This window comes from Pseudoalteromonas sp. SG45-1, assembly GCF_014164135.1.
GTDB classification, from domain to species: domain Bacteria; phylum Pseudomonadota; class Gammaproteobacteria; order Enterobacterales; family Alteromonadaceae; genus Pseudoalteromonas; species Pseudoalteromonas distincta.
On record NZ_JACJEP010000002.1, the window covers coordinates 57,672 to 115,342 of the forward strand.

The following is a 57,671-nucleotide window of genomic DNA, read 5'->3' on the forward strand; positions in this document are numbered from 1 at the left end:
AAGATGTAGTAATAGGAGTTGGTAAAACAGCTCTTATTGAAATTCCACTAACTACAGGTAATATCGAAAGAATTGCAGTTGTCGGTGGTTCTATTCGTGCGATAGATGTTTCTGCATCAGAATCTTCACTCAATATTAGCTCTGAAGAACTAGAACTTTTACCTATATCTCGCTCTGTAACTTCAGTTGCATTGCTTGCGCCTGGCGCAACTGAAGGGGACAGTCGTTTTGGCGACCAAGCTTCATTTGGTGGTGCTTCTGTAGCTGAAAATGCTTATTACGTGAATGGTCTAAATATGACTAATTTCCGAAATGGTCTTGGTGGCGCAACAATCCCTTTCACCGCGTACGATAGCTTCCAAGTTAAGACGGGTGGTTATTCTGCAGAGTTTGGGCGTACTACCGGTGGATTAATCTCATCAGTTACTAAATCTGGTTCTAATGATTTTCACTTTGGTGTTGAAACGATTTATTCGTCTGACTCATTAAGTGAGCAAGCTCCTAATTCACTTTATAAACAAAATGATCGTTGTGAAGACGCTGATGGGCATTGTATTGGTGATTTATATGTTAATAACCAAGACGACTATGACAACTCATTTGAAACAAGTATTTATGCTTCAGGTGCGATAATTGAAGATACATTATTTTTCTATGGTATTTACACTGCAAGAGATAATGACTACGAATATGGTAATGCATCTCAAACAGATTTAACAGTTGAAAAAGATGATGACCCATATTACCTAGCACGCTTTGACTGGAATATTAACGAAGATCATCAACTAATGCTTTGGGGCTTTAGTGACAAACGCACTTATTCAGAAAAAACAATTTCAGATCCTCAAGGAAATGGTAATTATACTGTAGATGGTGGCACAGCTTATCATAAGCGAGGCGGAGAAAGTTTTGCAGTTCGCTATACTGGTAACCTTACAGATGATCTAAGTATGTCAGCAATGTTTGGCCAAGTTAAGTTTTCAGAAACTGATTACTCAGACTTCGATGATTGTCCTACAGGTTATGATGCCGATATAGGTGAGGATACTACATGTTATGTAAACTTTACTGTTGGTGAAAATGAAGATAAACGTGAGCAATTGCGAGTTGACTTTGATTACTACCTAAACGATGAGCATACGTTAAGATTTGGCTATGATTCTGAAACTAATACAGCTGATTCAACAACACAAAACTCTGGTGGCGTTTACTACTATTATCGTACATATGAAGAAGGCGCAAGGCTGGCTAATGGTTATGTCTTACCTGAAGAAATGAAGACAACACGTGTACGCGATTATAAAAATGGCGGTTCGTTTGAAGTAGAAAACTGGGCTATTTATATTGAAGATCAATGGTCAGTTACTGAAGATTTAACATTAACATTAGGTCTTCGTAATGATAGCTTTACTAACTACAATGCAGATGGCGAAGAATTTGTTTCTATTGATAACCAAATTGCTCCTCGTATAGGTGGTTCTTGGGATATTAATGGAGATGGCGATAGTAAGTTGTTCTTCACTGCTGGTCGTTATTACCTACCAGTAGCAGCTAATACAAATATTCGTTTAGCTGGTGCAGAAACGTATATCCAAACTTGGTACGCCTATGAAGGGTTAAATGCTGACGGTACCCCTGTAGGTTTAGGTACTCAACTAGGCGATCCTGCTATTTCTAATGGCGGTGACGGTACTGCAAAACCTTCTAATACCTTATCTGATAAAGATCTTGAACCTATGTATAACGATGAGTTTATGATTGGTTATCAAGCAGCAATTAATGATGATTGGTCTTGGGGAGTCAAGGCTACTTACCGTGTTTTAGGTAATCAAATTGATGATGGTTCTTATATCTTTAGTGATGAAAATGGTGAATATTTAGGTGAAAACTGGTTCTTATTTAATCCTGGTAATGGCGCTACTTTCAATTTCGATCTTGATGGTGACGGCACCACTGAAGAATATAGCTTTAGTGCAGAAGAGTTAGGTTATCCGGATGCTAAGCGTAAATATGCATCAGTTGATTTAACATTAGAGAAAACATGGGATCAGGTTTGGTCTTTAAAAGCGCTATACACATGGTCTCACAACTATGGTAATACAGAAGGTTTTGTTAAATCTGATAATGGTCAAGATGATGCAGGTCTTACGCAAGATTGGGATTACCCTTATTTAATGGATGGTGCTAATGGTAATCTACCTGCAGATCGTCGTCATAACATTAAAATTTATGGTGCTTTTGCTGTTACAGAAGACTTCTTGATCGGTGCTAATGTTAATATCGCATCTGGACGTCCTTGGACTGCTTTAGGTCAAGGTTATACTCCAGATCCTGATCAATACCAATATGGTGATACTTACTATGTAGGTGACAAACGTTTCCCTCGTGGCAGCATGGGTACTACACCATGGACAGCACGTTTAGATCTTAACTTTACTTATAACCTTCGCTTTAACGATCAGAAAGTTCGTTTAGCTATGGATGTATTTAACGTATTTGATGCTGCTACTGAAACTCGTTACGACGAAGCTGCAGAAATAGCTGCTGGCGATGGAAATGCTACATTTGGTTTAGCTCAGTCTTACCAGTCTCCTCGTAGAATTCAATTATCAGCGTCTTACGATTTCTAATAGCTTGTTAGTATGAGTTAAAAGTTGTTTAATAAAAAAGCCTCGTTAGAGGCTTTTTTTATATCTAAATTTTGAATTTTTGTGAGATATGAATACATCAGAAAGAAAAGTGAAATGAATAGATAAAAATATACTGAATAAATTAGTGTCGTTGTAACTTCCAATTAAAACCGTTTATAAATTCTAATTTATTTTATCAGCCCGGCTCAGCTTGAACTTCTAGGAATGAGAATAGGAGGCAACAGGGTGCTTTGAACTTCTTCACCACGTATCAGTTTTAATAGGTTCTCTACTAACATTTGCCCAGCAATAGTGGTGTTTTGTTCTATTGTAGTTAGGGGGGGGTTTACATAACTTGCAATGGCTATATTATCAAAGCCGACTACCGCAACATCTTTCGGCACGTTGATATTTGCTTCTTTAAGTGCGCGTATAGCCCCAATAGCAATTAAGTCACTTGCAGCAAATAAGGCGTTAAATTTAATATTATTAGCAATTAGTGAGCGTGTTGCGTGATAGCCAGATTCTTCAGTAGAGATAGCATTAGCCATTTTACGCTCATTTATTTTAACGTTGTTAGCCAATAGCTCATCTTTAAAACCCTGAAAACGACTAAAAAATTCGGGGCTGTGATCAGAGGCGTCACCAATAAAAGCGCAATCAGTTCTGCTATGCGCAATAAAGTGCTCAGCGGCGAGCTTACCGCCACCGTAGTTATCACAACAAACAGTTAAATCGGGACGGTTATCTACCGTTGCACCCCAGCAAACAAACTTAGTATTTTGTTCAAGTAAGGTGTTAAATTTTGGTTGGTAATCAATGTAATCGCCATACCCGAGTAAAATAATGCCATCAGCTCTGTGGCTATCTTCATAGTCTGCTTGCCAATCAGCACTGGCCGATTGAAATGAAACTAATAAATCGTAACCTTCTTTAGCGCAAGCACGGGTAATACTGCCAAGCATGGCTAAAAAGAAAGGATTTATTTGGGACTCGTCAGAAGTAGGATCTTCAAACAACAATAATGCAAGCGTACTACTTTGTTGAGTGCGAAGGTTACTCGCATTTTTATCAACTTTATAATTAAGCTTTTTGGCTATATCGAAAACACGCTTGCGTGTTTCTTCATTAACAAGGTGGCTGTTACGTAAAGCGCGAGATACAGTCGATTGAGATACCCCTGCATAGTGGGCAATATCAAATGAGGTAGCTTTACCTTTCATTGTTACAACTTAATTAAATTGATAAATAATTGTGTCATTTTCGTTTATTGATGAATAATTTCAAGCTTTTTGTGAATTAACGTATATTTTTATTGATAAATTCCTGACACCGGTGTCATAATGTCAGTGTTTTATCATTTTGTTGTCAAAACGTATTCGCTGTCTATATCTTTATAGGCAGCATTTTTTACTGTGATAGCTACTTTGAGGTGATAGCTCAAAGTATAAATAACAATGGTACACCATTGTAAAATAATAAGCATGAGTCGCTTAACAAAAGAGATAATACTATGAGCCCAAACGCTTCTGCCCAATTTGATCCCATCTTAGTTGCTGATGTCGGCGGCACTAATGCCCGCTTTGCTTTAATAACTGCTTTTAATGAACAGACTAACCAATTTATAATAGAGCACATTAATATTTTTCCTAGTGCCAATTTTGGTTCTCTTGAAAGTGCGCTCGAGCAATATTTACAAACAGTCCCACATATTGCACCCAAACGCGCATGTTTAGCCGTTGCAGGGCCAATAAAAGCCGGGCAAGTGCATTTAACCAATTTAGGTTGGCATTTTAGCGTCAGTGAATTTAAAACTCATTTTGATTTACAACAACTTGAAGTCATTAATGATTTTGCTGCCTTTGCTTACGCTGCCCCTTACTTAGATCCTAAACAAAATGTCATTGTTAAATCAGGTCAAGCTGATGATAACGCAAACATTGGTGTTATAGGTCCAGGTACTGGTTTTGGTGCCGCGTGCTTAGTTAGAACGTCTCAATCTACCGCAGTGCTAAGTTCAGAAGGGGGGCATATATCACTTGCACCTGTTAATGAACTCGATACTTTATTATTAAATGAGTTACGTAAAGATCATCCCCATGTTTCTATCGAAACAGTTTTTTCAGGTCCTGGCATAACGCATTTATACAAAGCAATGTCTGCGGTTAAGGGTGTAACAGCTAAAAATTTAGATGCCGCACAAATTAGCAGCCTTGCAAATAGTGGTGAATGTGATGTGTGTGATGCAACCTTAAACCAGTTTTGTGATTGGATTGGCAGTGTTGCCGGTGATTTAGCGGTTGTTTATGGCGCGTTAGGTGGATTATTTATTGGCGGTGGAATACTACCTCGTATGCAAGCGAGACTTCTTGAGAGTCGTTTTGTTGAACGATTTTCGCAAAAGGGTATTATGTCGCAGTACGCAGGACAAATCCCTGTAACACTCGTAACACAAGACAACATACCGCTTATTGGCGCTGCTGCGTGTTTACACAATAGCAAATAGGGCTTTGGTCTTACAGGTTGTATTTGGATAATGGACAGATGAAAAAAGTAACCATAAATAGTGTAGCAAGCCATGCAGGGGTTTCTAAAAAAACCGTCTCACGCGTGTTAAACAATGAGCCTAATGTAAGTGCCGCCACCCGAGAAAAGGTGCTTGCGGTATTTAAAGAGCTTGATTACACCCCAAATCCAATTGCACGAGGTCTTGCTCAAAATCGTAGCTTTATTATTGGCTGTTTATACGATAACCCAAGTAAAAGTTATATTACCCGAGTGCAAACGGGCGCCTTAGAAGCGTGTAAAGAAAACAACTATAATTTATTGATACACCCTTGTGAGTTTCGTGGTGAAGCACTTATAAATAATATTGAGCAATTACTACAAACTTCTCGACTAGATGGCATTGTGCTAACACCTCCTTTTGGTGATTTTGCTGAGCTTGCTTCTTTTTTAAAATCTAAAAAAATTCCTTATGCAAGAGTTGCTTCAGCTTTACTACAAGATGATTCAATTTCAGTGCGTAGTAACGACGAGCAAGGCGCATTTGAGATTACCGAGCATTTAATTAACCTCGGTCATAAATCTATAGCCTTTATTAAAGGGCACCCGGATCACAGTGCCACGCAACAACGTTTTAAAGGTTACAGGCGTTCACTTGCAAGCCATGGTATAGAATTTGATGAGCGCTTAGTCGAGGAGGGTAACTTTAGTTATCACTCAGGTGTAGATAGTGCACGCAGCATATTAGATTTATCCCCTAGGCCAACCGCTGTATTTGCATCAAACGATTACATGGCGGCTGCCGTACTTAAATTAGCAACTCAGCGCCAATTAAAAGTGCCTGATGACATTTCAATAGCTGGGTTTGATAATGCGCCCATTGCACGTCATATTTGGCCTGGGTTAACAACGATTGCACAGCCCGTTGAAGAAATGACTAAACAAGCCGTAACGCAACTTATTTCACACATAGCTCAACCACAAGAGCAGCCGTATCAGGTAACGCTTGAGTCGCGCTTGATTACACGCGAGTCTACCTCAGCAATAAAATAGTGAGTTTAAAACACTTTCACAGTAGCCCGAATATGAGTGACGCTTATTCGGGCTTTTTTTTACTCTGAACTTGCTAAAACATGCTTTGTGCCTAAAAATCAATTAGGTCATTATTCGGTCATGTTAAAATATTAAACTATTTTTGTTACCTGGGGTTGACACCGGTGTCATTGCTATGCGTTAATACAGTGACACCGGTGTCAGGGTTGTTGTGAGAGGCTCCCTGGTAGCGTACCTTTGAACGGGTAAATCAAAGATGCTCAGTACAGTTATTTACGTGGAGTCTGTAGTTGCTACTGAGCCTTTATCCTCTAACTAATAGAGATGAGTTAAATTATGTTACATCCTCGTATTCAAGAAGTTACCCAGCGCGTTATCGAACGCAGTAAAAATACCCGTCAAGATTATTTAGATCGCATTTCGCACGCAAAAAAACAAACAAGAGTTCGTGCCGGTTTAGGTTGCGGAAATATAGCCCATGTTATGGCTGCATGTAGCAGTGATGACAAAGCGCGCTTAAAGGCTGATGAGCAGCCAAATCTTGCTATTATCAACTCATATAACGATATGTTATCGGCTCATGTGCCATACAAAGACTACCCAGATTTAATTAAAGACATTGCAACAAAATACGATGCTACAGCTCAAGTTGCTGGTGGCGTTCCTGCAATGTGTGATGGTGTTACGCAAGGGCGTGACGGCATGGAACTTTCACTTTTTTCTCGCGATGTAATTGCTATGTCTACAGCAATTTCTCTTTCGCACGATGTGTTTGATGGCGTTTTTTGTTTAGGCGTTTGTGACAAAATTGTTCCTGGTTTATTAATTGGTGCATTGTCGTTTGGTCATTTACCTGTGTTCTTTTTACCAGCAGGTCCAATGCAATCAGGTATTCCGAATAAAGAAAAAGCACGTATTCGCCAAAAGTTTGCACAAGGTTTAGTGAGCCGCGAAGACTTACTTGAAGCTGAAAGTGCGTCTTATCACAGCGCTGGTACGTGTACGTTCTACGGTACTGCCAATTCAAACCAAATGTTGATGGAAATAATGGGCTTACACCTTCCAGGTAGCTCGTTTATTAATCCTTACACTGAGCTTCGCGATGGCCTTACAGGTAATGCTGTAGAAACTATGCTTAAGCAGCTTACGGATGATAAAGAAAGCCCTTGTTTAGCCGATGTGATCAGCGAAAAAACGATTATAAATGGTTTAGTGGGTCTGCTTTCTACAGGTGGTTCTACTAACCATGCAATCCATATTGTTGCGATAGCAAAAGCTGCCGGCATTCAGGTTACGTGGAAAGATATGTCTGACTTATCAGAAGTTGTACCACTTCTTACACGTATTTACCCTAACGGCTCAGCTGATGTAAACCACTTTCAAGCAGCAGGCGGTATGGGTTTCTTAATGCGAGAACTAGCAAGCGCTGGTTACTTACATACAGACGTAAAAACAATGCTTGGCGATGGTTTAGCACCATACATGACAGAGCCTCGTTTAGATAAAGACGATAGCTTGATCATGAGCGACTCAACTGGCCCAACTAAAGTTAAATGGGTAGATTGCCCAGCAAACTCGCACGATGAAGAAGTACTTCGCCCAGTGAGTAACCCATTTAGTAAGCAAGGTGGTCTGCAACTTCTAACTGGCAACTTAGGTAAAGCTGTTATCAAAGTGTCAGCTGTTGCTGAAGAACATCAAACCGTTACTGCTCCTGCAAAAGTATTTAGTTCACAAAGTGCTCTGCAAGATGCATACACTCGTGGCGAATTAAACCAAGACTTTATTGCCGTGCTAAAAGAGCAAGGCCCTAAAGCGAAAGGTATGCCAGAGCTACACAAGTTAACGCCAGTAATGGCAACGCTTCAAGATGAAGGCTTTAAAGTAGCCATTGTTACTGACGGTCGTATGTCGGGTGCATCAGGTAAAGTACCTGCTGCTATTCACTTAGCACCAGAGGCAGTAGAAGGCGGCATTATTGCTAAAATCCGAGAAGGCGATTTAGTGACGCTTGATGCGCCAAACGGAATATTAAAAGTACACGTTAGCGACGAAGAACTTGCTAAGCGTGAAGCAGAGCTTAGCCTGCCAAGTGCAACATTTGGTACAGGTCGTGAATTATTTACTGGATTTAGAAATATCGTAAGCAGTGCCGATTTAGGCGCGAGTGCTTTTGGACTTGAATAAATATTAGCCATACTGGGTAATGAGGAACAAGTAATGAGTATTGAAAAAATCTTAGCATCGGCACCCGTAGTGCCAGTGGTTGTAATCGAAAAATTAGAAGATGCAGCACCACTTGCAAGAGCTTTATACAACGGTGGCTTAAAAGCCTTAGAAATAACACTACGTACACCCATTGCTGCAGAAGCTGTAAAGCTAATGAAAGCAGAAGTACCTGAAGCCTATGTAGGTACTGGTACGGTAGTAGATAAGGCAAGTTTTGATCTTTCGGTTGCTGCTGGTGCAGATTTTATGGTGAGTCCAGGTGTGAGCGATGAACTTATTGCTTTAGCTAAAACATCAGATATACCATTTTTACCAGGCGCTGCAACTGCAAGTGAAGTTATGCAACTTGCGTCGCATGGTTTTAAGTATTTAAAATTCTTCCCAGCAGAAGCTGCAGGCGGAACAGCTATGCTTAAATCAATCGGTGGCCCATTACCACATATTACTTTTTGCCCAACTGGCGGCATTAGCCTAGCAACTGCTCCTAATTATTTAGCGCTTAACAACGTTATTTGTGTTGGTGGTACGTGGATGCTAGATAAACAACTAATTGAAAATAAAGACTGGCAAGCAATTGAAGCGCTTGCTCGCCAAGCAAGTGAACTTAAATAGGAGTCTAAAATGATTAATGTAGCAATTAACGGGTACGGCCGTATCGGTAGAAATGTTTTACGTGCACTTTATGAGTCAGCTCAAAACAGCGAAATTAAAATTGTAGCAATTAACGATTTAGCACCAGCTAACGTAAATGCACATTTAACGCAATATGACTCAGTTCATGGTCAATTTTCAAAAAAAGTAACACTTGAAAACAACACTATGCTAATTGGGGATGACGTAATTACGTTAACGCAAGAGCGTGACCCTGCAAACTTACCCTGGAAAGAGCTAAACGTAGATATCGTTTTAGAATGTACTGGTTTTTTCACTAAACGTGATGACGCTGCTAAGCACATTACTGCAGGCGCGAAAAAAGTAATCGTATCTGCTCCAGGTACTGGTTTAGATGCAACAGTAGTGCATGGTGTAAACAGCGACGTAATTAATGCTGATAGCAATATCATTTCTAACGCTTCTTGTACTACTAACTGTTTAGCGCCAATTGCAAAAGCAATTAACGATACAGTAGGTATTGAGCAAGGTAGCATGACGACTATTCACGCTTACACCAACGATCAAAACTTATCTGACGTTTACCACCCAGATTTATACCGTGCGCGTAGTGCAACTCAATCTATGATCCCAACTAAAACAGGAGCTGCGGCAGCTGTTGGTTTAGTATTACCAGAACTTGCTGGTAAATTAGATGGTATGTCGGTACGTGTACCTACAATCAATGTTTCTTTAGTTGATTTTACGTTTATCACTAAGCGTGATACGACTGCAGAAGAAATCAATGCAATCATGAAAGAAGCATCAACGGGTTCAATGAAGAGTATTTTAGAATATAACGAGCTTCCGCTTGTTTCTATCGACTTTAACCATAACCCAGCGTCGTCTATCTTTGATGCAACGCAAACTAAAGCCAATGGCAAACTAGTTAAAGTAATGGCTTGGTACGACAATGAGTGGGGTTTCTCAAACCGCATGTTAGACCAAGTTAAAGCATTAGGTCAGTACTTATAATTGACCTTGTAAAAGTTTAGCTTTATCCAACCAAGCCACGCATTGCGTGGCTTTTTTGCGTTTAGTTTATCTGTATATTTGCAATTCAAAATTAGAAGGGAACTATTTGTATTTTTTATACCCTAAATTTTGTTAATATGTGGGTGTGTAAATCAATGGAATTTCGTTGTATTTAATCAACTCAACGACGCAAGGAATAATAAAAATGATCAGAGCTCTATCGCGAAAAGTATTTCGCACAAATCATCTTCAGATAGGTGAGGGCAACATAAGTGGCTACATAGCCTGCTTTTTAGCAATACTGAGTTGCTTAGGCGTATTAGCGTTTCACTTTCCTGAATATTTAACCACACCAGAGCTGAGAAAAAGCTACAGCGTCGACTTTTTACGTCAGCTTATGTTTGCATCATTATTGGTCTCGGGCAGTTTAGGATTACTTAACTTTGTACGTAATACCAATAAGCGTTTAGGGGCTACAGCGTGGTTTTTTATTTTACTCGCTATTATGTTTGGCGGACCAAACGTTGAAGTAAACGAATTTGCTTCTGATACACCTTATATAGGGCTTGATTGGTTTATTTTAGATTTACTCGGCTCAACACTTATATTTATTGTGATTGAAAAGTTATTACCTCATCGTAAAGAGCAAAAAATATTACGTAGCGAATGGCGAGGCGATTTAAACCACTTTTTTGTAAATCATTTAATTATTGGTTTTGTATTACTCGTTACTAACCACTTTGTGCATTATGGCTTTGGCTGGGCTGTATCATCTACAGTACAAAGTTATATAGAGCAAACACCCTTTATAGTGCAGTTGTTTTTAATAATACTCGTGGCTGATTTAATGCAGTATTGGGTGCATCGTGCTTATCACGAAGTCCCTTTATTATGGCGCTTTCATGGCGTACATCACAGTGCTAAAGAAATGGATTGGTTAGCGGGCTCTCGCCAGCATATTCTTGAAATACTCGTAACGCGCAGCTTAGTGCTCACGCCTATATTTGTGCTTGGTTTTTCACAGCAAATAATTAGTTTGTACGTAATAATTGTGGGTTTGCAGGCTGTGTTTAACCATGCAAATGTGCGTGTGAAATTTGGTTGGCTAAAATATTTTATGGTTACACCGCAGTTTCACCATTGGCATCATGCGTCAGATAAAGCCGCGATTGACCGAAATTACGCTGCACATTTTTCGTTTTTAGATTATGTGTTTGGTACTGCTGTTAAAGGCCAAAAAGAGTGGCCACAAGCGTATGGTGTAGTCGGGGATTACATGCCCGTAGGTATGCTTAAACAACAGGTTTACCCGTTTAAGCGCACTAAATAAGTACGGAAAATCCGAATAAACATAAAATAAAAGCGAGTAAGATGTTACATTTTGCTCGCTTATATTATTAATATTAAATTTATTTTAGCTCTGCTAATAACTCAGTAAATGTAGGTCTTTGATTTAATGTAGGTTGCATGGCACATTTTGCCATATTGGACATTTTAACAAAGAGCTCACTTTGTTTATCATCGCCAGTTACCGTGCCTAATAAGTCTTCAATTAAACACCCTAATGCACGTACTTCAATTAACTCGATTTGCTTTTGTTGATAATCACTTAACATGGCTAAGTTTGTGGCTGCACCAAAATCACCAAATAATACATCAGCATCTTTGTTTATCATGGTGTTATGCGCATACACGTCGCCATGGCTTACTTTACAAATATGCAAGTGATGTAAGGTACTTACCATTTGCTGTGCAATTTTTAAAATAGCGTGAGTTGAGTAATGGCAATCATCATTAAAGGTATCACGCGTACAGGTTTCAAGGCTTGGAGGCAGGCCTAAATTAGCAAAGTTTTTATCTATTAGCTCCATTACTAAACCTAGCTGATCACTTTGCTCAATGTAGGCAAGTACTTTAATTAAATTAGCGTGATCGCCTGCTTGTAAGCAGCAATTTACTTCATCAAGCGGGTAGCCGTCGCTGGTAATTGCGCCTTTGAATAATTTAATCGCTACAGCACTTTCAATAGCTTGTGCTAAATGAATAACGCCCGATGCACCTTGGCCAATAACATGACTAAGTGTGTAATCGTTAAGAGGCTTATTTTCTAAGCAGCTTTTTGTAAGGCACTGGGCTTTATTAAAATCGTTACCGGCAAACGCAAGCCAAGCAAGTTTAGGCAATTCAAACAGCCAGTCGTCTACGTGTGTTAAGTTATTAGCAGAGAGCCTAACAAGCTCAAGGTTTTTACACTGCGCCATGCTACTTGGCAGTTGCTTAAGTTGATTGCCTGCAAGCGCAAGCTTTTTAAGCTGGGTATAATTACCAAAATCTTCAGGCAATTCGCTTAACGTATTATCGGTGAGTATTAGCCACTCAATATTTTTTGGCAGGCTGTTTAAAGCAAATTCAGAAATTTGGTTACCTTTAAACGCGACCATAATTAAAGCAGGGCATTTAGCGAGCACTTTAGGAATATGCTTAAACTGATTAAACGATAAAAACACACGCTTCAGGTTTGTTAAACAGGCAAATTCATCAGGTAGTGTTGATAAGTTATTATTTGATAAATCGAGAACTTCAAGCGTGTCAGCTAAGCTAAAGATTTCTTCAGGAAATGTCGTTAGCTCTTCTACCAATTGCAGGCAAGTAGCACCAACAAGTTTGCCACTTTTAAGCTCTTTAAGGGAGTTCATATTAATACCATGTTCTAAAAATGAAAAAGCCAACATAACTGTTGGCTTAAGTCGTTCTAACTTACTAAATCGCTCTTTAGAATTGCGCGTTATGGTAAACGTTTTGCACGTCGTCGCAATCTTCTAACATTGCTAAAAAGCGTTCCATAACTTCAACGTCTTCGCCTTCAATCGGCGTTTCAATTTGTGGCACAAAGCTAATTAGGTCTTCGTCAAATTCAGTCACGCCCATTTCTTCAAGCGCTGTACGTGTATTGTTGTACTCTGTGTGAGGAGCAAAAACAGTAACTTTACCGTCATCTACTTCTACGTCAGTTACATCAACATCAGCCATCATAAGAGCTTCAAGTACTGCTTCGTCGTCATCACCGTCAAATACAAAAATAGCAAGGTGATCAAATAAATGTGAAACAGAGTTTTGAGCGCCAATTTTAGCATTTGCTTTGGTAAAACAAACACGTACATCAGCAAAGGTACGCTTGTTGTTGTCTGTTAAACAGTCAACAATAATCATACAGTTACCAGGGCCGTAACCTTCGTAACGTGTTGCTGCGTAGTCTTCACCGCCGCCGCCTTTTGCTTTGTCTATTGCGCGGTCAATAACGTGTGCTGGTACTTGGTCTTTTTTAGCGCGTTCAATTAAACGACGTAATGATAAGTTACCATCTGGATCTACACCGCCGTTTTTTGCACAAATATAAATTTCTTTGCCGTACTTAGAATAAACTTTAGTTTTAGCACCCGCAGTCTTAGCCATTGAATCTTTTTTGTTTTGGTAAGCTCTTCCCATCTGCGTTTCGCCTTAATATATGTAAATAATAGAATAAAATTATAATGCGTATTCTAAAGGTAAATGCATTCAAGGGCTAGTAAGTATTAAAACAGATTAAATCGGTAACGTTTAAAAGCCATGTAAACTGTATTTTATTAATGGGATCATCGAGGGTTCTAGACGTTGGAATTATATCTATTATGTGTAAATTTAATTCAATAAAAAAGCAACCTGTATAACAGGTTGCCTTACTAAGTAATAAAAAGTAAGTGTTACTTACCAAATACGTACACGCTCATCTTCAGGAAGGTATAACGCATCGCCTGGTTTTACATCAAACGCTTTGTACCATGCATCATGGTTACGCGGCGCTTGTGCTCTAAAGCGACCTGGGGCATGTGTGCCACCACGCAGTTGGTTAAGCATGCTTTGCTCAGTACGTTTTTCTTTCCATACTTGTGCCCACGCAAGGAAGAATCGCTGATCGCCAGTAACGCCGTCAATAACAGGCGCTTCTTTACCATTTAAACTGAGCTTGTACGCGTGATAAGCCATTGATAGCCCACCTACATCACCAATGTTTTCGCCAAGGCTATTTCGACCATTAACAAAATTACCTTCGATTGGCTCGTATTTACTGTACTGCGCAGCCAGTTGATCGGCTTTTTTGTCAAATGCAGCGCGGTCAGCATCAGTCCACCAGTTACGTTGCACACCGTTTTCGTCTGATTTTGAACCTTGATCGTCAAATCCATGACCCATTTCGTGACCAATTACAGCGCCAATACCGCCATAGTTTACAGCCGGATCGGCATTTGGATCGAAAAACGGCGGTTGTAATATCGCAGCCGGAAATACAATTTCATTAAACGAGCTATTGTAGTAAGCGTTTACGCGTTGTGGCGTCATGCCCCAGCGGTTACGGTCTGTTTTTTGTAGCTCTTTTTCAACACTTTCTGCATGAAAAAATTCACGCATGTTTTTCACATTACCAATCAAATCGTTTTTAGTAATGCTTAAACCTTCATAAGACTGCCATACATTGGGGTAACCAATTTTTGGTACAAATGCAGCCAGTTTAGCGCGCGCATTTACTTTAGTTTCATCGCCCATCCATTCTAGGTTATCAATACGTTCACCAAGGGCTGTACGAAGGTTTTCAACCAGCTCAGACATTTGTTGTTTTGACGACTCAGGGAAGTAACGCGCTACGTATATCTTACCAATAGCAAAACCAAGCGAACTTGTGCCTGACATTTCACTTATTGCACGTTTCCAACGAGGGCGAGGCTCTTGCTGTCCGTTTAGTTCTTTACCAAAAAAAGCAAAGTTAGTATTAAATACGTCCTCTGATAGTAAACCTGCGTTACCGCTAATAGCGTGATACGTTAGGTAGTCTTTCCATACTGCAATATCTTCTTGATTGATTAGCTCAATCATCGCTTTTATTGGCTCAGGCTGAGATACATTTAACTGAGGTACTTTATAACCTGTTTGCGCAAAATATAAATCCCAGTTAAAGCCAGGATAAGCAGTGCTTAAATCGGCACGTTCAACTTGGTTTAGGGTTAAGTCGCGATTACGGCGCTTTTCACGAGGCCAGTGTCCTTGTGCAATTTTGGTTTCAAGGTCAAGAATAGCTTGAGCGCGCTCAGTTGCATTTTCAGTGCCTGCAAACTCAAGCATGTCAGCAATGTGAGCAACATAAGCTGTACGGGTTTTTACAAAGCGCTCAGCGTCTTCAAGGTAGTAAGAACGATCTGGTAAACCTAAACCACCAGCACCTAGTGACATTTCATATTTATTAGGGTCTAGGCGATTAAACCACATACCGCCGCCAAAAGGGGCTTTATTACCGGTTAACCAAGACTTACCAAACATCTCAGCTAAATCGTCAGTTGACGCTATATCACTAATTTCACTTAACAATGGCTTAATAGGCGCTACACCGAGTTTATTAAGTGTTTCGGTATCCATATACGCATTGTAAAAATCAGCAACGAGTTTTTCTTCTGCGTTTAAATCTTTACGTGCGGCTATTTCTTCAATAATAGCTTTAACATCGCCTTCGCTGCGCTCAGCTAATCCAGAAAATGCACCATAGCGGGTTTTATCTGCAGGCATTTCGTAGTTGTCATACCACGTGCCGCTGGCATACATAAAAAAGTCATCGCCTGGTTTCACGGCTTCGTTACGAGCTGTTAGATCAACACCAAAACTACCTAACTCTGCTTTTTCTGTCACTGTTGCTGTAGTTACTTTAGGTTGTTGCTCGTCTATTTTTGTTGTTTGCGGCTCTGAACAACCTGTAATAAATGTGGCAGCTAATGCTGCGGCAATTAAACTCTTTTTCATTACTTACTCCTGAGTATCACTGATTGAATTAAAGCAGCAGTGAATCATTTTTATTGTTACGAATATTTAACTTATCGATTGTTATTGATATTAATCAGACAAACAAATCTTTTGAGGTGAATCACCACAGTGCTCGATAAAGCTAATATAGGAGAAAAGAGAAAGGCTAATAGGTTCTATAAACGCTTTATTTAGCTCGAATACTTAAAAGTATCCGAGCTAAGAGGGGTTACACTCTATTTACTTTTTATGCTGAAGCTCCCACATACGGGCATATTCTCCGGCGAGTGTAAGTAACTCATCGTGCTTACCTTGCTCAATAATTTGTCCGGCTTTGAGCACAATAATGGTGTCTGCATCGGTAATAGTAGATAACCGATGAGCAATAACAATACTCGTATGGTTACTGGCAACTTCACGCATTGCTGCGAGAATTGCTTGCTCAGAATGAGAGTCGAGTGCAGATGTTGCTTCATCAAAAATTAAAATAGGGGATTTTTTCAAAATAGCGCGGGCAATGGCAATACGCTGTTTTTCGCCGCCTGATACTTTTAAACCGCGCTCGCCAACCAGTGTTTTATCGCCTTTATCAAGTGTGCCTATAAAGTCTTTTAAATGCGCCATAGCAATGGCTTCGTCAATTTCAGCATCGCTTGCTGATGGTCTGCCGTAAGCGATATTTTCACGAATCGTGGTGTTAAACAGCACGGTGTCTTGCGGCACTATTGCAATGGCTTTTCGTAAACTATTAAGTGTTACTGAGTTTATTGCTTGATTATCAATACTAATTTCACCGGCGCTTACATCATAAAAACGATAAAGCAGTCGAGCCAATGAGCTTTTACCAGCCCCACTGGCACCAACAATAGCTACTTTGCTGCCTGCTTTAACACTAAAGCTAAGATTATTAAGAATAGGGCGATGCGCATCGTAACTAAAACTTACATTATTAAATGTTATTTCACCTTGGCTAATATTGAGTTCTTTAGCATTAAGTGCATCGGTTATTTGTGGTTTTTTGTTAAGTAACCCAAGCATGTTTTCAAGGTCGGTTAGCGCGCGTCTTATTTCGCGGTACACAAAGCCTAAAAAGTTAAGCGGTAAAAACAATTGAATCATATACGCGTTGATCATCACTAGTTCACCAATAGAAAGCGTACCTGCAACTACCTCGGTTGAGCCCAACCACATTAACGCGGTAATAGCACAGGCAATAATAAGTGCTTGGCCTGAGTTGAGGGCGAGCAACGACATTCTATTTTTTAAACGGGCTTTTTCCCAGTTTGCTAAAAAGGTGTCGTACGTTTTGGCTTCAAACTGCTCATTATTAAAATATTTTACAGTTTCATAATTAAGCAGGCTGTCTATTGCGCGGGTATTACTTTTATTGTCGGCAGCATTTGCTTCTCTAATAAAGCGGTTTCGCCACTGAGTAACCACCATAGTAAAGGTAATATAAATGGCGACTGCCAATAATGTAATCAGCGCAAACCAAACAGAAAACAACGTGCCAAAAATAATCGCAACGGTAAGTATTTCAAATAAAGTAGGCACAATGTTAAACATTAAAAAACGCATTAAAAAGCTTAACCCACTTGTACCGCGTTCTATATCGCGGCTAATACCGCCAGTTTGCCTATCTAAATGAAAAGCCAGCTCAAGTGAGTGCAAATGCTTAAATACCTTTAAACCAATATCACGCATTGCGTGCTCGGTTACGCGAGAAAATACAGCATCTCTTATTTCACCTAAAAACACGCTAGCAAAACGCAGTGCACCGTACATCAATAACAATAAAGCGGGGATAACTAACAGTGGGTTAATCGACTTATCTACCGAGTCTATTATTTCTTTAAGCGCCCAAGGCATTAACAAAGTGGCACCTTTTGCGCCTATAAGCGCCATAAGTGCGATAAAAACAGGGCCTTTAAATTTTGTAAGGTAGGGCCATAGTGTTTTTACACTTTGGCGTAAATTCATGGCGTCGGGGCGTTTTTCTGTGCTTTGTCTGGGGCGCATTAGTGATCTCTGTTAAAACTAAATACTTAATTAATAAGCATTGTATTTTAAATGCTTGCCCTTATATACTACGCATCCCTTATTTTAGTTTTAAAACGTGAATGTTTAAATTTAGAGTGTTTTTAACTGCCTTTTTGCTACTTGCTGCACTTTTTAGTGTGCAGAGCAATGCTATGGGCGCCTCACAAAATTTAAATATCAATATTAGTACGCAGGTTTCGCTTATTGATATTGGCGATTTAACTAAAATACAGCCTATTAGTAAGTCTGTAGATACTGCGCAGCATAAAAAAACTCATCAAACCGATTTTGACGCGCACCAACCACGGTTAACTGCCAATAATTCATCACTGTTTTTGCACACTGTTCAAAGTGAACCAGAATACGATGTGGTTTTTGAATTTTTTGCTCAAAATCTTGTTAGGCATATATTCTTACGGCCAAGAGCGATTAATCCTATACAGCCTTGGTATACGCTTGTAACTAATAGTAAAAAGTCGCGCTTGAGTGGCTGGAAAGACGTTAACTTACTCTACAGAGCTGTAACTACCTACCACGCTTAATTTTCCTTATTTAATTTTATTAGGTTTTAACTTTTAAAGTTTTAGCCTGCAGATTAATTGTGCTTTTAAAAAGTACGTTGCTAGCTTTGCTGGCAATAAGGATTCAACATGTTAAGTTTTAAAAAAGACAAAAAACCGTCTACGGCTAAGTTCAAATTAAGCTATATAGCCATGCTAATAGTATTGGTTTTATTAGCTATCAGCGCATTACCAAATTTATACCCAAATAAATCGTGGTTGCACATCAGTGCTGCTCCGCACAGTGAAACGCAATCTTTACCGAGCACTAAAACGCTAGTTACTTTTTTAAATAACCAAGGGTTAGAGGTTGAGCAGGGTTTAGATAAGCAATCAACTATTAATGTACTTTTAAACGAGCCAACTAAAAGCGCTCAGGCACAAGCGGCTATAAAAGCGCAATATCCAAACACGCAAGTTAAAATTGTTGAGCATGCAACCAGCCCTACATGGTTACAAAATTTTGGTTTATCACCAATAAAGCTGGGCCTTGATTTAAATGGCGGTGTGCTATTTGTATTAGACGTAGATTTAGATAAAGCCGTTGATGAGCAGTTAGTCAGTGCGTATCAACAAGCTAAATCAATCATTATTAAGCAAAAAGCACATGGCGTAAAAGCGCAGCAAACTCAGCACGGGTTTGAAATAAACGCATTGCCTAATGCAACAGACAAGTTAACCCCCGTTATTGAAGAGCTACAAAGCCGGTTTGCTAATTTAGCCGTTGTAACAAGCAATAACGGCAGCGTTAAAACTGCCAAATTTAGTTATTCGGAGCAAGGCCGCAGCAGCTTTGATAAAGAAGTAATGGGGCAAACACTCACAACCCTTCGTTCACGTATTGAAGAGTTAGGCATTACCGAAGCGGTAACACAGCGCCAAGGAAAGCACCGCATTCGTATAGAGCTACCAGGCGTGCAAGATCCAACCGAAGCAAAACGTATTATTGGTGCAACAGCATCGCTTGGTTTTTATCAATTAAAAGAAATTGGCGGGCAAACATTTAATATGCAATCGGGCGGAACCATAAAGCTCGATCCTGTGCCAATTTTTACAGGCGATCATATTAATAATGCAAACATAGGCCGCGACGATTGGGGTAAACCATTGGTACAACTAAGCCTAGACGGCCAAGGCGGGGATGCAATGTCGGCGTTTTCAAAAGCCAATATTGGTAAGCCAATGGCGACGGTTTACTCTGAGTACTCTCAAAATGCTAAAGGCGAAGTAGTTAAAAAAAGCGAAGTTATTAACGTTGCCAATATTGCTCAGCATTTAAGTTCGCGTTTTAGTATTACCAATATGAAAAGCCAACAAGCGGCAGCCGATCTGGCATTATTACTACGTGCAGGCTCGCTTACAGCACCCGTTACAATTGTGCACGAACAAACAATAGGGCCAAGCCTCGGCAGCGAAAATATTAGTAATGGCTTAGCCGCGCTTATGTTAGGTATGGGTATTACCCTTGCATTTATGGCGCTTTGGTATCGTCGTTTAGGCCTTATTGCAAACGTGGCACTTATATTAAATTTAACGTCGCTTGTGGGCTTAATGTCATTATTACCAGGGGTTGTGTTAACGCTTCCGGGTATCGCTGGCCTGGTGCTAACCATAGGTATGGCGGTAGACACTAACGTAATAATATTTGAACGCATTAAAGAAGAACGCCGCCAAGGCCGTGCACCATATCAAGCTATTCAAGAGGGTTATAAACAAGCCGCAAATACAATATTTGATGCCAATATAACCACCATGATCACCGCACTTATCTTATACGGCATAGGCTATGGGCCCGTTAAAGGTTTTGCCATTACACTCGCACTGGGGCTTTTAACGTCTGTATTTACAGGTGTGTACGTATCAAAAATATTAAGCCAAACGTTGTATTTAAAAATGGGTAAAAAAGTAGGAGAAAAAGCACATGCTTAATTATTTTTTGAAAGGTGAAAAGGGCACACGTTTACGCTTTATGGGTATGCTTTTAAGTGCCATTTTAGTGCTGCTATCCGTATTTACGCTTACGCAAAAAGGTCTAAATTTTGGCCTAGATTTTACCGGCGGTTATTTAACTGAGTTTACAACCAGCCAAAGTGTTGAACTAAAAGAGCTTCAATCGTTTATTGCTAAAAATCACAACGGTGAGTTTGAGCTAACCGCGCAAGGTAATATTCATTTTCAATTAAGAGAAGCGCCAAGTGCATCAACAACAGCTAATAGCCTTGATTGGCAAAGCGCTGTTACACAAAACGATGATATAAACGCACAGGTATTATCGTCAGCTTATATTGGCTCACAAGTGGGCGATGAGTTATTTGATCAAGGCTGTTTAGCAATGTTTTCTGCAATGATTGCGGTAATGATTTACCTTGCAGTGCGTTTTGAATGGCGATTAGCCGTTGGCTCTGTGGTAGCGCTAGTGCACGATTTAATACTCGTACTTGGGTTATTTTCACTATTACAAATTGAATTTAACCTAACCGTACTGGCAAGTTTACTGGCTATTATTGGTTACTCACTTAACGACTCAATAATAGTAGGGGATAGAGTGCGTGAGCTTTTACGTGTTCAATCAAATAATATACTTAGCCCAGCGACTATTATTAATAATGCGATTAAAAGCACACTAACGCGCACCTTAATAACGTCGGGTACCACACTTGCGACGGTTGCGAGCGTTTGGTTACTTGCAGGCGCACCACTGCAAGGCTTTGCTATAGCATTATTTACCGGCATTGTAGTGGGTACGTTCTCGTCTATTTGTATAGCGGCAACTTTGCCAGAGCTATTGGGCTTAAGCGCTAAAAACTACGAAGTTAAAGTAGATGCCCACACGCAGACATTATTAGATATGCCATAAGGTTTTAATAAAGCACAAGCAAAGAGCTGCACCAACCAACAGCTCTTTGCTTGTTTAATGCTAATTTAAGCCCCGCTAGTATTCCCACCAAACTTGCGGGGGTTTAAAACAATGGTTTTAAGCCTAGCAAAAATGTTAAACTAACTGCCTTATTTTTACTGCCTGTATTGTACTAATCCCCATGAATAAAACCCACGTTATCGAACATCTTCGCTTTGCGCTAGAAGCGCAGCTTACAACAGCAAAAGTAGCGGCAAAAACTGCGCACGACACCGCCACACATGAAGAAAACATAGCCGAAAATAAATACGATACTCTAGGGCTCGAAGCCGCTTATTTAGCACAAGGCCAAGCCCAGCGCGTAAACGATTGCTATAAAAGCATAGAATTGTTCGAACCTGCCTTTAATGAAAAACCAACCGACAAAATAGCTATCGGTTCGCTGGTATGTTTAGAAGATGATAACGCATCCCAAAAATGGTTTTATTTAGGCCCTGCAGCTGGTGGTTTAACGGTAAATGTTAAAGAGCACGCAATAGCTGTAGTAACACCCAGCGCACCAATGGGTAAGCAGTTACTAAATAAACAGATTGATGATGAAATTACGTTAACAATTGCAGGTAAAGCCCACGAATATGTTGTGGTAGAGATCTTATAAAGCTTTGGTTTTTACGAGAAGCGTTTGCTGGCAGAGCCATACCAAAGTAATAAACGCTTTTTTATAAATTAATTGTCGGATGGCATGGCTTCGCCACTTATCCGACCTACGTCAATGCTTTAATACCTGACGTGGTGAATATGTAATCTTTAAATGTAGGTCGGATAAGCGAAGCGCCATCCGACAAAGGTAATTTTGTCTCATAACACTATTAAAAGTCGTTTTGGTGCAAAACAACAGAGCCTATTTTATAACATGGCTAATCATTTGTTTACATTGAAGTTATTTAGTGGAATTACTGGGCTAAGTAATACACGTCGTTTTGGGATGTTATAAAACCCCAAAGTGGTGTTCGGTAAGTTGCTAGTTCACTACATCAATTTAGGAGTTCATTTAAAGCACATGAATAATAATTTAGTCAAAGTTTGCTATACAGGTGAAACTGGTTCTAGCGATATAAGAACATTTCATAGAGATGATATTTTATATGTTTCTTTAAGAGACGTACTTATTACGTTAAATAAAGAAAATCGTGAAATTAATGAAAATCATGTCGCTAAATCTATGGTGAACGTGCTTAAAGGGCAATTGAATGCGCTTGATTCAGATGAATATATTATGGAACCAGTCATAGGTGGCAAGTATTCTGATGATGAAGAAATTTTTGTTACACAACCTAGGTTATATCGAGTTTTATCTAGTGATAAAACTATTGCAGGTAAAACTTTCCAAAGATGGTTGTTTCATGAGGTTGTACCTTCATTAACCAAATATGGTGAATACCCACCACCGTTAGTTTCTCAAGACTCTGATGTTAAAAGGCTAGCTACTACTCTTTTAATGGAAATTGAACAAAGAGAAGAGTTGGAACGTAAAACTCAGGAACAATTTAATACACATGAAAAAATGCTAAATCATCTTGGCAATAAATTACAAAATATAGAATCGAACAATCAACAAATTGATTTTATGTGTGTTATGGATTTTTGTAATTTACACGGAATTGACAAAACATAGGAGCAGCTTGTTCTTGGGTGGTGTATAAAAATCTGTGCAAAAAAGGAGAACCATCAAGAAGAGTCATAGTTAAATCGCAGGAAGTTCTTCAATTCCCTATGTATGTATTAGTTGCTGCAGCTAAAGAATTACAAATAGATAAATAATTAGGGGACACCCAGCCTAATTACCAACACGATAAACTATTACCTTTGTTCATAAATCTATTGTCGGATGGCATGGCTTTGCCATTTATCCGACCTACGCCAATGTTGTATATATCCTAAATTTACGCTTTATTTATCTAATAGGTATCTAATAATATAGTGGACATACAATGCAATATCGTCGGAATTATGTAAAAGGAGGGTCATATTTTTTTACTGTTAATTTGCTCGACCGTAATAAATCGTTGTTAGTTGAGCATATTGATTTATTAAGAGAGTCTATCCGCGTTGTTAAATTCCAAAGGCCATTTTATATAGATGCATGGGTTGTGCTACCCGATCACCTTCATGCGGTTTTAACCTTGCCAGACAACGATACGGATTATTCTGGGCGCTGGCGAGAAATTAAAAAGCGATTTTCAAAATCACTCCCAAAAACAGAGTTTTTAACTCAAACAAGAAAACGTAAAAATGAGCGAGGAATTTGGCAACGCCGTTTTTGGGAACATACCATCAGGGATGATAATGATTATTGGCACCATGTTAACTATGTTCATTTTAATCCGTTAAAGCATGGTCTAGTTAGTCGAATAGTTGATTGGCCTTATTCAAGTTTTCACAGAGCCGTAAAGCGAGGGATTTATACGAATAACTGGTGTGGCGAAAAGATATAAATTATTTGTAGGTCGGATAAGCGAAGCGCCATCCGACAAAGCCATAGCAACATAATACACTTTAGCTTTGTACAAAAGTTTGTTGTTGAATGAAATAACTTTGGCCTTTATTACGCGTCGGATGGCATGGCTTCGCCATTTATCCGACCTACGAATTAGCTTTTTTCACAAATTTCGCTGTTACCATCATTTCGCCAATGCCTTCTACTTTACAATCAAGTTCGTGATCTTTTTTATCAAGCACTCTTCTAACGACCGCTTTGGTGCCAATTTTAATTACTTGCGAGCTGCCTTTAATTTTTAAATCTTTGGCTACGGTCACTTTATCGCCATCATTAAGTAAAGTGCCGTTGGCATCTTTTACTAAAATTGCGTCTTCATCATTTGTAGTATTTGGGTTCCACTCATGGGCGCACTCGGGGCAAATAAGCAGTTGTTGGTCTTGGTAAACATATTCACATTGGCATTTTGGGCAAGCAGGCAGCGACATTTTTAACTCTCATAAGGTGTTGTTTTGCGTATTTTAATCTGCATTAGTTGGAAAATATAGTTAATCAATATTTTTCATCTTCACGCTAAAAATATCTCGTTTGTGCGTTTTTAAAAAAGGGCATATAAAGCACATGTCGCTTAAGCAATTTAAGCGCTAACTCGTACAGTAGGTACCTGTTAAAGCACCCATCATATTAAGTGATTCGCGCAATGCCCACTTAGTACGATGGGTGTTTCTATTTATAATGCTTAGTATTTTACTAAGCATGCTTTTTATATTTTGACTTAACTAGGAAAAGTCGTGTTTAAAACCTTAATTGTGGTTGATAACAACGAGCAAACGCTTGCTCAATCGTTCGAAAATGTAATTACGTTTAATACCTACTTACGTGATTACCCAAAACATAACGAACCAAAAACACGCATTATTAATCTGTGCGACTCAAGCCAATACTTGAGCAAAGGTTACTATTGCTCATTACTTGCAGAGGCGCGCAAGCACCAAGTTTTACCCAGTGTAAAAACCATTAATGCTCTTCGTAGTGGCCAAGCTCCTATGTTAAATGTGGGCCAAATAGATGGCACACTTTACTTTGGTAATGCCCAAAACGATTTACAATCAAAAGCGGCAAAGTCGGTATTTAAACAATACCCAGCGCCTATTTTATTTGTTGATGAACAAGGATTATTGCAACAAGGCTCGATGTCGTCTTTAGGCGAGCAGCAGTACAGCGAATTTGTAGCCAAGCTAGATAACTTTACTAAAACGCAGTGGCGTATTAGTTCTGTGCAACGTCGTTTTAGATGGGACATGGCAATACTTGTTGATCATAACGAAAAAGTACCACCGAGTGACAAAGACGCCATTGCACGTTTTATTAAAGCAGCTGCTAAACACGGTATTTATGCACAAGCATTAAGCTTTGACGAAATTGATAACATTGCCCAGTTTGATGCGTTATTTATTCGCCAAACTACAGCGATTGACCACCCAACGTATCGCCTTGCAAGCAAAGCGCAAAGCCAGGGTTTAGTGGTTATTGACGATGCTGAGTCTATTTTACGTTGTTGTAATAAAGTGTATTTACACGATGCATTTAATTATCAAAAAGTGCCAAGTTTAAAAACGGTTGTAGTGGCTGATCAAGCAAATGAAACGCTTGAGCAATTAGAAGAAGCGTTTACGTATCCGCTTGTTTTAAAAATGCCTGAAGGGTCGTTCTCAAAAGGTGTGTTTAAAGTTTCAAACCGTGATGAGCTTGCCGCTAAGCTTACAGAGCTGTTTGAATATAGCGCATTAGTGCTTGCACAAGAGTACATGTATACCGAATATGATTGGCGAGTGGGTGTGTTAAATGGCCGTGCAATTTATGCATGCCGCTATTTAATGGCGCGTAACCATTGGCAAATTTATAACCACGACGCTAAACGGTTTTTCTCTGGCGGCTTTGAAACTCTACCAACCTTTGAGTTACCAAAAGCGGTGTTAGATGCAGCATTAAAAGCATGTAAAACAGTGGGTAGGGGTTTATATGGCGTAGATGTTAAAGAGCATCAAGGCAAAGCATATGTACTTGAAGTAAACGACAACCCAAGTATTGATCACAAGGTAGAAGACGGCTATTTAGGCGACGAGCTATACATGATCATTATGGATGAGTTTAAACAACGCTTAGAAGCACGAGGCCGTGGGTAATAACATGAGCAACCTTGTTATTCGAAAGGCGCTTAGTAGTGATTTAAATGCACTGATTGACGTTGAAAACGCTTGCTTTAATAACGATAAATTAAGTCCGCGTAGTTTAAAACGCTGGCTTAGTGCAAAACACGGTATTTTACTCGTTGCCCAAAATGGCGAGCAAGTATGTGGATATGGATTAGTGTGGTGCCATAAAGGGACTCGTTTAGCGCGTTTATATTCGCTTGCTGTAAAACCCACAATGCAAGGTAAGGGCGTTGCAAAGACATTGCTTACTAGCCTTGAAAAAGAAACGTATGAGCGAGGGCGTATTTACCTTCGTTTAGAAGTGGCTGTAAATAACGAAGGTGCGATAGGGCTTTATAAAAGCTTAGGTTACAGAGTGTTTGGCCAATATAGCGATTATTACGATGACCACAGTGACGCACTACGAATGCAAAAAAATATTCGACAAACGAGTGAGTTAAAAGTGGCGCGTTTAACGCCGTGGTATCAGCAAACTACTGAGTTTACGTGCGGACCTGCTGCACTATTAATGGCAATGGGCGCACTTGAGCCAACAACTGAGCTTACCCAATCGCATGAGCTGGCACTTTGGCGTGAAGGTACCACAATTTTTATGACATCGGGTCATGGTGGTTGCCATCCGTTTGGTTTGGCACTTGGGGCTAATAAGCGTGGTTTTAAAAGCGAGGTAATGGTTAATACCACAGAGCCTTTGTTTTTAGATGGCGTACGTAACGAAAACAAAAAAGTGGTACTTGCCACCGTGCATCAACAATTTGTAGATGGTATTGCACAAGCAAATATACCGCTTACGTATAAAGATGTAGAGCTTGAGCATATTGAGCAGTGGTTAAGTAAAGGCTTTAGTGTGCTGTTATTAATTAGTACATACAGTTTTGATGGTAAAAAATCGCCACACTGGGTGTGTGTTACGCACCTTGATGAGCACTGCGTGTATGTTCACGATCCGTTTTGTGAGCCGGGCAGTGATAAACAGCTCGCAATAGATTGCCAGTATGTACCTATTGCACGAAGTGATTTTAGTAAAATGTCAGCGTTTGGTAGCCAACGTTTAAGAACGGCGGTGGCTATAGCTAATAAAATATAAGGTTAACAGTGACTTTTTTAGATTTAATTGATGTAGCCCCGTATTCGTGGGCAGCTATTGGTACTGCGGCTTTTTGCGGTGCCATTATTGGTATAGAGCGCCAGTTGCGCGGCAAGCCTGTAGGTATTCGTACATCAGCCCTAATAACGTTGGGTACGTATTTGTTTTTATCCACTGCGTTTAATTTACAAGGGGATGTAATAGATCATTCTCGTGTAGTTGGGCAAATAATTACAGGTATTGGCTTTTTAGGGGCAGGCGTTATGCTCGCAAAAGATGGTGCGGTAGTTGGCGTAACCTCTGCTGCAACCATTTGGGTGCTTGCATCAATAGGCGTGATGATAGCGACAGAAAACCTTGGGGCTGCAATAAAACTCTCGGTGCTGGTGGTCGGTATTTTATACGGTGTAGACGTACTTGAGGCTAAATTTAAAAGCTTAAGCAAAGGCGTACACACTAAAGTAAAAAACTATCAAAAGCGCTATTATCGAAAAGAATTTAACGAATCAGAACGCCACTAAAAGTGGCGTTTATTAATTATAGCGTAATTGTTTGATATTGGATGGCATCTTCAATAGGAGCTGGGCGCCCAATAAAATAGCCTTGTACGTTATCAACGCCTAGTTTTCTTAGTGTGTTTAATTCATCTTGATTTTCTATACCCTCAGCTACAATTGAGCAATTAATAGCTTTGGCAAATCCGCATAGTGCTTTAGCTAATAAAAACTTTCTACTGTCTTTATTTATATTTTGAGTGAGGCTTATATCTAACTTAATGATATCTGCCTCTAATTCTAAAATATGTTGAAAAGACGAATAGCCAGCTCCAACATCATCTATAGCTAATCTTACGCCTTTGCTTCTTAATGGTTGAAGTGCAGTTCGCATCGCTTGGTAGTCTAAAATAGGTGAATGTTCAGTCACTTCTAAAATTATTCTATTACAATCGATGCTTTGTAATACTTTGTCTATTGAGCCTGATAAAATATGCTGAGGTGAAGTATTTATAGTGATATAAGCTTTTTCATCAAATTGATCTAAGCAATGTAATGTATTTTGTATAGCAAGTATTTCTAATGCTTCTCCTAAACCCAGTTTTTCAGCATCTTTAAACCAAATATCAGGTGTTTTATAGGGTTCAATAAAAAAGCGTGACAGAGATTCATAACCCGAAAGTTGGTTGGTTGATAAATTAAATATGGGCTGAAAATAAATCGTAATATCGTTTGTTTTTATAATATTTTCAATAAGCGACTTTGACTCATTATTTAAAATGTCAGACTGAACTTTTTTTTCGATTAACTCAGTAGCTATTTCAGAAATGAGCCTAAGAAATGACAAATCTTTGTCGTTCAGGGCATTGTCTAATACGGTTTTATAACAGCAAAAAGTTCCATAAACTTTTCCGGTGGATAAAATAATGGGTACACCAATATAAGAGCCAATATTTAGCTTTTCTGTGACTGGCATGTTGCGGGTTATTGGGTGCTCAAGAGTATTAGGGATTATTTGTTCTAGCTCGTTATCAGATATTTTTTTACAGTAAGTTTCGCAAATTGGATCTGAATTACCTACTGATACGCATGTATTTGTAGTTTGGTTATCTACCACTTTAAAAACGCGCTCAGTATTGGTGAATTTTGAAATAAACGCGACTTCCATACTTAAATGTTTTCGTACAAGTGAAAGTAACTTTAATAACTTTGATTCAATAGAAGCATCGCTTTGTGGATCGAAAAGGTGCTTACTAAGTTTATCTCTCATGCAGTTACCTTGGTATGGCGTAAATTATATTATTGATAAGAGTATAATTTATGTATAAAAAAATGCCAATTTAGAGTGTCGTCGCTGGTTAGCCAAACAACTTTCTCCTAACTACTTTTCTGTAGCCACTGGGTGTTTGGCTTAATACTTTTTTAAACACGCGGGTTAAATGCCCTTGGTCGTTATATCCAACTTCTAAAGCCACTTCTTGAATTGATAAATTTGATGATGCTAATAACTCTTTCGCACCTTCTACGCGTAATTGTTGCCAATACTCAATAGGGCTTTGGTTCGTTGCGGCTCTAAAGCGGCGGGTAAAAGTACGATAGCTTAAGCTAAATTGGGCAGCGACTTCTTGCAAGTTTAGCTCGGTGGCTAAATTCGTTTTTAGCCAAAATTGAATTTGCGCAATTAGCTCATCGGGGTGGCGGTCTACTGCACCTTCTAAATAGCGTTGATCTTCGTAGGGTTTGCGTATTTCGTGCGAAAAATTACGCTCTACATGCTGCGCGGCGGCTTTTGTGTAGTACTGGCTGATAATATGTACGATAACATCTGCAAGGGCATTAAGGCTTGCTACGGTATACATGCGCTCTGATTGGGTTATAAAAAAGTCGGGCTTTAAGCGCACCTGCGGGTAGTCATGGCTAAATTGTTTGGCGTAATGCCAATGGGTGGTAGCAGGGTGGCCATCAAGTAAGCCAGCCTCAGCTAATAAACAGTTGCCAGTACCGACACCAATTATATGGCTGCCTGCGCTAAAGCTTTCACTTAGCCAATCAACTATTTCTTGATTTGTTCGCACCACTGGGCGTGGGTTCCGCCAAATACCCGGCACTATAATCAAATCGCTGTAGGGCGCGTTAGTTGTTATGCAATCAGGATTTATAGCAAGGCCTGCACGGGAGGGTATAGATTCAGCACTTTTAGCCACTAAATTTATAGCAAGTGGCCTAAAGCTTTGCTTATCAAGATGCCCTTTAGCAAAGGCCTCGCCGGCTCTTAGCATTTCTATAGGCAGCGTTAAACTAGTCACTAATAAATGCGGATATACCGCTATAGCAATGTTTAGAGGTGGATTAGTGTGTTTATCAGTCATATAAATGCTCCGACCAGTACATTTTGGCCTTTTGTGCTGAATATTTGGCTATTAAAGCACAATGTGTGGTGCATAATCCATTTAAACTGCCTCTTCTCCTTATAACACGTTTCTAAAAGGTAAATTATGACAGCATTACCCGTTATAGTAGGCATGGGTGGCATTAACGCCGCTGGCCGTACTTCTTTTCATCAAGGTTATCGCCGTATCGTGTTAGATAGTTTAAATGCTCAAGATCGCAGTGAAACATTTTTAGGCCTCGCCACACTGATGAATCTAGTAAGCGTTATAAACGGCCAATTACAAGATACACAAGGTAATAATGTTGAGCAAAGCGACATAGAAGCACGCTTTGGTGAGCAAATTATTGCTGGTACACTTATTCGTAAAATTGAAAAAGAACACTTTGATGCCGACGCAACACCGTGGCAGCAAAAAATGACACTAACCGCATCAAGCGATAACGCAATTGTGTTTGAAACGCGTGCTCGCGACTTACCTGCACCTATTCCAGCTAGCTGGCAAGTTGAAGAGCTTGAAGGCAAAAAAGTTAAAGTAACTATTGCAGCCGACTTAGACGTAAAGCATGACTCAACACGCGATAACCCAATTAAATCTGCTGGGCAATTTCCGACTGGGTTTGATCCATCAGTTATGTATAACAGCCGCTATCAGCCTCGTGGTTTGCAAGCCACTATTTTTGCAGCTACAGATGCGATTAAATCAACTGGGCTTGATTGGCAGCATATTATGAATAGCGTAGAGCCAGATAAAATTGGTACCTATTCAGCATCGGTAATTGGCCAAATGGACGACAAAGGCCTAGGTGGTTTAGTAAAGGCGCGCCAACAAGGCGACCGTGTTAGCACTAAGCAGTTAGCACTGGGCTTAAATACAATGTCTACCGATTTTATTAATGCCTATGTTACGGGCAATGTAGGTACTACGTTTTCGACCTCGGGCGCATGTGCAACGTTTTTATATAATTTACGTGCAGCGGTTAATGACATACAAGCAGGGCGCACACGCGTTGCGGTTGTCGCAAGTGTTGAGTGCGCTATTACACCAGAAGTTGTAGAAGGCTTTGGTAACATGAGTGCACTTGCAAACGTTGAAGGTTTGCGCCGTTTAGATAACTTATCAAATGATGAAGAACCAGATTACCGTACTAGCAGTCGCCCATTTGGCGATAACTGTGGCTTTACATTAGGTGAAGGCGCGCAAGTTGCTATTTTAATGGATGATGCTTTAGCCCTTGAGTTGGGCGCTGATATTATGGGCAGCGTACCGGATGTGTTTGTAAATGCAGATGGCGTTAAAAAGTCGATTACATCACCTGGACCTGGTAACTATATTACAATGGCAAAATCAGCTGCACTTGCTAGCAGCTTATTAGGTAAAGAAGCACTGCAAGAACGTAGCTTTATTTTAGCTCATGGTTCTAGTACACCGCAAAACCGTGTAACAGAGTCTTTGATTTATCATAAAGTAGCGCAAACGTTTGCTATTGATAACTGGAAAGTAACAGCGCCAAAAGCGTATGTTGGCCATACTATTGCACCTGCAAGTGGTGACCAGTTAGCGATTGCGTTAGGCATATTTAGTCATAATATTATGCCGGGTATTACCACTATTGATAAAGTGGCTGATGATGTTTATAGCGACCATCTTGATATTCGTAATAGCCATTACGAGTGCGCTGATATGGATATTGCTTTTATAAATTCAAAAGGCTTTGGCGGTAATAATGCAACAGCGACTGTACTTTCACCAAAAGTAACAATGCAAATGCTTGCTAAGCGCCATGGCGATGATGTTATGACTAGTTACACACAGAAAAATAGTGTGGTTAGCGCTTCGCAGAAAACGTATCAAACGCAAGCTGATTTAGGCCAGTACGAGCTTATTTATCGCTTTGGCGACGGACTTATTGACGACAACGACATTGTAATAGACGAGCAAAGTATTCAGTTACCAGGCTTTGAAAAAGCAATTACGTTTAGCACAACAAACTCCTATCAAGATATGTTTTAAGCACACATACTTGTTAGCAAGGCGCTTTTTAAGCGCCTTTTTTAATGTCTATTATTTTGTGCTAACTTGTATAAACGCTATATATATTTAGCAATTAAGCTATGTTTGTGGCTTCGCTTCCAAACAATGTATCGCTTAGCGAGTAGGGTTGTTAGCCCTATTACAACGGCTATAAATAAAAGTGTTGCTGTGTAACTCATGCCATAACCTTCAGGCAAACCAACGAGCGTATCTGCGTAGGTCATATCGCTAAAATTAAAGCCAAGAATAGGTATAAGTAACCAAGCAATAGCATGTAATAAATACAAATGCACAAGGTATGAAAACATACTTGTTTTACCCAGGACTTGTAAAAAGTTATGCGAAAAATCGGTTTTTAAACCACTTAATGCCTTTAAAGAAATAAGCCCAAGGCCAACTGTAAGTAACATGAACTGAAGCGAAAGCGGATACTTTGTTGGGTTTAGAAACGACATAACAGTGAGTAATGAGCTTGTATGTATAGCAAACTGTGACATGTCACCGTATAAGTTAAACCCACGTAAAATGCCATAAAGCGCAAGGCAAGTAACCCCTAATAACAATGCGTGATTCATCACTTTTTTACTGTATTGTTGCGCTTTGTAATAAACACCAGCGCAATATGCCAATGCCATTAAGCCAACAATAGGGGCAACTGGGTAGGTTGTTCTAATTTGAAAATCAAAAGGGAGATCAAGTACATTTTTTTGATGTGCAATAGACCAAGCAGTATGTGCAAATGTATTAGGCTCAAAGCTTGTTCCATCAAATAAATTATGCCCAAACACGAGTAATAAGCCTGCTACAAAAATGGCATAAATGCCCAGGAAACGCAGCAGTCCTAAAATAACAAAGCCCCAGCCGATAGCCCAAATAACTTGTGCGTATAGCATTGGGTATAGTGGGTTAAAGCTCCAAGACCACGAAACAATAGTAAATTCAAACAAAATTAGCACTAAACCACGAATAATCAAGCTTTGTGAAAATGCTTTAGTGGATACATATTTATGCTCTGTTATAGCCGCAGATAGACCTGCTAAGAATACGAAGAGTGGTGCGCAAAAGTGAGAAACAAAACGCGTAAAAAAGGTAACGGGATCAGTCCCTGGAATGGTCATCGGATCGGTAACTGAGTAATTAAGGCAATAATACATACCATGGTCAATAACCATAAATATAATTATAATGCCCCGTAATATATCAATATGATGTAAGCGGTTATCGGTTGAAGGTAGCGACATAAGAGAGCTATATAGAGTGATTTAAAACTGTATTTATTATATGTTATATTGTATCAAATTGAAATCGTATATTTATATTTTGCCAGTGATTATACACACGTAATACGACCAATATTTGCTCGCATTACTTGTAATGATACAGCTAATTATCACTTAAACTTTTTTACATACCTTAGCGTTATAAAATTAATAATGGCGAGCAAAATGGCTATTTCGTAACGGCTATAGGCTACAGCTATACCAATTAAGCCCATATTCCAAATACTGGCTGCGGTTGCTGTACCGGAGGTTGATTTGTTATTTTTCAAAATTGCGCCACCGCCAATAAAACCAATGCCAGTAATGATGCCTTGCAACATTTTAGATTGAGCTTCTGCGCCATCTAAAACCGACATCGCTATTAATGCATACCCACACGATGCAACAGCAACAAGTGGAAAGGTACGAAGGCCTGCACCATCATGGCTACGCTCTCTGTCGTAAGCCATAGGTAGCGCAAGTAGGTATGCAATACCTAAATGTATTAAGTTATCGATGATTTCATTCCACTGTAAATCAATTTCCATTATTGAGCCTATGCGGGTTAATTTTGTTAATAATAAGCAAACAGTGGGCCATTGCATAAATAACTAATAATCAATGGTTTATTGTAGGAAGCTGAGTTTAATAAAAATTATTGAGGAAACTTTTACATGTTTTTATTACTATTTTACGCGATAGTTAATTTGATCTGAGTTTTAAAGCCCCGTATTCTTTTATCATACCTAAAAGACACCTATGTGAACCTTTTGCCTTTAAATAAAACATTAATCACACCCACTAAACTTGAAAAAACAGCGTTACTATTTTGCGCTGGGTTATCTGTTTTTGCTTTTTTATTTCCTGAACTTCTCACAGAACACTTACAACCTACCATTAATAAAATTTTAGGTTATTTAGGGTCGCCATTTTTTATATTGCAGCTGGTGGGTGTTACAAGAAAGTTTATAAATGATTTTAGGTAGTAATACTTACATTTTTTTACAGAGTTACAATAAAAAACGTATACAATTTAGGTAATATTTTGTTAAGGATGAATGATGAAAACAATTATTGTACTTTTGTTTTTTTATTGCCTTTCTGGCTGTACAGTTGCGGGCGCTATTATTGATGGGCAAGCACAATCTCAGGCGCGTAATGATAAAAATAGTATTAGCCCGGCGCAGTCAACACCTTATAAAAACCCACTAGAGCCAGTACCTACAGATAAAAACGGATTTAACTTTACTGATATGGGATTAAAGATAGATTCGGCTCTTGTTAGCCTAGTTAAAGGGGAAAGCACTACTACGCAAGTATGTAGGCAGGTCACTAAAAGTCTAAAAGAGTGTGTAGAGGTAGAAAAGTCATCTCTACACACTAATGAGGCTAAGCAGTTAAAAACTGATGATGAAATAATAAGTGTTGGTCAATAAAGCTGCTTATAAAAAAGTAGCTATGATCGTAGCCTGCTTGCATTTCAAGTGTAAGCGGGTAGCTTTTTTTATCAGCAATAGCGACTAAGTTTTCTGGCTTAAGTTGCTCTTGTAAAAAACCATCGGCATCACCTTGACTCACTAACATGGGTAAGTAATGAGCTTGCTCTGCGTTTTTCATCAGCTCGCAGCTGTCGTATTGCTTCCAAAGCGCTTTATCATTTCCTAAATAACCAGTAAATGCTTTTACACCCCAAGGGCATTCAATCGGATTTACAATAGGGCTAAAAGCCGAGGCACTTACAAAAGCAGTCGGGTTTTTAAGTGCGACCATTAATGCACCGTGCCCGCCCATAGAGTGACCACTAATTGCTTTTGTACCTGTTACCGGAAAATGTTGCTCTATCAATGCTGGTAATTCACTAACAACATAATCGTACATATTAAAATGGGTGTTGTAAGGAGCTTGCGTGGCATTTACGTAAAAGCCTGCGCCTTGTGCAAAGTCGTAGCTGTCTTCATTGGGTACGTTTTCGCCACGCGGGCTAGTGTCAGGCGCTACAATAGCAATACCCAGCTCTGCTGCTTTTTTAAATGCACCGGCTTTTTGCATAAAATTTTCGTCGGTACAGGTTAATCCCGATAACCAATAAAGTACCGGTACTTTATTTGCTTCACTTGCGCCAGGTGGTAAAAATACGGCAAAGCGCATAGTGCAATGTGTACTTTGCGAGCTGTGAGTATATTGCTTATGCCAACCGCCAGACACTTTTACACTTGAGATATTTTCTAACATACTTAATCCTTAAAAGCCGTAAACTTAAAAGTATTACGGCTTATTAATAAGCTATTTTACGAATGCAGTTTATTAGTAATGAATGACTGTACGAATACTTTTGCCTTCGTGCATTAAATCAAACGCTTCGTTAATATCTTCAAGGCTCATTGTGTGAGTAATAAAGTCGCTAAGAGCAAATTCACCTGCCATGTAACGCTCAACAATTTCAGGGAGTTGTGAACGGCCTTTAACGCCACCAAATGCACTACCACGCCATACACGCCCAGTTACCAGCTGAAACGGACGGGTTGATATTTCTTGGCCTGCACCTGCCACACCAATAATGACCGACTCACCCCAACCTTTGTGGCAACACTCAAGCGCTGAGCGCATTACGTCAACATTACCGATACATTCAAACGAGTAGTCAACGCCGCCATCTGTCATTTCAACAATAACTTCTTGAATTGGCTTGTCGAAATCTTTTGGGTTAATTAAATCAGTAGCACCTAGTTTTGTAGCTAAATCGAATTTAGTGGTGTTTATATCAACACCGATAATACGACCTGCACCAGCCATTTTTGCGCCAATAATCGCAGACAAACCAATACCGCCTAAGCCAAATATAGCAACAGTGTCGCCAGGCTTTACTTTAGCTGTGTTGGTAACTGCGCCCATGCCCGTTGTTACACCACAGCCTAGTAAGCAAATCTCTTCTAGTGATGCTTCTTTATTTACTTTAGCAAGTGAGATTTCTGGCAATACAGTGTACTCAGAGAACGTTGATGTACCCATGTAGTGATAAATTGGTTGGCCATCTTTAAAAAAGCGTGTAGTGCCGTCTGGCATTAGGCCTTTACCTTGTGTTTCGCGCACGGCTGAACACAGGTTAGTTTTACCTGAAGTACACATTTTACATACGCCACATTCTGCAGTGTATAAAGGAATAACATGATCCCCCACTTCAACACTCGTTACGCCTTCGCCAACTGCATAGACAACACCAGCGCCTTCGTGACCTAAAATAGCAGGAAATATGCCTTCAGGATCTTGTCCTGATAATGTAAATGCATCAGTATGACACACACCTGTAGCGGTAATTTTTACCATAACTTCGCCTTTTTTAGGCATCATCACATCAACTTCTTCAACACTAAGTGGTTGATTAGGACCCCAAGCAATGGCAGCTTTTGATTTAATAAATTCAGACATGTGTTTTATTTCCTTTAACTGGCTATTAAAAAATAATTGTAGACCCAATTTGCTTGGGTGATGGGCTTATTGTATTTGTTTCTCAAATAATGATAATCTCAATTTTATTAAAACACTTTTACAGTATAGTAATAATGGCACGTTGGGATGGAATTGATGAGTTTATAGCGGTTGGTGAAGAGGGCAGCTTTACTGCGGCTGCAAAAATGCTTGGGCTTTCGGTTGCGCATATTAGCCGCCATGTTACGGCGCTTGAGCAACGTTTAAATACCCAGCTTTTAACTCGTACTACTCGTAAAGTGGTTTTAACTAAAGAAGGTGAAGTGTACTTACATCAAATAAAGCACTTACAACACGCTATGGACGAGGCAACTCAAGGCCTTGCTCAGCAACAAAGTACGCCTAAAGGTAAAATAAAGCTCACAGCACCAGTTATGTACGGAGAGAGCTTTATTATGCCCATAGTGCATAATTTTATGAAGGAGCATCCCGAGGTAGAAGTTGTTGCCACACTAAGTAACGAGCAAGAAAACTTATTAGAGGGCGGATTTGATTTAGCCATAAGGTTAGGGCATTTAAAAGATTCGAGCTTAAAAGCGCGTAGGTTAAGTGCGCGGCGTTTTATTATGTGCGCTGCACCGCAGTATTTAACGCGATTTGGTGAGCCGCATACTTTAGGCGAGCTAAACAGCCATGAATGTTTAATTGGGAATAGTAGCTACTGGCGCGTAAACGAAAATGGGCGCGATAAACACATTAAAATAGCAGGGCGGCTACAGTGTAATAGTGGTTGGGCGCTGGTGGATGGCGCAAAAAAGGGGCTCGGTATTGTACAACTCCCAGACTACTACATTGAAAACGAAATTAACTCAGGGCAATTGGTGCCTATTTTAACACCCTATCAACCACAGCAAGAAGGGGTATGGGGCGTATATCCACCAAGGCAGTTTGTGGCGACTAATGTACGGGTATTGCTCGATTATTTAGTTAAAGGGCTGAAAGCTTAATCGCGAATTAATGGTTAAGCATGTATTGCTGTAAATATAGCCAAGTATCAGATTTTTAAATTATTTCTTACATTTTACGCCATACCCAAAGGCACTTTTTTCGTGCTACTATTGCTCAATACTTTTACGATAAGTGTTAAAAATAATATGTTTCAACCGGTTAGCTTATTTATAGGGCTTAGATATAGTCGCTCCTCTAAAGGAAATGCGTTTATATCGTTTATTTCGTTTTTTTCTATTGCCGGTATCGCTATTGGTTTAATGGCATTATTTACGGTAAGCAGTGTAATGAACGGGTTTGAAAATAGCCTAAAAACCAATATGCTTGGACTTATTCCGCATGTTGAAGTTAGCGCAGGTAAACACACTGCCACCCAAATGGGCACCCTTAAAACCGACCTCGAACAATCTCCTTATGTTGATCATGTAAGCTTATATCGCCACGGCGAAGCTATTTTGCAAACGAATAAAGACTTGCACGGCGTTTTACTACAAGGCCTTTATAACGACAGCGGGTCTTTGTATAAAATTACCGATAAAATAGTGCAAGGCGATTGGAAAACTGTATTAAACAAAAATTACAACATTGCTATAAGCCGTTATTTGAGTCGTAAATTAGGCGTTAGCGTGGGTGATAAGCTTCGCGTTATTATGCCTAATGCTTCAACATATACACCTCTTGGGCGAGTACCCAGCCAGCGTTTATTTAAAGTGGCCGCAATATACGAAACCGGATCTGAGATAGATATGGCACTTGCGTTTACAAGTGGCGCTTCACTACAACGGGTATTAAAGCTGGATAAAAACACTGCCCCAAATTTAAGTGTTTCATTGCACGAACCTTTCGAACTAGATGAGTTTATTGAAGCAAGCCAGCGTATTTTACAAGATCATAATTATAGTGATTGGCGCAGTACCCAAGGTACTCTATTTGCAGCCGTTGCTATGGAAAAGCGCATTATGTCTATGTTGCTTGCCCTCATTGTATTGGTGGCTGTATTTAATATTGTATCGGCATTAACCATGATGGTAAGCGAAAAACAAGGTGAAGTGGCCATACTACAAACGTTAGGTTTAACGCCTTCGCAAGTGCAAAAAGTGTTTATGGTGCAAGGCTTATATAACGGCGTAATTGGTACAGCAATAGGCGCATTTTTAGGTGTAATATTTAGTTTATATATAAATGAGCTACTTGCATTAGTGGGCTTAAACTTATTGGCAGGTATAGAGCTTCCGGTAAAATTTGATATTTTGAGTTTAGTAATAATAGCGTTTGCCAGTATTGCTATGAGCTTTTTAGCTACCTTATATCCTGCGCGTAAAGCCGCAAAAGTAAAACCAGCAGAGGTATTACGTTATGAATGATTTAGTAATTAGTTGTGAAAATTTAAGTAAAGTTTATCAAGATGGCAGCAACCAAGTTGAAGTATTAAAAGGTGTTGATTTAGCGCTGCAGCAAGGTGAAATGCTCGCTATTGTAGGGAGTTCTGGCTCTGGTAAAAGTACGCTTTTACACATACTTGGCACATTAGATACCGCAAGCTCAGGTAGCGCTAAAATTAAAAACCAAGAAGTTGCAAAACTTTCGCGAACAGAGCAAGCCGCATTTAGAAACCAAAACTTGGGCTTTATCTATCAATTTCATCACTTATTAATGGAGTTTAGCGCAGTCGAAAACGTGGCTATGCCATTATTAATTAAAGGCTTGAGTGCAAAAGAAGCCAAAGCTCAAGCGCTCGATATGCTCGAAAAAGTAGGCCTTGCACATCGCAGCTCGCATAAACCGTCTGCGCTTTCTGGTGGAGAGCGCCAACGCGTGGCTATTGCCCGTGCACTGGTTACAAAACCTGCGCTTGTGCTTGCTGATGAACCAACCGGTAATTTAGATAAACAAAATGCGATTAAAATTTACGATTTAATTAATGAGCTTAACCAAAGCTTAAACACCAGTTTTGTGGTAGTTACACACGATTTAGAACTTGCCGATAAGCTGGGCAAAATAGCTTATTTAGACGATGGAAAACTAGCTATTAAAGAGTCGCAGCATGTTGCTTAGTGCATTTTTAAGTAAACGTTTTAGAGCCTATTCAGGCCACAAAGATGAAAAAAACGGCTTTGTTAGTTTTATCGCTAAAGCGTCCACTATTGGTATTTTATTAGGTGTCGCGGTTTTAATTGTGGCGCTGTCGGTAATTAATGGTTTTGAGCAGCAACTAGTACATAGATTACTAAGTGTTGTGCCACAGGTTGAATATGTAGCACCAAGTAGACCCATCGCGAATTGGTCGCAAAAAATTGAGGATTTACAAACACAACCGCATGTAACAGGGGCTGCGCCATTTATTGCAGTGAATGGGATGGCGCAATATAAAAGCCAGCTAAAAGCGATAGAAATTCGAGGTGTAGAGCCATCGCTAGAGAGTAATGTATCGGCGGTAAATCAGTTTACCAGTGGTAAATTAGTCAGCCAGCTAGGCCTTGACGATGTAATTTTAGGTAAACAAATAGTAAAACAGTTAGACGCTAAAGTAGGCGATAACATTACATTACTTATTCCGCAAATTAGTCAAAAAGGTCAATCATTATTAGCGCCTAAACGCGTAACACTTAACCTTGCAGGTGTTATAGAAATGGGCGGACCGATTGATAGTACCGCTGCATTTATACATCTTAACAAAGCACAGCAAACATTGGGTTACGATGAAACCCAAGTAACAGGGCTGCGTTTAAGTGTTGATGATGTGTTTTCGGCGCATCAAATAGCGCTAAGAGTGGGCCAAACTATTGACGACTACGTGTATATTTCTAGTTGGTTTAGAACCCAAGGCAGCCTTTATCAAGATATTCAAATGGTGCGTACCATTGTTTATATTGTGGTGTTTTTAATTATAGCGGTAGCCAGTTTTAATATTGTATCGTCCTTGGTGATGGAAGTACGCGAAAAACAAGGCAATATCGCAATTTTAAAAACCATGGGCGCGAAAGACAGTACTATTTTAGCCACCTTTGTAATGCAAGGCTTAATGCAAGCATTTGTAGGCGTGGCACTAGGGACACTAATTGGCGTGGTATTAGCGCTTAATATAAGTGAGCTTTTTACGTGGATAAGCCAATTATTTGGAGCCAATCCGCTTGAGGGCGTTTATTTTATAGAGTTTTTACCAAGTAAATTAGTACTTGAAGACATTGGTATTACAGTGATTGTTACGTTTGTGCTTGCGATACTTGCCACTATTTATCCTGCATGGCAAGCAACGCGCGTAGATCCTGCCAAGGTGCTTGGTAACTAGGTATAAGAAGCTCAGATAAAAATTAATAGGGTGGTATTAGTAAACCTGTTAAACTAGGTGCTTATATAAAATTAAGCAATAACTGCTTGGTTGCTATACCTCACTTTGGGATTTACTTTGACTAATAACGATATTTTACGCCGCATTCGCTACACTTTTAACTTAACTGATACTGCTATGGTCAATGTTTTTGCATCAGCAGAGCATACGGTCACCAAAGAGCAAGTAATTGCATGGTTAACTAAAGAAGGTGAAGAGGCTTTTACCCCAATAAGTGATACTGAGTTTGCAAGCTTTTTAAATGGGTTTATTAATACCCAACGTGGCAAACGCGAAGGTGAGCAACCAGAGCCAGAGAAAAAGCTAAACAACAATATTATCTTTATGAAGCTACGTATTGCTTTAAATATGAAAGCAGAAGATGTTATAGCAACACTTGCACTTGTTGATTTTGATTTAAGTAAGCATGAGTTAAGCGCATTTTCTCGTAAAGTAGATAACAAACATTACCGTGTTTGTAACGATCAAATATTACGTTTGTTTTTAACCGGCGTACAAAAGCAGCATCGTCCAGAAGAGTCTGCTTAGTAACTGGTTTTAGCTAATTAGCTTTTAGTTAATGGGCTTGTGTATGTGCAATGCTACATAAAGCCTATTATCAATGTTAAACCCCAACACTTAATAATTAAATACATTTATAACAACACCAAGTTACTTATTGGTTTACTTGCGTGTAAAAATTATATTGCCCCCGCACAAATAGTTCACAGATTAACGCTAATTTTGGCAAAATAAAGATAATAATTGCATTCGTAAGCTATAACGCTGTAAAGCTCGGTCATAACAGCGTAGGATCAAGTTACTTTCGAATGAAAATTAGGTTTGCACTTTAGGTGCATTAACATATAAAAAATTATGCAACTAACTGCAAAACCATCACTTCCTAATGCGTTACTTATTTCTATTAGTACACCACAATTTAAAGGCGACGAAGCAACAGAATCGCTTGCAGAGCTTGCTCGTTTGGTAACTACATTAGGCTTTAAAGTAGTAGGTACACAATCGCAAAAGCAAAGTTCTACCCAAAAAGTTAATGTACTGGGCTCAGGAAAACTAGCTGAAATAGCACACCTTACCGGCAATAAAGGGATGGTTGAAAACGAGCAAGAAGATGATTTACTTGATGAAGACCCTTTAACCGAAATATCCTCAGAAATTCCATCAAACGATTTAGAGTTTGCATGTGCCGATGTAGTGGTATTTGACTGCGATTTAACGCCTTCTCAACTGCGTAATGTTGAGAACCAATTAGGTGTAGAAGTATTTGATCGCACTGGTATTATCATTGAAATATTTAGCCGTCATGCGCGTACTAAAACAGCAAAATTACAAGTTGAAATTGCTCGCCTTAATTATGTAGCGCCACGGCTTCGTGAAACATCAACAGGTGATAAAGAACGCCAAATGGGTAAAGGTGCGGGTGAAACCACACTTGAGCTAAATCGCCGTAAGGTGCGCGATCAGTTAGCAGAATTAAAGCGCGAACTTGTTAGTGTTCAAGATGTAATGATGGACAGACGTACGCAGCGCTCTGAGCTATTCTCAGTGGCTTTAATTGGTTATACCAATGCGGGCAAGTCATCAATGATGCGCGCAATTACAGGTAGTGATGTAGAAGGCGAAAACAAACTTTTTGCAACGCTAGATACCACTGTTCGCGCGTTGTATCCGATTACCCAGCCTCGTATATTGGTTTCAGATACGGTTGGTTTTATTAAAAAATTACCTCATGATTTGGTTGCTTCATTTCATTCAACGCTCGCTGAGGCACATGATGCGTCGTTACTGTTATATGTTGTAGATGCTTCAGATCCTTCTTTTCGCTCACAACTTGAAGTAGTACATAAAGTACTGGCAGAAGTTGGGGTAGAAGGTAGCAAAAAATTATTAGTACTGAATAAGTCAGACCAATTAAGTACTGATCAACAGCAGTCGCTAATGGATGAGTTTCCTGATGCGATGATGACTTCTACACGTAATCCAGATGATATTAGTAAACTGCACAAATACATTATTGGCATTGCTCAAGAGGACATGATTGAAGAAGAGATTGTTATACCGTACATAGCTAAAGGTATTGTGGGCGAAATTCGATCGAGTATGAGTGTTGTTAAAGAAGAATATGAATACAGCCATATTAAATTAACAGTGCGTTCGAGTGCGATTGATTTAGAACGTTTAAAAAAGAGAATGTTGAATTTATAATAAATTCAGTACATAAAAAGCACAGCCAATTGGCTGTGCTTTTTAGTATTAGTCCTAACATACGTAAATTTAACGCTGCTAGCTCTGAACATAGCTCTGAGATAAATTCCCTACCCAGAGCCTCAGTTACTTAAAGACGAAACTAGGAAAAAGCGTTGTCGCTTAGCTCTTCTTGCATTTGATCGCGCATTTTAAATTTTTGCAGTTTACCTGTTACTGTCATTGGGTAGTTTTCTACGAAACGGATATGTCGTGGCATTTTAAAGTAGGCTAGTTTGTCTTTTAAAAACTCACGAATTGCTTGCTCATCAAGTACAGCATCTTCTTTTGGTTGGATCCAAGCGCACACTTCTTCGCCATACTTTTCATCGGTTATACCAAATATGGCAGCATCTTGAATGCCAGGGTAGGTGTAAAGTACTTCTTCTATTTCTCGAGGGTAAATGTTTTCGCCGCCGCGAATAATCATATCTTTTATACGCCCAACAATCGTAACAAACCCTTCTGTATCCATGACACCTAAATCGCCAGAGTGCAGCCAACCTTCGTCATCTATTGTGGCTGTTGTTTTAGCTTCGTCATTCCAATAGCAGCGCATTATGCCTGCACCTTTACTACACACTTCGCCAGGTTGACCAATTTTTTGAATGTTACCCAGCTCGTCAATTATTTTAACCTCGGTATGGGCAAGTGCGCGGCCAACCGTTGTTACTTGCCGCTCTATTGAAGAGTCTGTTTCGGTAATGTTGTTTATGGGGCTGCACTCCGTTTGCCCGTAAGCAATCAGTATTTGATGCATGTTCATTTGTGTTTGTACTTTGCGCATTACTTGCTCTGGGCATGTAGAGCCTGCCATTACACCCGTGCGTAAAGTACTTAGGTCATAATCGTTAAAGTTACTCAGCTCAAGCTCACTAATAAACATAGTAGGTACACCGTGCAGCGCTGTACATCCTTCTTGTTGAACTACATCAAGCGTGGTTTTTGCATCGAACGAATCACTAGGGTAAATGGCTGCTGCACCTTTACTAACACACAATAAGCTACCCAATACCATTGCAAAGCAATGATATAACGGGATAGGGATACATAACTTGTCATCGCTCGTAAAGTGCATAGATTCGGCGACGAATAGCGCATTATTTAAAATATTTTTATGAGTGAGCGTTGCGCCTTTTGGGTTGCCTGTTGTACCTGATGTAAATTGTATATTGATGTCTTGATCAGCATTTAAGTTTTCACCTATTGCTTTTAATTCAAGCTCATGAGCTGCTGTTGGCAAGTTAATAACATCATTAAAAGAGTGCATACCAGGAGATGCTTCATCGCCAATGCGGATTATATTTTTAAGAGTGGGTAGTGCTTTTAAATTAAGTGTGTACTTATCGCAAGTTGCAAGTTCTGGCGCTAAACCATTAAGCATTTCTAAGTAATCACTGCCTTTAAAATTTGATGCTGTGATTAGAGTTGAGCATTCAACACTATTTAAAGCATATTGTAATTCGTTAGGACGATATGCCGGGTTGATGCACACCATTATTGCGCCAATTTTTGCCGTTGCAAATTGGGTTAAGCACCACTCAATATTATTAGGAGACCAAATACCAATGCGCTCACCTGGTTTTACGCCAAGGGCAAGTAACCCCTTCGCAAGCTGATTAACTTCTTTTTGAAATTCTTTATACGTTAATCTAATACCTTGGTGATGAACTACAACAGCTAACGCCTCTGGCCTTTTGTCGACAATAAAGTCAAAGTACTCGCCTATAGTTGAATTTGTTAAAGGTGTGCTTTGTATACCTTTAAAGTAGCTTTGGGATAACGGCAAGTGATTTGTTTGCTCTACTTCTTTTACCGGGGTAGTGTGTGTGTGCATTGCTCTCTCCATGAAAATGTGTGTGAGTTATGTAAACTACAAAGTTAAAATAAACACATATTGTCGACAAAGAGAAGTGCAGTTAGACTAATGTATTATTAGATTAATAAAAGCTAATACTACTTTTTAGACACAAAAAAACGCGTCTTACAATGTAAGTACGCGTTTTTAAACGAGTAATGAGTTTACATTTCGTCGCTGCGGTATGTTTTTTTCATGATATAAACGTAAGCGTTTACAAAAGCATTTTCTTGGTACTTTTTAAGGCCTGTTTCTTCAAAATCAATAGGGATGGGGTTACGTTTTAACTGCTCTTTAACTTCAGTTGTAGTAAATAAACGTACATCTAAGTTGTCAATTAATTGAATTGCAGTTTCCATTTTAAAGCCTTTTGCACTGCCAGCAAATTTACCTTTAGGCTGACGCTCACGAATTGCAACAGAATCAATTTGGTAATCTTGCATTAGTTTTGCAAAATCGAATTGAAATTTACGCATTACTTCAGTGTCGTTACCGTTACCTAAGGTAAAGCGTGTTTGGCGCACATCGCGAATATCAAATACGTCATTATCTTTACTTAAAATACAAAGTAGTACATCACTACCGGTAATTTCTACACCACATGTTCTCATGTCTATTCTCTAAAATAACTTAATTACGCAGTATTATACGCAACGCACATTAAAATGCGAGTGTGGGTATAGCTGTAGGCGCGTAATTAATGCATTGATGCTTTTATATTTTAATAAAATGATTTTTTTGCTTTAAAAGCTACATTTTGTGGATAAAACGGGTCGATTTCACCCCTTTAAACTTGTAATTAAATGCGCGGCACGCGACAATATATCTTTGTAGTTGAATAGACTCCTCATCTACATATATTAGTCAATGCTTATTCGTAAAAGCGTTGTCGAGTCATTCTCATTTAATTTATTAAAAATACACGTGATACATTGTAGGTGTCACCACTGTAGCAAGGATTTATAATGCCAGTTATTACTCTTCCAGACGGAAGTCAACGTAGTTTTGAAAACCCTGTAAGCACGCTTGATGTTGCAAACGACATTGGTCCTGGTTTAGCTAAAGCGACCATTGCGGGCCGTGTAAATGGCGACCGTGTTGATGCATGTGATTTAATTAGTGATGACTCTCGTCTTGAGATCATTACCGCTAAAGACGATGACGGCCTTGAAATCATTCGTCACTCTTGTGCTCACTTAATCGGTCATGCAGTTAAGCAACTTTTCCCAGACGCAAAAATGGCAATTGGTCCTACCATTGATAACGGTTTTTACTACGATATCGATATGGAACACTCACTATCACAAGATGATCTTGAAGCAATTGAAAAGCGTATGCTGCAACTTGCAAAAACCAACTACGACGTAGTGAAAAAAACAGTAAGCTGGCAAGAAGCACGCGATACATTTGAAGCGCGTGGCGAAACATACAAAATAGAAATTTTGGACGAAAACATCGCTAAAGATGACCGTCCTGGGTTATATCATCACGAAGAATATGTAGACATGTGTCGTGGACCTCACGTTCCTAACATGAAATTTTGCCAAAACTTTAAAATAATGAAAGTGGCGGGTGCATATTGGCGTGGTGATTCAGAAAACAAAATGCTACAACGCATTTACGGCACCGCGTGGGGCGATAAAAAGCAACTTAAAGCGTATTTAAAGCGCCTTGAAGAAGCTGAAAAACGCGATCACCGTCGTATTGGTAAAGCGCTTGATTTATGGCATTGGCAAGAAGAAGCGCCAGGCATGGTATTTTGGCACAACGATGGTTGGAGCATTTACCGCGAGCTTGAAGAATTTGTACGTGAAAAATTACGCGAATATGAGTACGAAGAAGTAAAAGGTCCAATGATGATGGACCGTTCACTTTGGGAAAAGTCAGGTCACTGGGAAAAATATTCAGAAGCAATGTTTACCACTGAGTCTGAAAAACGTGAATACGCAATTAAACCAATGAACTGCCCTGGTCACGTGCAAATCTTTAACCAAGGTTTAAAATCGTACCGTGATTTACCACTTCGTATGGCTGAATTTGGTTGTTGTCACCGTAATGAACCATCAGGTGCACTACACGGTTTAATGCGTGTACGTGGCTTTACACAAGATGACGCTCACATTTTCTGTACCGAAGAGCAGATAATGGACGAAGTGTCAGCGTGTATTAAGATGGTTTATGATACATATGAAACATTCGGATTTGATAAGATTGTAGTTAAGCTATCTACTCGCCCAGAACAACGCATTGGTGAAGACCATATGTGGGATAAAGCAGAGCTTGCTTTAGCTGATGCACTTAAGCTAAACGATATTGAATTTGATTATCTTCCGGGCGAAGGCGCGTTTTACGGTCCTAAGATTGAATTTACTTTGTACGATTGTTTAGACAGAGCGTGGCAGTGTGGTACAGTGCAATTAGACTTTGCATTACCGGGTCGTTTAGGTGCTACTTATGTAGCAGAAAATAACGAGCGTCGTACACCTGTAATGATACATCGTGCTATTTTAGGTTCTATCGAACGCTTTATTGGCATTTTAACTGAAGAGTACGCTGGTTTATTCCCGACGTGGCTTGCACCAAAGCAAGTGGTAATTATGAATATTACCGATAAACAGGCTCCTTATGTTAAAGAAGTTGTACAAAAATTAAATAAACTTGGAATTAGAGCCGCTGCTGACTTGAGAAATGAGAAGATTGGCTTTAAAATCCGTGAGCATACACTGAAGCGTATTCCATATTTACTTGTTGTTGGCGATAAAGAAGTTGAACAGCAAGAAGTAGCAGTGCGTACTCGCACAGGTGAAGACCTTGGCAAATTTAATGTTGATGATTTTGTAGCTAAAATTAGTGAAGAAATTAAAAATCGACAGTAAAAATCGAGCGTGTAAGGCATTAACAAATAGCCATTTACACGCTTATATTATTGATATTCTTGGAGGAACGTACTATTAGAGGCGGCAAGAAAGGGCAACAAACAGCTCAAAAAAATCGTATTAACGAAGAAATTACAGCGCAAGAAGTTCGTTTAATTGACATTGAAGGCGAACAAGCTGGAATTCAGTCATTACAAGACGCGCAAACTATGGCCGATGCAGCGGGTGTTGATCTTGTTGAGATCAGTCCAAACGCTGAGCCGCCTGTTTGTAGAATCATGGACTACGGTAAGTTCATCTTTGAAAAAAGCAAAGAACTAAAAGAGCAGAAGAAGAAGCAAAAGCAAATCCAGATAAAAGAAATCAAATTCCGTCCTGGTACGGATGAAGGTGATTATCAGGTTAAGCTTCGCAACTTACGTAAGTTCTTAGAAGCTGGTGATAAAGCTAAGATTACTATCCGCTTCCGTGGTCGTGAAATGGCTCACCAAGAAATTGGTATAGAATTATTAAACCGTATCAAAGCCGATTTAGAAGAGCTTGCAGTAGTTGAGTCTTTCCCAAATCGTGTTGAAGGCCGCCAAATGGTTATGATGATGGCGCCTGTTGCTAAAAAATAATTTTTAAGCGATAATACGCACCGAAATTAGCTCAGGTCTGCAAGCAATATGCGAATATTCACCTGAGTTAACCGGTCTTAAAGCAAGATTGCGGCATTTATGTTGGGTCTTCACCGGAACATGGCAGTAAGTTAGGCCTAAAAGTGGAGCTATAGAAATATATCTCACGCCTGCTTACTAATTTAAAAGCAATACAATTGGAGTTATTGCAATGGCTTATAAGCTAAAAAGTCACAGTGGCGCTGCTAAGCGTTTCAAAAAGACTGCTTCTGGCGGTTTCAAGCGTAAACAAGCGCATCTTCGTCATATTCTGACTAAGAAAACTTCTAAGCGTAAGTTACACCTACGTCCTAAGATGATGGTTCATAAAAATGACCATGGTCTAGTTTCACGTATGTTACCGTTCGCTTAATAGGGGTTTTTAGAAATGGCAAGAGTTAAACGCGGCGTTGTCGCACGTGCACGTCACAAAAAAGTTTTAAAACAAGCAAAAGGTTACTACGGAGCACGTTCACGTGTTTACCGCGTAGCTTTCCAGGCTGTTACTAAAGCGGGTCAATACGCTTACCGTGACCGTCGTGCGAAGAAACGTACTTTCCGTCAATTATGGATTGCACGTATCAATGCTGCTTCACGTCAAAATGGTCTGTCTTACAGCCGTTTTATCAATGGTCTTAAAAAGACTTCTGTAGAAATCGATCGCAAGATCCTTGCAGATATCGCTGTTTACGACCAAGTTGCATTCGCAGCGCTTGTAGAAAAAGCAAAAGAAGGCCTAGCCGCTTAAGCTTTTTTATATAAGTATTAAAAAGGAGCCTATGGCTCCTTTTTTTGTGCCTGTAATTTAGTAACTTAACCCAATGAGTAATACTAATTCGCTTAATTAAATGATCTATTTTGAGGGCGGAAAAACGTGTTGATAGCTAGGTAAAAAATTCGCTATTTAGTTGTTCTCGGCAATTGCTCCTGCATTGCTCTACCTTCTGCATCCATGCAGTCATAAATGAGAGTTTTTTAACGCAGGTAGCGACATGTTTAGCCCCGCAAAATGATTAAGTATTATTGCACATTGGTATAATACTTAATAAGGTTATAAAGCCTAAAAAAACAGGTGTGAATGATTGAAATGTATTTTGCTGCATTTTTTTGTTGAATCACCGCAGTTTCCTCATTATAAAAAATTTAGTTGATATAATTTATATAATTAAGGCGTTTGTTAGAGAATTATATGTTTGCAAGTTTACTAATTTTATCTGCAAGTGTGGCGTATGACGCACACTTACCTCCACTCATTGAGTGGCAGGGGAAAAGCGTAGAGCTTTTACAAAAACAAGGCCCGTTAACTACTGACTTTGAGTTATCTGCAGGTGAAGCGTCGCCCGATTATGCAAATACAATGGCATTTGTAGATAGGTTAGTTGCTGCAAACCCTACTCAGTTTCAATCTCAAACCATTGGCTATAGTAATAGTAAACGCGCAATAAAAATGTTGATTGCCAGTGAACAAGGCTTTTTTGAAGCAAGGCAAATGGCTAATAGCACTAAGCCAACTATTTTTATTCAGGCAGGAATACATTCTGGTGAAATAGACGGTAAAGATGCCATGTTTATGTTACTCAGAGATATAGCGACGGGCAAGCGCCGTGACATTTTAAAAAAGGTAAACATATTATTTATTCCTATTTTAAATGTAGATGGCCACGAACGTAGCAGTGCATTCAATCGTATTAATCAAAGGGGCCCTGCAAAAATGGGCTTTAGAACAAATGCTAATAACCTTAATTTAAATCGTGATTTTACTAAATTAGATACCCCAGAAGTTAGAAGTGTTTTAAAGGTTATTAACGACTACAACCCAAATTTATACATTGATGTACACGTTACCGACGGCGCAGATTACCAATACGATGTGACTTATGGTTACAATCCGGTATTTTCGAGCGAATCGCCTGCGGTATCAGATACATTAAACCAGTTTTTTAAACCTCTCATTGACGATACGCTAGCGAAGCAAGGACACATCCCAGGACCACTTGTTTTTGTTATGGACAAGCGCGACTTTAAAAAAGGGTTAGCGGGCTGGGTTGCTACGCCACGTTTTTCAAATGGTTGGGGGGATTTAAAGTCATTGCCGACTATTTTAGTCGAAAATCATTCATTGAAGCCTTACAAGCAACGTGTATTGGGAACTTATGTATTTTTAGATGGTGCTATTACTGCGCTATCAAAGCACAGTCATGAATTAGCTAATGCAGTAAAAAAAGAACAAGAATTTGTTCCTAAACAGTTAATAGTAAAGCGTGGCTATGCCAAGCAAGCTGATACGATTGCGCAGTTTAAAGGTATTGAATATTCATCAAGCATGAATTCACTTTCGGGTCAAAATGAAGTGAAGTATTTGGGTAAAACACATACATATACTGACTTACCTATTTATTGGCAAAAAGATGTACAACATACAGTTGAAGTACCTAAAGCTTTTTTTATTCCGCCTGTATATAGCAACATTATTGAGAAACTAAAGTTACATGGTGTCTCTATTAATAAACTTGAAGGGGCAAACACACAGCCTTTGAAAGTTGCAAAGGTGGCTGACTACACGTTTGATAAAGCACCATTTGAAGGGCGTTTTAGAGTATCAGCAACTTTTGATTACGTCCCTGCTATAAATGTTGATTTAGATGGTTGGTATCAAGTCAATACTCAACAAAAAGCAGGTGAGCTTGCTGTGCATTTATTGCACCCAGAAGCTCCTGATTCATTTTTTGCGTGGGGTGAGTTTAATACTATTTTTCAGCGTACCGAGTACATGGAAAACTATGCGCTAATTCCGTATGCACGCCAAATGCTAAAAGATAACCCAAAGCTTGCGCTTAAGTTTGATGAAAAACTTAAAGATAAATCATTCGCGAGTGACGCAGAAGCTCGATTAAACTGGTTATATGAACAAAGTCCATTTTATGATCAAGCGTACTTAAAGTATCCAATACTTATGTCATTCGAAGAAGAAGTTGTTATTCCAGATCAAAAAAGTAAAGAAATTTAATATGGAAATCATAACTATACCTGTCACTGCCTTTGCACAAAACAGCCGTATTATTTGGTGTAGCGAAACTAAACACGCTGTGGTTATCGACCCAGGTGGCGACACTGATAAAATAATAACGGTCCTTAATGAGCATAAACTAGCATTAAGTGCTATTTGGTTAACGCACGGGCATTTAGATCATGTGGGTGGGGCTGATATTTTACGAAATCAATTTAACGTACAAATTATTGGTCCACAAAAAGATGAGTACTTTTGGTTTGAAAACTTACCTATGCAAGCACAGATGTTTGGATTTAAACCCATTGAACCGTTTTATCCGGATATTTGGCTAAACCATAATGACACCGTGAGCGTAGGTAAACTTAGCTTTTTAGTGAAACATTGCCCGGGGCATACACCCGGTCATATAGTGTTTTACCAACCAGACTATGAGTGCGTTATTGTCGGTGACGTTATTTTTAAAGGCTCAGTAGGGCGCACTGACTTTCCTAAGGGGAACAGTGAACAACTTATAGAGTCGATTAAGACGCATATTTTAACCTTACCTGATAATACTAAAATATTGGCAGGACATGGTAGCGACACTACGGTGGGGTTTGAAAAGAAAACAAATCCTTTTGTAAGTGGTAAGTTTGGTTAAGTTGCTTATTTTAAGTTTACAAACTGCATAAACATTAAAAATAAGCAGACTGAGTTTTAAAATGGTTGTATAATTTAACCAGTTTATTTGATAAATAAGAAATAAAATGTCTCTAAATCACGTAGATCGCCAAATATTGGCACTTTTACAACAAGATGCTAGTTTATCAACCGCAGAAATTGCAGATAAAGTAGGCTTGTCTCAATCTCCATGCTGGCGTCGAATCGCTAAGCTAGAGCAAGATGGTTATATAAAAAGCAAAGTGGCTCTTTTAGATGAGAAAAAACTTGGCTTTGATATGCTTGTATATGCACATGTGCGTTTATCAAATCACGGTAAAAAGAATCTTGCTGAGTTTGAAAAGCTGATCATGAGCTACGACGAGGTAACAGAGTGTTACACTATGGCTGGTACCATGGACTTTATGCTACGCATAATTTCACAAGGCATAGAAGGGTATGAGCATTTTGTGCGCGATAATTTACTAAGCTTAGAATACGTCCAAGAAGTACATTCTAATGTAACAATGACATGTGTAAAACGCAGTACTTCCCTTCCTTTGTAAAAGCACTTCTTTTAAAAGCTAAACCATTTTTAGTTTAGCTTAACCACATAATGATAATTGTTAACTGAGCGCTAATTTGGTAGAATTTAGCGCTTTTTTTGATACCCATTACACCATTTGAGGACCTCAATGTTTAACTTACTCAGTAGGGCGCCTAGCTCTGCTAAAAACGATATTCTATCTGGATTAACTGTGGCGTTAGCCTTAGTCCCAGAAGCAGTTGCGTTTGCCTTTGTTGCAAATGTAGAACCTTTGGTTGGTCTATATGCCGCGTTTATCGTTGGTTTAATTACGGCTATTTTTGGTGGTCGCCCTGGTATGATTTCAGGTGCAACCGGTGCACTAGCTGTTGTTATGGTAAGTTTAGTGCTTGATCACGGTGTTGAGTATCTATTTGCAACTGTGTTGCTGATGGGAATACTGCAAATTCTCGCGGGTGTATTTAAGCTCGGTAAGTTTATCCGTATGGTTCCTCATCCGGTAATGCTTGGTTTTGTAAACGGGTTAGCAATTGTTATATTTTTAGCTCAGCTAGGGCAGTTTAAAGTGCCAGATGGTATGGGCGGACAAGAATGGATGACAGGTAATCCATTATTTATCATGCTTGGCTTAGTTGCATTAACCATGGCAATAATCCACTTTTTGCCAAAATTGACTACAGCAGTGCCTTCATCTCTAGTTGCTATTGTAACTGTAACTGGATTAGTGATTGGATTTGATTTAGAAGCGCATACAGTATTAGATTTCTTAAAAGGAATGACTGGAGACGAAGCTGCAACAATCGCTGGCGGCTTGCCTGAATTTCATATTCCTATGGTGCCGTTTACTTTCGAAACGCTACAAATTATTTTTCCTTATGCACTTATTTTAGCGGCTATTGGTTTAATTGAATCATTATTAACGCTTAGCTTAATTGATGAGATTACAGAAACCCGTGGTCATAGTAATAAAGAATGTATTGGTCAAGGTGCTGCAAATATTACCTGCGGTATGTTTGGTGCAATGGGTGGTTGTGCAATGATTGGTCAATCAATGATCAATATAAATTCAGGTGGTCGCTCTCGTTTATCAGGTATAAGCGCTGCACTTATGCTACTTGGTTTTATTATTTTTGCCTCTAGCTTAATTGAAATGATCCCATTAGCTGCACTTGTTGGTGTTATGTTTATGGTAGTACTTGGTACATTTGAATGGGCAAGCTTTAAAATGATGAAGCGCGTACCATTATCTGATGCATTTGTAATTGTTCTTGTGTCGGGCGTGACGGTTATTACTGATTTAGCGATTGCTGTATGTGTGGGTGTTATTGTATCGGCTCTAGTATTTGCTTGGCAGCATGCGAAGCAGATATATACAACTAACTACATTGATCAGGAAGGCGCTAAGGTGTACGAACTACATGGTCCGTTATTCTTTGGCTCTGTTAAAAACTTTTCTGAGTTATTCGATGTGAAAAATGATCCTAAAAATGTGATTGTTGAATTTAAACACAGCCGCGTATCTGACCACAGTGCAATAGAAGCAATTGATACACTTGCTGACAAATACACAAAAGCAGGTAAACAACTTCATTTACGTCACTTAAGTAAAGACTGTACGCAGTTGCTTCATAAAGCACGAGATTTAGTTGAAGTGAATGTGATTGAAGATCCAACCTACAAAGTAGCATCAGATAAACTAGCTTAATTTACACAAGGCTATTGATATTTAAAAAGCGGAAGGCGGATAACCTTTCGCTTTTTTAGTGTCTCGACTATTTGTTTGCGGTAAGACTCTTAAAAAGCAAGGCAAGCTGTAGTGCTATGCAAACTCATAAATCTATATAATAAGACTACCTAATTTTGTGAAAATTAGCCCTACATAGGTAAAAATAATAAAAATAACAAACGCCTATTTTATGGAATTAGCTTTAACCATACGGAGTAAACATCTATTTTGAACTGGCAATCTTTAGTCGATAACAGGCAACGTTTTTTTTGGCTTTTGCAAATCGCGGGCTGGATTGGTTACGCGTTAGTAAATTATATCGGCTCTAAAGTATTTGAAATGCGTGATATATATGTATTTGTTATTTTATTGAATGCTTACGCTGGTTGTTTGATGACAGTGCCGCTTAGGTATATTTACCGTAAAATTTGGAATGCCTCGCCCTGGGTGTTAATGATTGTAGTATTTGGTGCCTCTTATATAACGGGCACTCTATGGGCTGTCGTTCAAAAATTCAATCTATGGGAAATATACCGCCATGGTTATAGACCAGAGGAGTGGTTTTATTACCTGCAGCAAGGTTTAGATTCGGTTTATATTATTTTATGTTGGAGTGGTTTGTACTTTGGCGTTAAATATTATCAGTTATTACAAAGTGAGCGACAAAAAGCGTTAAAGGCCACAACGATGGCACACGAAGCGCAACTAAAAATGCTCAGGTATCAGCTCAACCCCCATTTTTTATTCAATACACTTAACGCTATTTCTACTTTAATTTTGGTTAAAGAAAACAAAGATGCTAACTTAATGGTAGCAAGGTTAAGTGACTTTTTACGTTACACACTTAATACCGATCCAATTAAAAAAGTACCGCTTGAGCAAGAGCTACATGCTCTCATGCTTTATTTAGAAATAGAGCGCGTCCGTTTTGATGAGCGATTGAAAGTAAATGTAGATATTAGCGAGCAAGCAAAAGAGGCTTTAGTACCGAGCTTAATTTTGCAACCAATTATAGAAAACGCGATTAAATATGCCATTGCCCATCTGACAGAAGGTGGTGTAATTGATATTAAAGCACAAGTATTTGCGAATGAATTATTACTAGAAGTGGGTGACAACGGCCCAGGCACTGAAATACTTGATGGCCAATTAGTTAACGCTCAAGGTGTAGGTGTTGCTAACACCAAAGATAGATTAAAAACGTTGTATGAAAATAATTATTCGTTTGTATTATCACATAATACGCCAAGTGGATTAAAAGTTAATCTGCGAGTACCTTTTGAGAAGGCTGTGAAAAATGACTAAAATAAAAACACTCATTGTTGATGATGAACCGTTAGCGCGAAAAGGTTTAGCGGTAAGACTTGAAGAATATTCTGATATTGAAGTAATTAAATTGTGTAGTTCAGGCGCTGATGCAATTGAAATGTGCCAAAGCGAGAAAATCGATTTGGTTTTTTTAGATATTCAGATGCCAGGTATGAATGGCTTTGAGGTGGCAAGAGCGCTTAGCGAAAGTACAAAAGTACTACCTGCTATTGTATTTGTAACTGCTTTTGATCAGTTTGCTGTAAAAGCATTTGAAATTCATGCTCTCGATTACATTTTAAAACCCGTTGATGATAACAGATTAAAACAGGCGGTAGAAAAAGTGCATACTTATTTAAAAACGCAGCAAGACAACGCCCATAAGAAAAAACTAGCGAGTTTTGTAGCCGGTATTACTGGTAATAATTGCGAAGAAATATTAAAAAAATTAGCCACTGGCGATACCTTAACAGATAGACGTTACCCAGAATCGCTTGCAGTAAAAGAGCAGGGTGAAATTATACGGGTACCTGTAGCGACTATCCAATGGGTTGATGCTGCAGGTGACTATATGTGTTTACATTGTGAAGATGGACAAACGCATATACTTCGTAAAACAATGAAAGAGCTTGAGCAAGAGCTAGACCCTCAGTTATTTGTGCGTGTACACCGCAGTGCGATAGTAAACACAAAACAAATTAGTAAGCTGGTTACACAAGTAAGTGGCGAGTATTTATTAGTACTTGAAAACGGACAAGAATTAAAAGTGAGCCGTAGCTATCGAGATAAGGTTAAAGCGGCATTAGCAAGTTAAAGCCAACGCTTTTATTACAGGTACAAAAAATGCGAGCTAAGCTCGCATTTTTTATATTTAGTAATTATACCAATCCGCAACAATACTTAGTTATTTTGCGGGGCTAACGTGTCGCTACCTGTGTTAAAAAATTCTCATTTACGACTGCATGGATGCAGAAGGTAGAGCAATGCAGGAGCAATTGCCGAGAACAACTAAATAGCGATTTTTTGAATAGCTATCAACACGTTTTTCTATCCTCAAAATAGGTCACTTAATTAAGCGAATTGGTATTAATTATGCGACAGTTACAATTTTCATTGTGTTAGTTGCTCCCACAGTTTCCATTGAGTCACCGTGAGTAATAATTACTGTATCGCCAGACTGTAAAGAACCTTGAGAAACTAAAGTATCAAGTGCCGCTTTTACCATACCGTCTTTTTCAGTTTTTGTAGAATCAAAAAATACTGGGTAAACACCACGATAAAGTGCTGTTTGACCTAATGTACTCGCATGGCGTGAAAGCGAGTAGATTGGTAAGCCAGAGCTGATACGTGACATTAATTTAGCCGTGCTACCAGATTCAGTAAGCGTGATGATAGCTTTAACAGAATCTAAGTGATTAGCTGCATACATAGCAGAAAGTGCGATAGATTCTGCATTGTTAGAAAAACGACTATCTAAACGATGCTTAGAAACATGCGTTTCTTTTTGAGATTCAGCACCTAAACAAACACGTGCCATAGTTGCAACAGTTTCTTCAGGGTAATCACCAGCAGCTGTTTCAGCTGAAAGCATTACAGCATCTGTTCCATCAAGAACAGCATTTGCAACATCCATAACTTCTGCACGTGTAGGCATAGGGTTATCGATCATCGATTCCATCATTTGCGTTGCTGTTACTACAGTACGGTTTAATGAACGAGCA

49 protein-coding genes (2 of these 49 cut by a window edge) are annotated in these 57,671 nt (G+C 39.2%); 34 read left to right on the top strand and 15 right to left on the bottom strand.

Annotated elements, in window-relative coordinates; genetic code table 11:
- A protein-coding gene (locus tag H5117_RS02595) for a TonB-dependent receptor (protein WP_182736075.1) crosses the window boundary here: on the top strand, positions 1-2,630 show its 3' portion. Its footprint begins 298 nt before the window's first position; the window shows 2,630 of its 2,928 coding nt (coding positions 299-2,928); its start codon lies beyond the left edge, outside the window; the stop codon is at positions 2,628-2,630.
- 206 nt (positions 2,631-2,836) lie between these two features.
- Here H5117_RS02595 and H5117_RS02600 read toward each other — a convergent pair whose 3' ends face one another.
- Positions 2,837-3,853 carry a LacI family DNA-binding transcriptional regulator gene (locus H5117_RS02600; RefSeq protein ID WP_024603984.1) on the bottom strand — a complete coding sequence of 339 codons (1,017 nt, stop codon included), beginning with the start codon at positions 3,851-3,853 and terminating at the stop codon, positions 2,837-2,839.
- A 290-nt stretch (positions 3,854-4,143) separates the two neighbouring features.
- On the opposite strand from H5117_RS02600, the gene glk reads away from it, so the two are divergent.
- The 6 genes from glk to H5117_RS02630 all read left to right on the top strand — a co-directional run bounded on the left by glk (position 4,144) and on the right by H5117_RS02630 (position 11,373).
- Entirely contained in the window at positions 4,144-5,136 is a 993-nt protein-coding gene (gene glk / locus H5117_RS02605; RefSeq protein WP_002959751.1) for a glucokinase, read from the top strand.
- Positions 5,137-5,174: 38 nt separating this feature from the next.
- Positions 5,175-6,188: a LacI family DNA-binding transcriptional regulator gene (locus H5117_RS02610; protein ID WP_002959752.1), complete on the top strand. Its 1,014-nt coding sequence runs from the start codon at positions 5,175-5,177 to the stop codon at positions 6,186-6,188.
- Positions 6,189-6,524: 336 nt separating this feature from the next.
- Complete coding sequence (gene edd / locus H5117_RS02615; protein WP_002959754.1) at positions 6,525-8,375, top strand: phosphogluconate dehydratase; 1,851 nt, start codon at positions 6,525-6,527, stop codon at positions 8,373-8,375.
- A 33-nt stretch (positions 8,376-8,408) separates the two neighbouring features.
- A complete protein-coding gene (gene eda / locus H5117_RS02620; protein ID WP_002959756.1) occupies positions 8,409-9,029 on the top strand; it encodes a bifunctional 4-hydroxy-2-oxoglutarate aldolase/2-dehydro-3-deoxy-phosphogluconate aldolase in 621 nt (206 codons plus the stop codon).
- 9 nt (positions 9,030-9,038) lie between these two features.
- Entirely contained in the window at positions 9,039-10,043 is a 1,005-nt protein-coding gene (gene gap, locus H5117_RS02625) for a type I glyceraldehyde-3-phosphate dehydrogenase (protein ID WP_002959757.1), read from the top strand.
- Between the two features lie 205 nt (positions 10,044-10,248).
- Complete coding sequence (locus H5117_RS02630) at positions 10,249-11,373, top strand: sterol desaturase family protein (protein ID WP_182736076.1); 1,125 nt, start codon at positions 10,249-10,251, stop codon at positions 11,371-11,373.
- Positions 11,374-11,452: 79 nt separating this feature from the next.
- On the opposite strand, the gene H5117_RS02635 is transcribed toward H5117_RS02630, so the two are convergent.
- From H5117_RS02635 to H5117_RS02650, 4 genes are all read right to left on the bottom strand, one after another.
- Positions 11,453-12,775 carry a leucine-rich repeat-containing protein kinase family protein gene (locus H5117_RS02635; protein WP_259404215.1) on the bottom strand — a complete coding sequence of 441 codons (1,323 nt, stop codon included), beginning with the start codon at positions 12,773-12,775 and terminating at the stop codon, positions 11,453-11,455.
- A gap of 40 nt (positions 12,776-12,815) precedes the next feature.
- On the bottom strand, positions 12,816-13,529 hold the full coding sequence (locus H5117_RS02640) for a YebC/PmpR family DNA-binding transcriptional regulator (protein WP_002959761.1): 714 nt from the start codon (positions 13,527-13,529) through the stop codon (positions 12,816-12,818).
- A 258-nt stretch (positions 13,530-13,787) separates the two neighbouring features.
- A complete protein-coding gene (locus H5117_RS02645; RefSeq protein WP_182736077.1) occupies positions 13,788-15,866 on the bottom strand; it encodes a M13 family metallopeptidase in 2,079 nt (692 codons plus the stop codon).
- A gap of 240 nt (positions 15,867-16,106) precedes the next feature.
- On the bottom strand, positions 16,107-17,885 hold the full coding sequence (locus tag H5117_RS02650; protein ID WP_182736078.1) for an ABC transporter ATP-binding protein/permease: 1,779 nt from the start codon (positions 17,883-17,885) through the stop codon (positions 16,107-16,109).
- Between the two features lie 101 nt (positions 17,886-17,986).
- Between H5117_RS02650 and H5117_RS02655 the strand changes: the two genes are divergently transcribed.
- The 6 genes from H5117_RS02655 (at position 17,987) to H5117_RS02680 (ending at position 23,818) form a co-directional block, all read left to right on the top strand.
- Positions 17,987-18,448, top strand: a complete 462-nt coding sequence (locus H5117_RS02655; RefSeq protein WP_182736079.1) for a hypothetical protein — start codon at positions 17,987-17,989, stop codon at positions 18,446-18,448.
- 108 nt (positions 18,449-18,556) lie between these two features.
- Positions 18,557-20,395 carry a protein translocase subunit SecD gene (gene secD, locus H5117_RS02660; RefSeq protein ID WP_182736080.1) on the top strand — a complete coding sequence of 613 codons (1,839 nt, stop codon included), beginning with the start codon at positions 18,557-18,559 and terminating at the stop codon, positions 20,393-20,395.
- Positions 20,388-21,323, top strand: a complete 936-nt coding sequence (secF, locus tag H5117_RS02665; RefSeq protein ID WP_182736081.1) for a protein translocase subunit SecF — start codon at positions 20,388-20,390, stop codon at positions 21,321-21,323. The genes secD and secF overlap by 8 nt, the downstream gene beginning before the upstream one ends.
- A gap of 181 nt (positions 21,324-21,504) precedes the next feature.
- Entirely contained in the window at positions 21,505-21,981 is a 477-nt protein-coding gene (locus tag H5117_RS02670; protein WP_182736082.1) for a GreA/GreB family elongation factor, read from the top strand.
- Positions 21,982-22,383: 402 nt separating this feature from the next.
- Positions 22,384-22,998 (top strand): BRO-like protein, encoded by a 615-nt coding sequence (locus tag H5117_RS02675; protein ID WP_182736083.1) that lies wholly within the window; start codon positions 22,384-22,386, stop codon positions 22,996-22,998.
- A 316-nt stretch (positions 22,999-23,314) separates the two neighbouring features.
- Positions 23,315-23,818 (top strand): REP-associated tyrosine transposase, encoded by a 504-nt coding sequence (locus H5117_RS02680; RefSeq protein ID WP_182715337.1) that lies wholly within the window; start codon positions 23,315-23,317, stop codon positions 23,816-23,818.
- A 148-nt stretch (positions 23,819-23,966) separates the two neighbouring features.
- Here H5117_RS02680 and H5117_RS02685 read toward each other — a convergent pair whose 3' ends face one another.
- Complete coding sequence (locus H5117_RS02685; protein WP_182736084.1) at positions 23,967-24,308, bottom strand: zinc ribbon domain-containing protein YjdM; 342 nt, start codon at positions 24,306-24,308, stop codon at positions 23,967-23,969.
- Between the two features lie 303 nt (positions 24,309-24,611).
- Between H5117_RS02685 and H5117_RS02690 the strand changes: the two genes are divergently transcribed.
- From H5117_RS02690 to H5117_RS02700, 3 genes are read left to right on the top strand one after another with little or no spacing between them, the layout of a single operon-like run.
- On the top strand, positions 24,612-26,006 hold the full coding sequence (locus tag H5117_RS02690; protein ID WP_182736085.1) for a RimK family protein: 1,395 nt from the start codon (positions 24,612-24,614) through the stop codon (positions 26,004-26,006).
- Between the two features lie 4 nt (positions 26,007-26,010).
- Positions 26,011-27,123 (top strand): GNAT family N-acetyltransferase/peptidase C39 family protein, encoded by a 1,113-nt coding sequence (locus H5117_RS02695; RefSeq protein ID WP_182736086.1) that lies wholly within the window; start codon positions 26,011-26,013, stop codon positions 27,121-27,123.
- A gap of 8 nt (positions 27,124-27,131) precedes the next feature.
- On the top strand, positions 27,132-27,644 hold the full coding sequence (locus H5117_RS02700; protein ID WP_002960746.1) for an MgtC/SapB family protein: 513 nt from the start codon (positions 27,132-27,134) through the stop codon (positions 27,642-27,644).
- 16 nt (positions 27,645-27,660) lie between these two features.
- Here the strand turns inward: H5117_RS02700 and H5117_RS02705 are convergent, their stop codons facing one another.
- The gene (locus H5117_RS02705) at positions 27,661-28,887 is read right to left on the bottom strand and encodes an EAL domain-containing protein (protein ID WP_182715340.1); all 1,227 of its coding nucleotides are present in this window, start codon (positions 28,885-28,887) and stop codon (positions 27,661-27,663) included.
- Positions 28,888-28,975: 88 nt separating this feature from the next.
- Positions 28,976-29,986 (bottom strand): GlxA family transcriptional regulator, encoded by a 1,011-nt coding sequence (locus H5117_RS02710; protein ID WP_182736087.1) that lies wholly within the window; start codon positions 29,984-29,986, stop codon positions 28,976-28,978.
- A gap of 126 nt (positions 29,987-30,112) precedes the next feature.
- Here H5117_RS02710 and H5117_RS02715 point away from each other — a divergent pair, with 126 nt between their 5' ends.
- Entirely contained in the window at positions 30,113-32,020 is a 1,908-nt protein-coding gene (locus H5117_RS02715) for a beta-ketoacyl synthase (protein ID WP_182736088.1), read from the top strand.
- Positions 32,021-32,097: 77 nt separating this feature from the next.
- Here the strand turns inward: H5117_RS02715 and H5117_RS02720 are convergent, their stop codons facing one another.
- Together H5117_RS02720 and H5117_RS02725 are read right to left on the bottom strand one after the other, a co-directional pair.
- Positions 32,098-33,282 (bottom strand): DUF1624 domain-containing protein, encoded by a 1,185-nt coding sequence (locus H5117_RS02720; RefSeq protein WP_182736089.1) that lies wholly within the window; start codon positions 33,280-33,282, stop codon positions 32,098-32,100.
- Positions 33,283-33,431: 149 nt separating this feature from the next.
- Entirely contained in the window at positions 33,432-33,848 is a 417-nt protein-coding gene (locus H5117_RS02725; protein ID WP_002960738.1) for an MgtC/SapB family protein, read from the bottom strand.
- A 513-nt stretch (positions 33,849-34,361) separates the two neighbouring features.
- On the opposite strand from H5117_RS02725, the gene H5117_RS02730 reads away from it, so the two are divergent.
- A complete protein-coding gene (locus H5117_RS02730; protein WP_096792994.1) occupies positions 34,362-34,736 on the top strand; it encodes a hypothetical protein in 375 nt (124 codons plus the stop codon).
- On the opposite strand, the gene fghA is transcribed toward H5117_RS02730, so the two are convergent.
- A complete protein-coding gene (gene fghA, locus H5117_RS02735; RefSeq protein ID WP_182736090.1) occupies positions 34,690-35,532 on the bottom strand; it encodes an S-formylglutathione hydrolase in 843 nt (280 codons plus the stop codon). The genes H5117_RS02730 and fghA overlap by 47 nt on opposite strands.
- A 72-nt stretch (positions 35,533-35,604) precedes the next feature.
- Entirely contained in the window at positions 35,605-36,726 is a 1,122-nt protein-coding gene (locus H5117_RS02740; RefSeq protein WP_002960732.1) for an S-(hydroxymethyl)glutathione dehydrogenase/class III alcohol dehydrogenase, read from the bottom strand.
- A 134-nt stretch (positions 36,727-36,860) separates the two neighbouring features.
- Between H5117_RS02740 and H5117_RS02745 the strand changes: the two genes are divergently transcribed.
- The 6 genes from H5117_RS02745 (at position 36,861) to hflX (ending at position 43,288) form a co-directional block, all read left to right on the top strand.
- Positions 36,861-37,733, top strand: coding sequence for a LysR family transcriptional regulator (locus H5117_RS02745; protein WP_182694990.1), 873 nt, complete (start codon positions 36,861-36,863; stop codon positions 37,731-37,733).
- Between the two features lie 147 nt (positions 37,734-37,880).
- A complete protein-coding gene (locus H5117_RS02750) occupies positions 37,881-39,098 on the top strand; it encodes a lipoprotein-releasing ABC transporter permease subunit (protein WP_024595632.1) in 1,218 nt (405 codons plus the stop codon).
- The gene (gene lolD, locus H5117_RS02755; protein ID WP_007375330.1) at positions 39,091-39,789 is read left to right on the top strand and encodes a lipoprotein-releasing ABC transporter ATP-binding protein LolD; all 699 of its coding nucleotides are present in this window, start codon (positions 39,091-39,093) and stop codon (positions 39,787-39,789) included. Before H5117_RS02750 ends, lolD begins: the two co-directional genes overlap by 8 nt.
- Complete coding sequence (locus H5117_RS02760) at positions 39,779-41,023, top strand: lipoprotein-releasing ABC transporter permease subunit (RefSeq protein ID WP_182692978.1); 1,245 nt, start codon at positions 39,779-39,781, stop codon at positions 41,021-41,023. The genes lolD and H5117_RS02760 overlap by 11 nt, the downstream gene beginning before the upstream one ends.
- 117 nt (positions 41,024-41,140) lie before the next feature.
- Positions 41,141-41,611 (top strand): DUF1456 family protein, encoded by a 471-nt coding sequence (locus H5117_RS02765; protein ID WP_182694991.1) that lies wholly within the window; start codon positions 41,141-41,143, stop codon positions 41,609-41,611.
- Positions 41,612-41,938: 327 nt separating this feature from the next.
- Positions 41,939-43,288, top strand: coding sequence for a GTPase HflX (gene hflX / locus H5117_RS02770; RefSeq protein WP_182736091.1), 1,350 nt, complete (start codon positions 41,939-41,941; stop codon positions 43,286-43,288).
- A 142-nt stretch (positions 43,289-43,430) separates the two neighbouring features.
- Here the strand turns inward: hflX and H5117_RS02775 are convergent, their stop codons facing one another.
- Both H5117_RS02775 and H5117_RS02780 read right to left on the bottom strand, forming a co-directional pair.
- On the bottom strand, positions 43,431-45,164 hold the full coding sequence (locus H5117_RS02775; protein WP_182736092.1) for an AMP-binding protein: 1,734 nt from the start codon (positions 45,162-45,164) through the stop codon (positions 43,431-43,433).
- A 185-nt stretch (positions 45,165-45,349) separates the two neighbouring features.
- Complete coding sequence (locus H5117_RS02780) at positions 45,350-45,796, bottom strand: DUF3010 family protein (protein ID WP_002960715.1); 447 nt, start codon at positions 45,794-45,796, stop codon at positions 45,350-45,352.
- Positions 45,797-46,150: 354 nt separating this feature from the next.
- On the opposite strand from H5117_RS02780, the gene thrS reads away from it, so the two are divergent.
- The 10 genes from thrS (at position 46,151) to H5117_RS02830 (ending at position 56,764) form a co-directional block, all read left to right on the top strand.
- Positions 46,151-48,061, top strand: a complete 1,911-nt coding sequence (thrS, locus tag H5117_RS02785; protein WP_182736093.1) for a threonine--tRNA ligase — start codon at positions 46,151-46,153, stop codon at positions 48,059-48,061.
- Between the two features lie 59 nt (positions 48,062-48,120).
- The gene (gene infC / locus H5117_RS02790) at positions 48,121-48,681 is read left to right on the top strand and encodes a translation initiation factor IF-3 (protein ID WP_002960714.1); all 561 of its coding nucleotides are present in this window, start codon (positions 48,121-48,123) and stop codon (positions 48,679-48,681) included.
- Between the two features lie 211 nt (positions 48,682-48,892).
- Positions 48,893-49,093, top strand: a complete 201-nt coding sequence (gene rpmI / locus H5117_RS02795) for a 50S ribosomal protein L35 (protein WP_002960713.1) — start codon at positions 48,893-48,895, stop codon at positions 49,091-49,093.
- A 15-nt stretch (positions 49,094-49,108) separates the two neighbouring features.
- Positions 49,109-49,468: a 50S ribosomal protein L20 gene (gene rplT / locus H5117_RS02800; protein WP_002960711.1), complete on the top strand. Its 360-nt coding sequence runs from the start codon at positions 49,109-49,111 to the stop codon at positions 49,466-49,468.
- Between the two features lie 441 nt (positions 49,469-49,909).
- On the top strand, positions 49,910-51,727 hold the full coding sequence (locus H5117_RS02805; protein ID WP_182736094.1) for a M14 family metallopeptidase: 1,818 nt from the start codon (positions 49,910-49,912) through the stop codon (positions 51,725-51,727).
- 1 nt (position 51,728) lies between these two features.
- Complete coding sequence (locus H5117_RS02810; RefSeq protein WP_182694046.1) at positions 51,729-52,370, top strand: MBL fold metallo-hydrolase; 642 nt, start codon at positions 51,729-51,731, stop codon at positions 52,368-52,370.
- 106 nt (positions 52,371-52,476) lie between these two features.
- Positions 52,477-52,935: an Lrp/AsnC family transcriptional regulator gene (locus H5117_RS02815; protein WP_002960703.1), complete on the top strand. Its 459-nt coding sequence runs from the start codon at positions 52,477-52,479 to the stop codon at positions 52,933-52,935.
- 129 nt (positions 52,936-53,064) lie between these two features.
- Positions 53,065-54,621 (top strand): SulP family inorganic anion transporter, encoded by a 1,557-nt coding sequence (locus H5117_RS02820; protein ID WP_024596640.1) that lies wholly within the window; start codon positions 53,065-53,067, stop codon positions 54,619-54,621.
- Between the two features lie 249 nt (positions 54,622-54,870).
- Positions 54,871-55,947, top strand: coding sequence for a sensor histidine kinase (locus tag H5117_RS02825; protein WP_024596641.1), 1,077 nt, complete (start codon positions 54,871-54,873; stop codon positions 55,945-55,947).
- On the top strand, positions 55,940-56,764 hold the full coding sequence (locus H5117_RS02830) for a LytTR family DNA-binding domain-containing protein (RefSeq protein ID WP_024596642.1): 825 nt from the start codon (positions 55,940-55,942) through the stop codon (positions 56,762-56,764). Before H5117_RS02825 ends, H5117_RS02830 begins: the two co-directional genes overlap by 8 nt.
- A gap of 276 nt (positions 56,765-57,040) precedes the next feature.
- On the opposite strand, the gene pyk is transcribed toward H5117_RS02830, so the two are convergent.
- Positions 57,041-57,671: the 3' portion of a pyruvate kinase gene (gene pyk / locus H5117_RS02835; protein ID WP_024596643.1), read on the bottom strand. Its footprint extends 806 nt past the window's final position; the window shows 631 of its 1,437 coding nt (coding positions 807-1,437); its start codon lies off the right edge, out of view; the stop codon is at positions 57,041-57,043.

What these genes read in the sequence shown, in the direction of transcription:
- H5117_RS02600 (WP_024603984.1), bottom strand. Translation starts at nt 3,853, where the DNA reads ATGAAAGGTAAAGCTACCTCATTTGATATTGCCCACTATGCAGGGGTA.
- glk (WP_002959751.1), top strand. Translation starts at nt 4,144, where the DNA reads ATGAGCCCAAACGCTTCTGCCCAATTTGATCCCATCTTAGTTGCTGAT.
- H5117_RS02610 (WP_002959752.1), top strand. Translation starts at nt 5,175, where the DNA reads ATGAAAAAAGTAACCATAAATAGTGTAGCAAGCCATGCAGGGGTTTCT.
- edd (WP_002959754.1), top strand. Translation starts at nt 6,525, where the DNA reads ATGTTACATCCTCGTATTCAAGAAGTTACCCAGCGCGTTATCGAACGC.
- eda (WP_002959756.1), top strand. Translation starts at nt 8,409, where the DNA reads ATGAGTATTGAAAAAATCTTAGCATCGGCACCCGTAGTGCCAGTGGTT.
- gap (WP_002959757.1), top strand. Translation starts at nt 9,039, where the DNA reads ATGATTAATGTAGCAATTAACGGGTACGGCCGTATCGGTAGAAATGTT.
- H5117_RS02630 (WP_182736076.1), top strand. Translation starts at nt 10,249, where the DNA reads ATGATCAGAGCTCTATCGCGAAAAGTATTTCGCACAAATCATCTTCAG.
- H5117_RS02635 (WP_259404215.1), bottom strand. Translation starts at nt 12,775, where the DNA reads ATGTTGGCTTTTTCATTTTTAGAACATGGTATTAATATGAACTCCCTT.
- H5117_RS02640 (WP_002959761.1), bottom strand. Translation starts at nt 13,529, where the DNA reads ATGGGAAGAGCTTACCAAAACAAAAAAGATTCAATGGCTAAGACTGCG.
- H5117_RS02645 (WP_182736077.1), bottom strand. Translation starts at nt 15,866, where the DNA reads ATGAAAAAGAGTTTAATTGCCGCAGCATTAGCTGCCACATTTATTACA.
- H5117_RS02650 (WP_182736078.1), bottom strand. Translation starts at nt 17,885, where the DNA reads ATGCGCCCCAGACAAAGCACAGAAAAACGCCCCGACGCCATGAATTTA.
- H5117_RS02655 (WP_182736079.1), top strand. Translation starts at nt 17,987, where the DNA reads ATGTTTAAATTTAGAGTGTTTTTAACTGCCTTTTTGCTACTTGCTGCA.
- secD (WP_182736080.1), top strand. Translation starts at nt 18,557, where the DNA reads ATGTTAAGTTTTAAAAAAGACAAAAAACCGTCTACGGCTAAGTTCAAA.
- secF (WP_182736081.1), top strand. Translation starts at nt 20,388, where the DNA reads ATGCTTAATTATTTTTTGAAAGGTGAAAAGGGCACACGTTTACGCTTT.
- H5117_RS02670 (WP_182736082.1), top strand. Translation starts at nt 21,505, where the DNA reads ATGAATAAAACCCACGTTATCGAACATCTTCGCTTTGCGCTAGAAGCG.
- H5117_RS02675 (WP_182736083.1), top strand. Translation starts at nt 22,384, where the DNA reads ATGAATAATAATTTAGTCAAAGTTTGCTATACAGGTGAAACTGGTTCT.
- H5117_RS02680 (WP_182715337.1), top strand. Translation starts at nt 23,315, where the DNA reads ATGCAATATCGTCGGAATTATGTAAAAGGAGGGTCATATTTTTTTACT.
- H5117_RS02685 (WP_182736084.1), bottom strand. Translation starts at nt 24,308, where the DNA reads ATGTCGCTGCCTGCTTGCCCAAAATGCCAATGTGAATATGTTTACCAA.
- H5117_RS02695 (WP_182736086.1), top strand. Translation starts at nt 26,011, where the DNA reads ATGAGCAACCTTGTTATTCGAAAGGCGCTTAGTAGTGATTTAAATGCA.
- H5117_RS02705 (WP_182715340.1), bottom strand. Translation starts at nt 28,887, where the DNA reads ATGAGAGATAAACTTAGTAAGCACCTTTTCGATCCACAAAGCGATGCT.
- H5117_RS02710 (WP_182736087.1), bottom strand. Translation starts at nt 29,986, where the DNA reads ATGACTGATAAACACACTAATCCACCTCTAAACATTGCTATAGCGGTA.
- H5117_RS02715 (WP_182736088.1), top strand. Translation starts at nt 30,113, where the DNA reads ATGACAGCATTACCCGTTATAGTAGGCATGGGTGGCATTAACGCCGCT.
- H5117_RS02720 (WP_182736089.1), bottom strand. Translation starts at nt 33,282, where the DNA reads ATGTCGCTACCTTCAACCGATAACCGCTTACATCATATTGATATATTA.
- H5117_RS02725 (WP_002960738.1), bottom strand. Translation starts at nt 33,848, where the DNA reads ATGGAAATTGATTTACAGTGGAATGAAATCATCGATAACTTAATACAT.
- H5117_RS02730 (WP_096792994.1), top strand. Translation starts at nt 34,362, where the DNA reads ATGAAAACAATTATTGTACTTTTGTTTTTTTATTGCCTTTCTGGCTGT.
- fghA (WP_182736090.1), bottom strand. Translation starts at nt 35,532, where the DNA reads ATGTTAGAAAATATCTCAAGTGTAAAAGTGTCTGGCGGTTGGCATAAG.
- H5117_RS02740 (WP_002960732.1), bottom strand. Translation starts at nt 36,726, where the DNA reads ATGTCTGAATTTATTAAATCAAAAGCTGCCATTGCTTGGGGTCCTAAT.
- H5117_RS02745 (WP_182694990.1), top strand. Translation starts at nt 36,861, where the DNA reads ATGGCACGTTGGGATGGAATTGATGAGTTTATAGCGGTTGGTGAAGAG.
- H5117_RS02750 (WP_024595632.1), top strand. Translation starts at nt 37,881, where the DNA reads ATGTTTCAACCGGTTAGCTTATTTATAGGGCTTAGATATAGTCGCTCC.
- lolD (WP_007375330.1), top strand. Translation starts at nt 39,091, where the DNA reads ATGAATGATTTAGTAATTAGTTGTGAAAATTTAAGTAAAGTTTATCAA.
- H5117_RS02760 (WP_182692978.1), top strand. Translation starts at nt 39,779, where the DNA reads ATGTTGCTTAGTGCATTTTTAAGTAAACGTTTTAGAGCCTATTCAGGC.
- hflX (WP_182736091.1), top strand. Translation starts at nt 41,939, where the DNA reads ATGCAACTAACTGCAAAACCATCACTTCCTAATGCGTTACTTATTTCT.
- H5117_RS02775 (WP_182736092.1), bottom strand. Translation starts at nt 45,164, where the DNA reads ATGCACACACACACTACCCCGGTAAAAGAAGTAGAGCAAACAAATCAC.
- H5117_RS02780 (WP_002960715.1), bottom strand. Translation starts at nt 45,796, where the DNA reads ATGAGAACATGTGGTGTAGAAATTACCGGTAGTGATGTACTACTTTGT.
- thrS (WP_182736093.1), top strand. Translation starts at nt 46,151, where the DNA reads ATGCCAGTTATTACTCTTCCAGACGGAAGTCAACGTAGTTTTGAAAAC.
- rpmI (WP_002960713.1), top strand. Translation starts at nt 48,893, where the DNA reads ATGGCTTATAAGCTAAAAAGTCACAGTGGCGCTGCTAAGCGTTTCAAA.
- rplT (WP_002960711.1), top strand. Translation starts at nt 49,109, where the DNA reads ATGGCAAGAGTTAAACGCGGCGTTGTCGCACGTGCACGTCACAAAAAA.
- H5117_RS02805 (WP_182736094.1), top strand. Translation starts at nt 49,910, where the DNA reads ATGTTTGCAAGTTTACTAATTTTATCTGCAAGTGTGGCGTATGACGCA.
- H5117_RS02810 (WP_182694046.1), top strand. Translation starts at nt 51,729, where the DNA reads ATGGAAATCATAACTATACCTGTCACTGCCTTTGCACAAAACAGCCGT.
- H5117_RS02815 (WP_002960703.1), top strand. Translation starts at nt 52,477, where the DNA reads ATGTCTCTAAATCACGTAGATCGCCAAATATTGGCACTTTTACAACAA.
- H5117_RS02820 (WP_024596640.1), top strand. Translation starts at nt 53,065, where the DNA reads ATGTTTAACTTACTCAGTAGGGCGCCTAGCTCTGCTAAAAACGATATT.
- H5117_RS02830 (WP_024596642.1), top strand. Translation starts at nt 55,940, where the DNA reads ATGACTAAAATAAAAACACTCATTGTTGATGATGAACCGTTAGCGCGA.